At 69.3% G+C, this 55,907-nt stretch carries 52 protein-coding genes (1 of these 52 running past the window's edge); 19 read left to right on the top strand and 33 right to left on the bottom strand.

Going from position 1 to position 55,907, the window contains the following annotated elements; all coding sequences use genetic code 11:
* Nucleotides 1-1,354, bottom strand: the 5' portion of a protein-coding gene (thrC, locus tag MKL20_RS10035; RefSeq protein WP_244036546.1) for a threonine synthase. The gene continues 71 nt to the left of window position 1, outside the view; only the first 1,354 of its 1,425 coding nucleotides appear in the window; it begins with the start codon at nt 1,352-1,354; its stop codon lies off the left edge, out of view.
* 231 nt (nt 1,355-1,585) lie between these two features.
* Here thrC and MKL20_RS10030 point away from each other — a divergent pair, with 231 nt between their 5' ends.
* Both MKL20_RS10030 and MKL20_RS10025 read left to right on the top strand, forming a co-directional pair.
* Nucleotides 1,586-1,981: a hypothetical protein gene (locus MKL20_RS10030; RefSeq protein ID WP_244036545.1), complete on the top strand. Its 396-nt coding sequence runs from the start codon at nt 1,586-1,588 to the stop codon at nt 1,979-1,981.
* Between the two features lie 70 nt (nt 1,982-2,051).
* Nucleotides 2,052-2,498, top strand: coding sequence for a hypothetical protein (locus MKL20_RS10025; RefSeq protein ID WP_244036544.1), 447 nt, complete (start codon nt 2,052-2,054; stop codon nt 2,496-2,498).
* Nucleotides 2,499-2,523: 25 nt separating this feature from the next.
* On the opposite strand, the gene MKL20_RS10020 is transcribed toward MKL20_RS10025, so the two are convergent.
* Nucleotides 2,524-2,952 (bottom strand): DUF4864 domain-containing protein, encoded by a 429-nt coding sequence (locus MKL20_RS10020; protein WP_244036543.1) that lies wholly within the window; start codon nt 2,950-2,952, stop codon nt 2,524-2,526.
* Nucleotides 2,953-3,281: 329 nt separating this feature from the next.
* Between MKL20_RS10020 and rutA the strand changes: the two genes are divergently transcribed.
* The 3 genes from rutA to rutC are packed head-to-tail and all read left to right on the top strand — an operon-like array spanning nt 3,282 to nt 5,562.
* Nucleotides 3,282-4,376 (top strand): pyrimidine utilization protein A, encoded by a 1,095-nt coding sequence (gene rutA / locus MKL20_RS10015; protein ID WP_244036542.1) that lies wholly within the window; start codon nt 3,282-3,284, stop codon nt 4,374-4,376.
* Between the two features lie 16 nt (nt 4,377-4,392).
* Nucleotides 4,393-5,130, top strand: coding sequence for a pyrimidine utilization protein B (gene rutB / locus MKL20_RS10010; protein WP_244036541.1), 738 nt, complete (start codon nt 4,393-4,395; stop codon nt 5,128-5,130).
* Between the two features lie 45 nt (nt 5,131-5,175).
* The gene (rutC, locus tag MKL20_RS10005) at nt 5,176-5,562 is read left to right on the top strand and encodes a pyrimidine utilization protein C (RefSeq protein WP_244036540.1); all 387 of its coding nucleotides are present in this window, start codon (nt 5,176-5,178) and stop codon (nt 5,560-5,562) included.
* Here rutC and MKL20_RS10000 read toward each other — a convergent pair whose 3' ends face one another.
* Together MKL20_RS10000 and MKL20_RS09995 are read right to left on the bottom strand one after the other, a co-directional pair.
* On the bottom strand, nt 5,563-6,501 hold the full coding sequence (locus MKL20_RS10000) for a glycosyltransferase family 2 protein (RefSeq protein WP_244036539.1): 939 nt from the start codon (nt 6,499-6,501) through the stop codon (nt 5,563-5,565).
* Nucleotides 6,502-6,509: 8 nt separating this feature from the next.
* Nucleotides 6,510-7,445 (bottom strand): glycosyltransferase family 2 protein, encoded by a 936-nt coding sequence (locus tag MKL20_RS09995; RefSeq protein ID WP_244036538.1) that lies wholly within the window; start codon nt 7,443-7,445, stop codon nt 6,510-6,512.
* A 460-nt stretch (nt 7,446-7,905) separates the two neighbouring features.
* On the opposite strand from MKL20_RS09995, the gene MKL20_RS09990 reads away from it, so the two are divergent.
* The gene (locus MKL20_RS09990) at nt 7,906-11,802 is read left to right on the top strand and encodes a glycosyltransferase (protein ID WP_244036537.1); all 3,897 of its coding nucleotides are present in this window, start codon (nt 7,906-7,908) and stop codon (nt 11,800-11,802) included.
* Nucleotides 11,799-12,518 carry a CatB-related O-acetyltransferase gene (locus MKL20_RS32955; RefSeq protein WP_279594651.1) on the top strand — a complete coding sequence of 240 codons (720 nt, stop codon included), beginning with the start codon at nt 11,799-11,801 and terminating at the stop codon, nt 12,516-12,518. The genes MKL20_RS09990 and MKL20_RS32955 overlap by 4 nt, the downstream gene beginning before the upstream one ends.
* A 3-nt stretch (nt 12,519-12,521) precedes the next feature.
* On the opposite strand, the gene MKL20_RS09980 is transcribed toward MKL20_RS32955, so the two are convergent.
* Together MKL20_RS09980 and MKL20_RS09975 are read right to left on the bottom strand one after the other, a co-directional pair.
* Entirely contained in the window at nt 12,522-12,662 is a 141-nt protein-coding gene (locus MKL20_RS09980; protein WP_244036536.1) for a hypothetical protein, read from the bottom strand.
* Nucleotides 12,663-12,761: 99 nt separating this feature from the next.
* A complete protein-coding gene (locus MKL20_RS09975; RefSeq protein ID WP_244036535.1) occupies nt 12,762-13,484 on the bottom strand; it encodes a glycosyltransferase family 2 protein in 723 nt (240 codons plus the stop codon).
* 708 nt (nt 13,485-14,192) lie between these two features.
* Here MKL20_RS09975 and MKL20_RS09970 point away from each other — a divergent pair.
* The gene (locus tag MKL20_RS09970; RefSeq protein ID WP_244036534.1) at nt 14,193-15,665 is read left to right on the top strand and encodes a glycosyltransferase; all 1,473 of its coding nucleotides are present in this window, start codon (nt 14,193-14,195) and stop codon (nt 15,663-15,665) included.
* 23 nt (nt 15,666-15,688) lie between these two features.
* Here MKL20_RS09970 and MKL20_RS09965 read toward each other — a convergent pair whose 3' ends face one another.
* The 6 genes from MKL20_RS09965 to MKL20_RS09940 form a co-directional block, all read right to left on the bottom strand.
* Nucleotides 15,689-16,021, bottom strand: coding sequence for a hypothetical protein (locus MKL20_RS09965; protein ID WP_244036533.1), 333 nt, complete (start codon nt 16,019-16,021; stop codon nt 15,689-15,691).
* 287 nt (nt 16,022-16,308) lie between these two features.
* The gene (locus tag MKL20_RS09960; protein ID WP_244036532.1) at nt 16,309-17,094 is read right to left on the bottom strand and encodes an FkbM family methyltransferase; all 786 of its coding nucleotides are present in this window, start codon (nt 17,092-17,094) and stop codon (nt 16,309-16,311) included.
* Nucleotides 17,095-17,509: 415 nt separating this feature from the next.
* A complete protein-coding gene (trmFO, locus tag MKL20_RS09955) occupies nt 17,510-18,937 on the bottom strand; it encodes a methylenetetrahydrofolate--tRNA-(uracil(54)-C(5))-methyltransferase (FADH(2)-oxidizing) TrmFO (RefSeq protein ID WP_244036531.1) in 1,428 nt (475 codons plus the stop codon).
* A gap of 78 nt (nt 18,938-19,015) precedes the next feature.
* Nucleotides 19,016-19,162 (bottom strand): DUF1127 domain-containing protein, encoded by a 147-nt coding sequence (locus MKL20_RS09950; protein ID WP_007566967.1) that lies wholly within the window; start codon nt 19,160-19,162, stop codon nt 19,016-19,018.
* Between the two features lie 271 nt (nt 19,163-19,433).
* On the bottom strand, nt 19,434-19,706 hold the full coding sequence (locus tag MKL20_RS09945; protein WP_244036530.1) for a GCG_CRPN prefix-to-repeats domain-containing protein: 273 nt from the start codon (nt 19,704-19,706) through the stop codon (nt 19,434-19,436).
* Between the two features lie 157 nt (nt 19,707-19,863).
* Nucleotides 19,864-20,838, bottom strand: a complete 975-nt coding sequence (locus MKL20_RS09940) for a S1C family serine protease (RefSeq protein ID WP_244036529.1) — start codon at nt 20,836-20,838, stop codon at nt 19,864-19,866.
* Nucleotides 20,839-21,125: 287 nt separating this feature from the next.
* On the opposite strand from MKL20_RS09940, the gene MKL20_RS09935 reads away from it, so the two are divergent.
* Complete coding sequence (locus MKL20_RS09935; RefSeq protein ID WP_409568140.1) at nt 21,126-21,701, top strand: sigma-70 family RNA polymerase sigma factor; 576 nt, start codon at nt 21,126-21,128, stop codon at nt 21,699-21,701.
* The gene (locus MKL20_RS09930; protein ID WP_244036528.1) at nt 21,698-22,405 is read left to right on the top strand and encodes an anti-sigma factor domain-containing protein; all 708 of its coding nucleotides are present in this window, start codon (nt 21,698-21,700) and stop codon (nt 22,403-22,405) included. Before MKL20_RS09935 ends, MKL20_RS09930 begins: the two co-directional genes overlap by 4 nt.
* 43 nt (nt 22,406-22,448) lie before the next feature.
* Here MKL20_RS09930 and MKL20_RS09925 read toward each other — a convergent pair whose 3' ends face one another.
* The 5 genes from MKL20_RS09925 to MKL20_RS09905 form a co-directional block, all read right to left on the bottom strand.
* Nucleotides 22,449-23,018: a fasciclin domain-containing protein gene (locus MKL20_RS09925; protein WP_243962740.1), complete on the bottom strand. Its 570-nt coding sequence runs from the start codon at nt 23,016-23,018 to the stop codon at nt 22,449-22,451.
* Between the two features lie 230 nt (nt 23,019-23,248).
* The gene (locus MKL20_RS09920) at nt 23,249-24,229 is read right to left on the bottom strand and encodes a transporter (RefSeq protein ID WP_243962741.1); all 981 of its coding nucleotides are present in this window, start codon (nt 24,227-24,229) and stop codon (nt 23,249-23,251) included.
* Between the two features lie 513 nt (nt 24,230-24,742).
* Complete coding sequence (uvrA, locus tag MKL20_RS09915; protein WP_244036527.1) at nt 24,743-27,889, bottom strand: excinuclease ABC subunit UvrA; 3,147 nt, start codon at nt 27,887-27,889, stop codon at nt 24,743-24,745.
* A gap of 320 nt (nt 27,890-28,209) precedes the next feature.
* Nucleotides 28,210-28,632 (bottom strand): cupin domain-containing protein, encoded by a 423-nt coding sequence (locus tag MKL20_RS09910; RefSeq protein ID WP_244036526.1) that lies wholly within the window; start codon nt 28,630-28,632, stop codon nt 28,210-28,212.
* A 10-nt stretch (nt 28,633-28,642) separates the two neighbouring features.
* On the bottom strand, nt 28,643-29,662 hold the full coding sequence (locus tag MKL20_RS09905) for a zinc-binding alcohol dehydrogenase family protein (protein ID WP_244036525.1): 1,020 nt from the start codon (nt 29,660-29,662) through the stop codon (nt 28,643-28,645).
* Between the two features lie 122 nt (nt 29,663-29,784).
* Between MKL20_RS09905 and MKL20_RS09900 the strand changes: the two genes are divergently transcribed.
* Complete coding sequence (locus MKL20_RS09900; RefSeq protein ID WP_244036524.1) at nt 29,785-30,168, top strand: winged helix-turn-helix transcriptional regulator; 384 nt, start codon at nt 29,785-29,787, stop codon at nt 30,166-30,168.
* Between the two features lie 97 nt (nt 30,169-30,265).
* Nucleotides 30,266-32,326 carry a methyl-accepting chemotaxis protein gene (locus MKL20_RS09895; RefSeq protein ID WP_244036523.1) on the top strand — a complete coding sequence of 687 codons (2,061 nt, stop codon included), beginning with the start codon at nt 30,266-30,268 and terminating at the stop codon, nt 32,324-32,326.
* A gap of 125 nt (nt 32,327-32,451) precedes the next feature.
* Here the strand turns inward: MKL20_RS09895 and MKL20_RS09890 are convergent, their stop codons facing one another.
* Together MKL20_RS09890 and MKL20_RS09885 are read right to left on the bottom strand one after the other, a co-directional pair.
* Nucleotides 32,452-33,306 carry an amidohydrolase family protein gene (locus MKL20_RS09890; protein ID WP_244036522.1) on the bottom strand — a complete coding sequence of 285 codons (855 nt, stop codon included), beginning with the start codon at nt 33,304-33,306 and terminating at the stop codon, nt 32,452-32,454.
* Nucleotides 33,307-33,470: 164 nt separating this feature from the next.
* Nucleotides 33,471-34,874, bottom strand: coding sequence for an MFS transporter (locus MKL20_RS09885; protein WP_244036521.1), 1,404 nt, complete (start codon nt 34,872-34,874; stop codon nt 33,471-33,473).
* A 159-nt stretch (nt 34,875-35,033) separates the two neighbouring features.
* Here MKL20_RS09885 and MKL20_RS09880 point away from each other — a divergent pair, with 159 nt between their 5' ends.
* A complete protein-coding gene (locus tag MKL20_RS09880; RefSeq protein WP_244036520.1) occupies nt 35,034-35,912 on the top strand; it encodes a polysaccharide deacetylase family protein in 879 nt (292 codons plus the stop codon).
* Nucleotides 35,913-36,040: 128 nt separating this feature from the next.
* Here MKL20_RS09880 and MKL20_RS09875 read toward each other — a convergent pair whose 3' ends face one another.
* Together MKL20_RS09875 and MKL20_RS09870 are read right to left on the bottom strand one after the other, a co-directional pair.
* Entirely contained in the window at nt 36,041-36,295 is a 255-nt protein-coding gene (locus MKL20_RS09875) for a hypothetical protein (protein ID WP_244036519.1), read from the bottom strand.
* A 127-nt stretch (nt 36,296-36,422) separates the two neighbouring features.
* Nucleotides 36,423-37,253 carry a TrmH family RNA methyltransferase gene (locus MKL20_RS09870; protein ID WP_244036518.1) on the bottom strand — a complete coding sequence of 277 codons (831 nt, stop codon included), beginning with the start codon at nt 37,251-37,253 and terminating at the stop codon, nt 36,423-36,425.
* Nucleotides 37,254-38,011: 758 nt separating this feature from the next.
* Between MKL20_RS09870 and MKL20_RS09865 the strand changes: the two genes are divergently transcribed.
* The 3 genes from MKL20_RS09865 to MKL20_RS09855 all read left to right on the top strand — a co-directional run bounded on the left by MKL20_RS09865 (nt 38,012) and on the right by MKL20_RS09855 (nt 40,362).
* The gene (locus MKL20_RS09865) at nt 38,012-39,112 is read left to right on the top strand and encodes a replication protein RepA (protein WP_244036517.1); all 1,101 of its coding nucleotides are present in this window, start codon (nt 38,012-38,014) and stop codon (nt 39,110-39,112) included.
* A gap of 129 nt (nt 39,113-39,241) precedes the next feature.
* Nucleotides 39,242-39,886: a winged helix-turn-helix domain-containing protein gene (locus MKL20_RS09860; RefSeq protein ID WP_244036516.1), complete on the top strand. Its 645-nt coding sequence runs from the start codon at nt 39,242-39,244 to the stop codon at nt 39,884-39,886.
* Nucleotides 39,887-40,143: 257 nt separating this feature from the next.
* Nucleotides 40,144-40,362 (top strand): hypothetical protein, encoded by a 219-nt coding sequence (locus tag MKL20_RS09855; RefSeq protein WP_244036515.1) that lies wholly within the window; start codon nt 40,144-40,146, stop codon nt 40,360-40,362.
* Between the two features lie 22 nt (nt 40,363-40,384).
* On the opposite strand, the gene MKL20_RS09850 is transcribed toward MKL20_RS09855, so the two are convergent.
* From MKL20_RS09850 to MKL20_RS09820, 7 genes are all read right to left on the bottom strand, one after another.
* Nucleotides 40,385-40,696 (bottom strand): hypothetical protein, encoded by a 312-nt coding sequence (locus tag MKL20_RS09850; RefSeq protein WP_244036514.1) that lies wholly within the window; start codon nt 40,694-40,696, stop codon nt 40,385-40,387.
* A 246-nt stretch (nt 40,697-40,942) separates the two neighbouring features.
* A complete protein-coding gene (locus tag MKL20_RS09845; protein WP_244036513.1) occupies nt 40,943-41,620 on the bottom strand; it encodes a carbonic anhydrase in 678 nt (225 codons plus the stop codon).
* A gap of 264 nt (nt 41,621-41,884) precedes the next feature.
* The gene (locus MKL20_RS09840; RefSeq protein WP_244036512.1) at nt 41,885-42,193 is read right to left on the bottom strand and encodes a hypothetical protein; all 309 of its coding nucleotides are present in this window, start codon (nt 42,191-42,193) and stop codon (nt 41,885-41,887) included.
* Nucleotides 42,194-42,471: 278 nt separating this feature from the next.
* Entirely contained in the window at nt 42,472-44,352 is a 1,881-nt protein-coding gene (locus MKL20_RS09835) for a sensor histidine kinase (RefSeq protein WP_244036511.1), read from the bottom strand.
* Nucleotides 44,353-44,549: 197 nt separating this feature from the next.
* Nucleotides 44,550-45,416, bottom strand: coding sequence for an alpha/beta hydrolase (locus MKL20_RS09830; protein ID WP_244036510.1), 867 nt, complete (start codon nt 45,414-45,416; stop codon nt 44,550-44,552).
* A gap of 67 nt (nt 45,417-45,483) precedes the next feature.
* Nucleotides 45,484-45,918 carry a GlcG/HbpS family heme-binding protein gene (locus MKL20_RS09825; RefSeq protein WP_244036509.1) on the bottom strand — a complete coding sequence of 145 codons (435 nt, stop codon included), beginning with the start codon at nt 45,916-45,918 and terminating at the stop codon, nt 45,484-45,486.
* Between the two features lie 43 nt (nt 45,919-45,961).
* Entirely contained in the window at nt 45,962-46,252 is a 291-nt protein-coding gene (locus MKL20_RS09820) for a hypothetical protein (protein ID WP_244036508.1), read from the bottom strand.
* A gap of 157 nt (nt 46,253-46,409) precedes the next feature.
* Between MKL20_RS09820 and argE the strand changes: the two genes are divergently transcribed.
* Together argE and MKL20_RS09810 are read left to right on the top strand one after the other, a co-directional pair.
* The gene (gene argE, locus MKL20_RS09815) at nt 46,410-47,594 is read left to right on the top strand and encodes an acetylornithine deacetylase (RefSeq protein ID WP_244036507.1); all 1,185 of its coding nucleotides are present in this window, start codon (nt 46,410-46,412) and stop codon (nt 47,592-47,594) included.
* Between the two features lie 172 nt (nt 47,595-47,766).
* Nucleotides 47,767-48,234 (top strand): DoxX family membrane protein, encoded by a 468-nt coding sequence (locus MKL20_RS09810; protein WP_244036506.1) that lies wholly within the window; start codon nt 47,767-47,769, stop codon nt 48,232-48,234.
* Nucleotides 48,235-48,290: 56 nt separating this feature from the next.
* Here the strand turns inward: MKL20_RS09810 and MKL20_RS09805 are convergent, their stop codons facing one another.
* The 5 genes from MKL20_RS09805 to MKL20_RS09785 form a co-directional block, all read right to left on the bottom strand.
* On the bottom strand, nt 48,291-48,896 hold the full coding sequence (locus tag MKL20_RS09805; RefSeq protein ID WP_244036505.1) for a glutathione S-transferase: 606 nt from the start codon (nt 48,894-48,896) through the stop codon (nt 48,291-48,293).
* Between the two features lie 202 nt (nt 48,897-49,098).
* On the bottom strand, nt 49,099-49,524 hold the full coding sequence (locus MKL20_RS09800; RefSeq protein ID WP_243962771.1) for a GFA family protein: 426 nt from the start codon (nt 49,522-49,524) through the stop codon (nt 49,099-49,101).
* Between the two features lie 258 nt (nt 49,525-49,782).
* A complete protein-coding gene (locus MKL20_RS09795) occupies nt 49,783-51,471 on the bottom strand; it encodes a thiamine pyrophosphate-binding protein (protein ID WP_244036504.1) in 1,689 nt (562 codons plus the stop codon).
* A 146-nt stretch (nt 51,472-51,617) separates the two neighbouring features.
* Nucleotides 51,618-52,820 carry an FAD-dependent oxidoreductase gene (locus tag MKL20_RS09790; protein WP_244036503.1) on the bottom strand — a complete coding sequence of 401 codons (1,203 nt, stop codon included), beginning with the start codon at nt 52,818-52,820 and terminating at the stop codon, nt 51,618-51,620.
* Nucleotides 52,821-53,034: 214 nt separating this feature from the next.
* On the bottom strand, nt 53,035-53,919 hold the full coding sequence (locus MKL20_RS09785) for a LysR substrate-binding domain-containing protein (RefSeq protein WP_244036502.1): 885 nt from the start codon (nt 53,917-53,919) through the stop codon (nt 53,035-53,037).
* A gap of 554 nt (nt 53,920-54,473) precedes the next feature.
* On the opposite strand from MKL20_RS09785, the gene MKL20_RS09780 reads away from it, so the two are divergent.
* Entirely contained in the window at nt 54,474-55,640 is a 1,167-nt protein-coding gene (locus MKL20_RS09780; protein WP_244036614.1) for an HD domain-containing phosphohydrolase, read from the top strand.
* Nucleotides 55,641-55,907: the final 267 nt, after the last annotated feature.

The following is a 55,907-nucleotide window of genomic DNA, read 5'->3' as shown; positions in this document are numbered from 1 at the left end:
CGTTGGCCACCGGGGTCATGCGCTCGGGCCGGTCCATGAGGTCGGCGAGGTGCGGCGGCAGGGGCGGGCGCAGGCCGCCGGTGGCCTTGGCGACCGCGTCGGGGAATTTTGCGGGGTGCGCCGTGGCGAGGGCGACGACGGGGGTTGCGGGATCCCGCTCCAGGAGCCGGCGCCCGGCGCGCACCCCGATGGCGCTGTGGGGATCGAGCACGATCCCGGTGGCGGCCTGGGTCAGGGCGATCTCTTCCATCACGGCGCTCTCCGGCACGGCGACGGCGTCGAACTCGGAGCGGATTGCGGTCAGGATCTCCGGGCTCAAGGAAAAGCCGCCGGACTGCTTCAGCCCGGCCATCAGCCGCGACAGCGCCGAGGCGTCGCGGCCGAGCGCCTCGAACAGCAGCCGCTCGAAATTCGAAGAAATCTGGATGTCCATGGAGGGCGAGGTCGTGGGCACGACGCCGCGCAGTTCGTAGGCGCCGTGCTCCAGGGTGCGCACCAGGATGTCGTTGGCGTTGGTGCCGATCATCAGCCGCTCGATCGGCAGGCCCATCCGCTTGGCGACCCAGCCGGCGAGCACGTCGCCGAAATTGCCGGTCGGCACTGCGAAGGAGACCGGTCGATGGGGCGCGCCGAGCGCCACCGCGCTGGTGAAATAGTAGACCGCCTGCGCCGCGACCCGGGCCCAGTTGATCGAGTTGACCCCGGACAGGCGCACCGCATCGGAGAATTCGGCGTGCTGGAACAGGGCTTTGACCAGGTTCTGGCAATCGTCGAAGGTGCCGTCCACCGCGAGCGCGTGGACGTTCTGGGCCGGCACGGAGGTCATCTGCCGCCGCTGGACCTCGGAGACCCGCCCGTGCGGGTAGAGGATGAAGATGTCGACCCGGTCGAGGCCGCCGAAGGCCTCCACGGCGGCCGAGCCGGTATCGCCCGAGGTCGCGCCCACGATGGTGGCGCGGGTGTCGCGCTTGACGAGGACGTGGTCCATCAGCCGCCCGAGCAGCTGCATCGCCACGTCCTTGAAGGCGAGCGTCGGCCCGTGGAAGAGCTCCAGCAGGAACAGGTTGTCGTCGAGCTGGGTCAGCGGGCAGACCGCCGGGTGCCGGAAGGTGGCGTAAGATTCGTCGATCATCCGGTCGAGATCCGGGCCTTCGATCTCGCCATCCATCAGCGGCCGCAGCACGCGCTTGGCGGCCTCCGCGTAGGGCTTGCCGGCGAAACCGGCGATCTCAGCCCGGCCGAGCTGCGGCCAGGTCTGGGGCACGTAGAGTCCGCCATCGCGGGCGAGGCCTGCGAGGAGCGCATCCGAGAACGAGAGCGGCGCGGCCTCGCCGCGGGTCGAGACGTGGAGCACAGGGGCCTCCGGGAGGAAGGCGCCCCCTCTACACGATGCGGGCGGACCTGTCGAAAGCCCGGGCCGCCGGGGCGGGCCTTCGGTTTAACCGGGCCTGAACGGGCCGGTTCAGGACCGGTTGCGCCGCCTTCCCTAGAACCGGATCACCCCCGAGGAACCCCGGCCCGACCGGCCGGCGCCGCGGGGGCGGCCCGACCCCGCCCGCGGGGTGCCTTCGGAGAAAGATCCGCCATGATTCGAACCCGTGCCGTTCGACCCCTCGCCCTGGCCGGCGCCGCAGCGCTGCTGCTCGGCACCGCCGCCATCGCGCAGACTCCGCCCCCCGGCGGCCCGAGGCCCGGCCCCGAGGCTGGCGCCCCGCCGCCCCCGCCCCCGGGCGGTCCCCGGCGCGGTCCCGGTCCGGACGGAGCGCCCCCGCCGCCGCCCGGCGGTCCCCAGCGCGGTCCGGGCCCCGACGGTCCGCCGCCGCCCCCTCCGCCGCCGAAGGGCGCGCATTTCCGGCTCGAGCGCGGTGACGCCCGGATCGACGTGAAATGCGCCGACGAGGAGTCGATGAAGGCCTGCGCCGACATCACCCTGCAACTCCTCGACAAGCTCGCGACGCTGCGGCCCGCCGACGCCCGATAGTTCTTTGCCACGACGGCGGGGCTCGGAAACGACCCCGCCGTCCGCCGGCACCCACGACAGGATCACCGACATGACCGATACGAAAACCGATTTGCACGACGCCGCCGGCACCGTCTGGGCCGTGTTCGGGCACCGCTTCGCCCTCGACGGGGCCGGGGGGCGGATCCTGGCGGATCTCGGCCCGAAGGGGGCCGCAGGGATCGCCCTGGCGGTTGGCGACCAAGTCTCGCTGCGGGGCGCGAAAAAGCCCTCCGAGATCAAGGTCGCCCGCCTCACCCTGGCGGACGGCTCGACCCGCACTATCGACTGGCCGGAAACGGAGAAGCACGATCATCCGCCGGCCGATCCCACCCTGGCGGTCCGGGCCGCAGAGGCGGCCGGCTACACGGTCGCCGGCGCGCCCGCGCGGAAGCCCAAGCATTTCGAGTTGCGGGGCGCGAAGGACGGCGCGGAGCACGACATCCACATCGCGCTCGACGGCCAGATCCGGAAGACCAAGCGCCTCGCCGCCGCGTAGGGTGCGGCCGGACCGCGAGCGCCGGTCAGGCGCTCGTGCCCGGTGCCTTGATCAGGCGGCAGCCGGTGATGCGCCAGGTCCCGTCCGCGTCCCGGGCGAGGCTGTACTCGGCGGTCCAGTCGACGCCGTACTCGTCCTGGATCGCCACCGACTGCATCACGCCCGCCTCCCCGGTATCCCGGCCCTCACCGAACACGAAGCTGCGGTGGCGGTAGACCGGGCGGTACTGGGTGCGGACCATGCCGATGAACAGGTCGGCGTTCGGAAACAGCTCCCGGATCGCCGGGGCCGCCTGGGCGTAGGCGGTCGGCGCGTCGTCGCGCCCGAACGCCTCGACCTGCTTGGTGATCACCGACCGGGCCGCCGCCCGGGCGCCGTCATCGGCCAGGGCCGGCCCCGAGAGGCCAAAGACCAGCAGGAGAGGGATCAGCAGGAGGGCGAGCCACGCGCGCATCGACGGTCACTCCGATCGGGCGTCTCCCGCGAGACACCTGAGCCGACTGATCATCTAGACGGACGACGGCGGTCGGCAAGCACTGCGCGCGCAGGATGTGCAGGCATCGCGCGCCGGTTGTGCAAGTCGCTGGAATGAGAGGCATTTTCAGCCCCGAACCGGCGCATGGGTTTGATTCTCCGCCCGGGTTTTGCGAGCGTCCGCGCACCGACTCAGTTCCACAGGGCTTGCCTGCGGGGCTTGGCCGAGCGGAGCAGAGGGCGATGGTGCAAAGCCAAGCGGACGCGGAAACCCGTCCCGAGAGTGTTCCAGCCACGAGCGTACCAGCCATGAGCGTCGGGGTGTTCATCCCGATCGGCAACAACGGCTGGCTGCTGTCGGAGAACGCCCCGCAATACCGGCCGAGCTTCGCGCTCAACAAGCAGATCACCCTCAAGGCGGAAGCGCACGGGCTCGATTTCGCCCTGTCGATGATCAAGCTGCGCGGCTTCGGCGGCAAGACCGAGTTCTGGGACCACAACCTCGAATCGTTCACCCTGATGGCGGGGCTGGCTGCCGTCACCACCCGGATCAAGCTGTTCGCCACCGCGGCGACCCTGTGCATGCCGCCGGCGATCGTCGCCCGCATGGCCGCGACCATCGATTCGATCTCGGATGGCCGGTTCGGCCTGAACCTCGTCACCGGCTGGCAGAAGCCGGAATACGACCAGATGGGCCTGTGGCCCGGCGAAGAGTATTTCTCCAAGCGCTATGACTATTTAGCGGAGTATGCTCAGGTTCTGCGAGAGCTGTGGGAGACGGGTCGAAGCGACATCAAGGGCACGTTCTTCCAGATGAACGATTGCCGCCTGAGCCCCCGGCCGCAGGCACCGATGAAGATCATCTGCGCCGGCCAGAGCGGCGCCGGCCTGGATTTCACGGCCCGCTACGCCGACTACAATTTCTGTCTGGGCAAGGGCGTCAACACGCCCACCGCCTTCGCGCCCGTGGTGGAGCGGCTGGCGGAGGCCCGGGCCAAGACCGGGCGGCACGTGACTGCCTACGCGCTGTTCATGATCATCGCCGACGAGACCGACGCCGCCGCGATGGCGACCTGGGCGCATTACAAGGCGGGGGCCGATGCCGAGGCGATCGCCTGGCTCGGAATCCAGGGCGCGGCCGACACCAAGTCCGGCAGCGACACCAACGTCCGCCAGCTCGCCGACCCGACCTCCGCGGTGAACCTCAACATGGGCACCCTGGTGGGCAGCTACGCCCAGGTGGCCGCGATGCTCGACGCGATCATGACGATCGACGGCGTGGAGGGGGTGCTGCTGGTGTTCGACGACTTCCTCAAGGGTCTCGACGCCTTCGGGACCCGGATCCAGCCGCTGATGCAATCCCGCCGGCACGTGGTGCCGGCGCCGCTGGCCCAGGTCGCATAATGAGAGACGTCGCGTGATGGATAGGCCTGCTGGTTTCCACGACCCCCATGGCCGCCACGGCGGCGTGATCCTGCCGGCCCGGCCAGAGCCGATCGCCTTCGACCCGGCCGCGACGGCGCTGATCGTCGTCGACGTGCAGAACGCCTATGCCAGCCCAGGCGGCTATCTCGACCTCGCGGGTTTCGACGTGTCGGGCACCGGGCCGGTGATCGCCCAGATCATCCGGGCGGTGGCGGCGGCCCGGGCGGCGGGCATCCGGATCCTGTGGTTCCAGAACGGCTGGGACCCGGACTACGTCGAGGCCGGCGGCCCGGGCTCGCCGAACTGGCACAAGTCCAACGCCCTCAAGACCATGCGGCGGCGGCCGGAGATGAACGAGCGCCTGCTCGCCAAGGGCTCCTGGGACTACGCGCTGGTCGACGCCCTGAAGCCGGAGCCCGGCGACATCGTGCTGGGCAAGCCGCGCTACAGCGGCTTCTACAACACGCCGCTCGACAGCATGCTGCGGGCCCGGGGGGTGAACACGCTGGTCTTCACCGGCATCGCCACCAATGTCTGCGTCGAGTCGACCCTGCGGGACGGCTACCACCGGGAGTATTTTGGGATCGTCCTGGCGGACGCCACCCACCAGGCCGGGCCGCGGAGCCTGCACGAAGGCGCGCTCGCCAATATCGAGACCTTCTTCGGCTGGGTCTCGGACGTGGCTTCGTTCGAGGCGGCGCTGAGCGCCGAGACGCGCGCCGCCGCCGAATAGACCACCCGCCGTCCCCGAACCCGCACCGCGAAAGTCCGAAGAAAAATGCCGAAGCAGGTCGTCATTCCGCCGGGTACGGGCAAGCCGCTCGCCCCCTACGTGCCCGGCACCCTGGCCGACGGGGTGCTGTACGTCTCGGGCACGCTGCCGCTCGATGCCGACGCCAACGTCGTCCATGTCGGCGACGCGGGCGCCCAGGCCCGGCACGTGCTGGAGACGATCAAGGGGGTGGTCGAGGCCGCGGGCGGCACGATGGACGACGTGACCTTCAACCACGTCTTCCTGAAGGACTGGGCCGATTACGCGGCGATCAACGCGGTCTACGCGGCCTACTTTCCGGGCGAGAAGCCGGCGCGCTACTGCATCCAGTGCGGCCTCGTGAAGCCCGACGCCCTCGTGGAGATCGCCTCCGTGGCCCATATCGGCCGTTGATCACCGGCCCCGCAACAGCTTCGGCGCGAGGCCGGGCAGGGCCGCCGCCAGGAGGCCGGCCGCGCGCAGCACCTCGGCGGCCTCGGCGGCCGAGCGGTGGACCAGCGCCAGGGCGAGCCGCAGTGGCACCTGCGCGCAAAAGCTCGCCCCCGTGAGGGCGAGGGCGGCGGCCCGGCCGTGATGCTTGTGCGCATACAGGATCTGGCTGCGCAGGAAGTAGAACAGGCGCCGGGCCCGCACCTGCCGGGTCGTGCCCTGGCCGACATGGTGGGCGACCGCCCCGGCCACGTGCCGCACCGCGAAGCCGGCGGCTCGGGCGCGGGCGCAGAGGTCGGCATCCTCCCAGTAGACGAAGAAGCGCGGGTCGAAGCCGTCGAGGGCCGCGAACAGGTCCCGGCGGATCATCAGGAATGCGCCCATCACCTGGCCGACGGCGCGGTCGTCGGTGTGATCCCATTCGAGCAAAAAATGCGGCCGGACGAGGCCAAGCCGGTCCAGCGCGAGGGCGCGGCCGAGGAGGCCGAGACCGGTGGGCGCCCGGGCGCAGGAGCGGGCGGTCCGGCCGTCCGGGTCGACCAGCCGGGCGCCGACGATCCCGGTGCGCGGATCGGCCGTCAGGGCATCCCGGGCCACACGGAGGGCGTCGGGGGCGACCTGCGTGTCCGGGTTGAGGAACAGGATCGCGGGGGCGTCCCCAGCGGCGGCGCCCTGATCGCAGGCCCGGCCGAAGCCGAAGTTTTCAGCGTTGCGGATCAGCTTCAGCGGGCGGGGCAGGGCGGGCAGGTCGTCCGCCGAACCGTCCTGGGAGCCGTTGTCCACCACGATGACCTGCACGGACGCGGCCTCCTGCACGGCCGCGAGGCTCGCCAGGCAGGCCCGGAGCAGGGCGCCGCCGTTCCAGTTGACGATCACCACGTCGAGGACGGCGCGGTCGGTCATGGGCGATCCTATGGGCGATCCCGGGGCGGGCCGAGGCGCCCGAGGGCACCGTCGCGGACGGCGCCGAGCAGCCGCAGCAGCACGGCGGGCCGCCAGCCCGAATCCGCCCAGTACAGCCCGGCCTGGAGCGGCAGATAGGCGGCCTGGGCGAGCTTCCAGCGCAGGGGCACGTGCGGCAGGCGCCAGGCATAGATGGCGTTGCGCAGGTAGGTCGCCATGCGGAACAGGGGCTGGCGCGGCATCGCGACCCCGAACCCACGGATCACCCCGCCCCCGACCCGGTGCGGGATCGCGACGTCCCGGGCGAGGTAGCAGCCCAAGCTCAGGCTCCAGGCGCGAAAGCACCATTCCAGCTCGACGCCGTCGATGAAGAAGTCGGCGCGAAACGGCCCGATCCGGGCGAGGGCGTCGAGGTCGATCAGCGAGCCCGAGGTCGCCAGGAACTGCACCGGGGCGAGGACGCCGCAAGCTTGAGAGATGACGCCGCAGGCTGGGGGAAGGGCGCCGCAGGCCGGCGCGCCGGGGCGGGGCGGGTAGGACGGCGCCTTGTGGCCGGCGGCCGGGGCGGGGGCCGGCCCCACGACCGCCACCGGGATCGCGGCCTCCTGGAGCCGGACGCGGGCGGCGAGCAGCGCCGCGGCCAGCCCGGTGGGCGGCTCGGCATCCTGGTCGAGGAGCAGCAGGGTGTTCGCGCCCGCCGCCCGGGCCGCCGCGGCGATCCGGTTGAGCGCCTCGGCGATGCCGACATTGCGCCCCGCCGACAGCAGGGTCACGCCGGCCCGGGCGAGACGTTCCGCCTCCGCGTCGGGCAGGCCGCCATCGTCGAAGGCGATCACCCCGGCGAATCCTGATGCGGCGTGCGCCAGCACCCGGTCCACCTGGTCCCGGCTCGGCCGGAACAGGGTGATGCCGAGCGCGAGGCGGCCCAGCTCTGGATCAGGCACGGGCGGGACTCCGGCCGCTCACGCCCGCTCCACCGCGGCAATCGCGGTCTCCAGGGCGGCGGCCTGTTCGGCGTCGAGGGGTCCGCGGGTCGGCATCGAAGGGATCGGTCGAGCAGGGATGCCGGAAGGGAAAGCCGGCGAGGCGGCGCATGGCGTCGATCCGGTCCCGATGGGTCGGCGTTTCGATATAGCGGGCCCCGGTCCCCGACAAGCGGCCATGCCGGGTCGCGCAGCCGCGCAGGCCGAGGACGGGCCGGGCCATGGTTTACGGACTCGGCCGGTTCCGTTAGTTCGACGGGCGAAGAATGCGACGCCCGCCTCCGCGCCTCGCACGCCCCCGACGCTGCCGACCATGAGCCGATCCGAGACCAGCGCCTCGACCGCGTCGACCCCGAAGGTGGCCGACGGATGCCGCGCCTCGTGACGGCACGCGGCGCACGTTCCCCCGCAGAGCCCTGAGATGCGCCTCGGTTTGCCCCCGACCCTCGGGCGGTTCAAGCGCCGCATCGGCCGGCCGGTCGCGCGCGGCGCCGTCGATTCCGCGCGCGCCCTGCGCCTCGGCTGGCGCCGGATCAGCGATCCGCTGGGCCGGGCCACCGCCTTGCAGGCCCGCTGGGCCGGCGCGGGTGCCGGCGACGATCTCGAAGCACGCCTGATCGCGGCGCTGGAGCCGTATGTCGATGCGGGCTTCTACGCGAGCTGGTACGGCATCACGGTCGATCCCGTGCGCGACTACCTCACAATCGGCTGGCGCGAGGGCCGGGATCCGCGACCGGATTTTTGCACCGCCGACTACCTCGCCGCGCGGCCGTATCTCGCTGCCGCCGGCATCAACCCGTTCCTGCACTGGGTGACGGCGCAGCGCACCAAGGGTGGCGACCTGCCCAAGCCCGACACAAGGCAAGCCGAGCGCCTGGCCCGCCGCCTCGTGGACGGCGCGTTCTACCTCGCCCACAATCCCGACCTGCAGGCGGCCGGCGTCGACCCGGTGGCCCACTACATGGCCTCCGGCTGGCGCGAGGGCCGCGAGCCGTCGCCGCACTTCGACACCCTGGCCTATTGCCTGACTCGAAAAATCTCGTACGCGACCCAGAATCCGCTGGTGCATTACGTCCTGCACGGCGGCCCGGCCCGGCCCGAGCCGGAGGATTTTTTCGGACTCCAGGCCGAGACGCTCGCGCCCTATTTCGACGCCGCCTATTTTCGCCAAGGGCTGGACGGAGCGGAGGAGGCCTCCGACGCGGAGCTGCTGCGGGCCTACGTGGCCGGCGGCTGGCGGGCGATGCGCAGCCCGCGCCAGGATTTCGACCCGGCCGGCTACGTGCAGGCACGGGCCGGCAGCCGGGCGGTGATCGGCGACCCGTTCTTCCGGTATGTCGCCGAGACGCGGCTCTCCGGCAAAAAACCGTTCTCCGGGACGGACAGGTTGAACGTCCCGGCGGTGGACGAGGCCTGGTATCGGGCGACCTACGCGGACGCCCGGGAGACCGCGCCCTATCTGCACTTCGCCACCAGCGGCTGGCGGGAGCTGCGCGATCCGGGCCCGGGGCGCTCGACGCTCGACGCGCTGCTGCGGGTCTGCGGCCTGCGCCCGGCGCGTCCGCCCGTGGAGGACACGCTCTGGCTCGGCGCGATCGGGCGCAGGCCCCTGAACCGGGCCGCGTCTCTGGACCTTCAGGCCGGGTTGGCGGCTTTCCATTTCGACCACGCCTTCTACCGCGAGCGCTACGGCCTAGCGGAGGACGTGGATGCGGTCCGGGATTATTGCGACACCGGCTGGCGTGAGGGCCGCAATCCGCGCGCAGATTTCAACGGGCAGGCCTATCTCGACGCGCATCCCTGGGCGCGGGAGACCGGCATCGCGCCCCTGGTCCACCACCTCGCCACCGCGCTGCTGCACGGCACCGACATCGCGGCCGGGAGGTTCGACCCGCGCTACGGCCCACCGCCTTCCGAGGCGGACGCCCTGGCGGAGCAGGCGCGGCTGTTCGAGCCGTATTTCGACGCGGCGTACTACGCGAAGCGCAATCCCGACGTCGCCGGCGCCGCGGGCGGTCTGCTCGCCCATTTCGTCGCCTACGGCCAGCACGAGGGCCGCGACCCGAGCAAGCGGTTCTCGATCGCGTTCTACGCGGAGACCTACGGGCACCTGTTCGCGCCGGGCGAGACGCCATTCCTGCATTACGTGCGCACCGGCCGCGCCGCCGGGCTGATGGGCTGTCCCGAGGATCTCGGCAGCTGGCCGGCCATGGAGGCCCCCGAACCGCAGGACTGGGACACCCTGCCCCGCGCCCTGACCCTCGCCCAGGCCCGGGTCGTCGTGATCATGCCGGTCTACAAGGGCCGCGGCGAGACCCTGCGCGCCATCCACGCCTGCCTCTCCGCCCCGCAAAAGACCCCGTTCACCCTGCTCGCCGTCAACGACAGATCCCCCGACCCGGACCTGACCGCGGACCTGAAAGACCTCGCCGGCCGCGGCCTGTTCCATCTCGTCGAGAACGCGCAAAACCTCGGCTTCGTCCGCTCGGTCAACCGCGGGCTCGGTCTGCGCCAGGGCCGGGCCGTGGTCCTGCTCAACTCCGACGCCCAGGTGTTCGGCGACTGGCTCGACCGGCTCGTCGCCCACGCCGAGAGTGCCGAAGCGGAAGGCCGCCCGCCGGTGGGCAGCGTCACGCCGCTGTCGAACAACGCCACGATCTGCAGCTACCCGCGCTTCAACGCCAACAACACCATGGCGCTGGAGATCCCCCGGCCGGACCTCGACCAGGCCGCCAGCACGCTCAACCGCGGCCGCTCGGTCGAAGTGCCCACCGGCGTCGGCTTCTGCATGTACATGACGGCAGAGGCCCTCGACGCGGTCGGCACGCTGGACGAAATCGCCTTCGGCAAGGGCTACGGCGAGGAGAACGACTGGTGCATGCGCGCCCGCAAGGCGGGGTTCTCCAACCTGCTGGCCGAGGACGTGTACGTCTACCATGCCGGGCAGATCTCGTTCGGGCTCGACCCGGGCGGCGAGTACGACCAGGGCCAGGCCGCGCTCCTGGCCAAGCACCCGGACTACCCGGCTGTGGTCGGCCAGTTCGTCCAGGCGGATCCGGGCCGGCGGGGGCGGGCGCGGCTCGACCTGTATCGGCTCGCCCGGCACTTCCGCGGCCGGGCTGTGCTGTTCGTGACCCATAGCTGGGGCGGGGGCATCCAGCGGCACATCGACGACATGATCGCCCGGCTGAAGGCCGAGGGCACGGCCGTGGTGCTGCTCTCGGTCGACCGGGCCCGGAACATCCAGGTCAACGTCTCGTACCGCAGCCACGAATTCGTGTACCTGCCGAGCCTGGACAGCCTGTACCTGCCCCGCGACGCCGAGGCGGTGTCGGCGTTCATCGCGCAACTGGCGCCGCTCCTGATCCACGTGCACTCGCTGGCGGGGCTGCGCTGGAACGCGGCCCGCGTGCTGATGGACCTCGTGTCCGGCTCGGGGCGGCCCTATGCCTGGACGCTGCACGACTTCTCACCGGTGTGCCACCGCAACCACCTGGTGATGCCGGATGGGCGTTACTGTGGGCTGGCGCCGGTGCCCGTGTGCCGGGACTGCCTGGCCTCGGACGCGGACGGCTACGAGGAGCCGGACCCGGAGGAGCGCCGGGCCGTGTTCGGGCGGTTCCTGGCCGGGGCGGCGCGGGTGTTCGCGCCGTCGCGTGACACGGCGGGTCGGATCGGGGCGGTGTACCCGGATCTGGCGATCACGGTGCGGCCGCATGTCGAGCACGCCCGGAGCGTGCGCTCCACCGCCCTGCGCCGGCCGGGCCGGGTGCGCCGGGTCGCGGTGCTCGGCGCGATCAGCGCCACCAAGGGCGGCCTGTTCCTCCAGGCGCTGGCCACCGATGCCCAGGACCGCAAGCTGCCGCTGCGGTTCGCGATCGTGGGTTTCTCGGATCCGGCGCTGACCGTCGGCCTGGAGCGGGCGGGGGTGAGCCAGACGGGGCGCTACACCGGCGACGACGAGGCCCTCGACCTCGTTGGGCGGAGTTCCGCCGACCTCGTCCTGTTGCCGGCGATCTGGCCCGAGACCTACTCCTACGCCCTGACGCTGGGATTGCGGACAGGCCTGCCGGTGGTCGCCTTCGACCTTGGCGCCCAGGGCGACCGGCTGCGGGCCTACCCGAACGGCCACGTCCTGCCCTACGCCCTCCTGAGCGACCCGGCCGCCTTCAACGACCGGCTGCTGGCGATCGACATCTCGGCTGCCGGGGAACTCTCGGTGCCGATCCAGGCGGCCGACTACGACGACCTGATGCGCGACTACTACGTCCTGGACCTGTCCGGGGCGCAAAACCCACTCGACGAGGACGCCGCATGATCTCCGTCAACGAGGACATGAAGCAGGAGATGCTCCGGCGCGGCATCTCGGTGCTGCATCCGGCCCCGTTCGGCCTGCCGGAGGACTGCACCTTCGAGCCGCCGTGCAGCATCAAGTGGATGGGGATCGATTACTGCCTCACCATGGGGGCGTTCTCGTACGCGGTGAGCGGCTATTATTTCGGAGCCGACATCGCCCGCTACTGCTCGATCGGCGAGAGCGTGCAGGTCGGGCGCGGCAGCCACCCGGTCCATTGCGGCTCGACCTCGCCGCTGTTCTACACGCACCATTCGGCGGTGTTCGACCGGCTCGATCCCCGCGCCGAGGATTACGAGATCTGCGGCCCCTATCTGTGGCCCAAGCGCGTGCGCATCGGCAACGACGTCTATATCGGCCACGGCGCCTTCCTGATGCCCGACATCACCATCGGCGACGGGGCGATCATCGGCGCCATGGCGGTGGTGACCAAGGACGTGCCGCCCTACGCGATCGTGGCCGGCAGCCCGGCCCGGGTCGTGAAGATGCGCTTCCCCGACACGTTGATCGAGCGCTACCTGGCGGTGCGCTGGTGGCGCTACGCCTTCTGGGACCTGCGCCAGTGCTCGATCACCGACCCCGAGAAATTCCTCGACGCCGTCGAGGAGCGGATCGCCGGCGGAATGCAGGAATACCGCCCCGACCTGATCCCGATCCAGTCGCTGATCCCGGGCGCCTGAGGCTCAATCCCCCGCGTCGGCGAACCGCGCGAACGCCGCCACCAGCGCGTCGGCGGCCGGCCCGCTCAGGTCGCTGAAGCAGAGGCCGTCGCCGACGAACACGGTCCACACCCCGTCATAGGTCGCTTCCTTGCGGATCCGCATGGCCGCCCTCCGGCATTGATGGGAGTCAACGGTTGGAAGAGTGCCGCGTTGCTTCGGTGGACAGGCGTCCCGCGATCACCGCATCAGTGGGGCTGCTCCTCAGGTGCGTCCCGTTATGAGGCGGCGTTTTTCGCTCTCGGGAAGCAGCCGCCAATACTCGTCGGCCGCACGCACGTAGCTGAGATCGACGGTCCCTTCCGGCGCCTCTTCATCGCGCCCCGTGTAATGAACGGCCCACTTCGTTTTGTAGTTCATCGTTGCCAATTCGGTCAGCGCAACTTTGAAACCTCTTTGCTTGATCGCAGACCAGATGATCTGATCCCCTGAGCCGCTGAGACCGCCCGGCAAGGTCGCCCATAGAGCCGCGATCTCGATCGCCGAACGACTCAGCATTACCGTCCCGGTGTCGGCGAACCGTACACCGTCGCTCTCCCAATCGAACGGATCGAGGATGCTGCGATCGAGGCGGCGCAGCATCCTTCGTGAAACGCCTATATCGGCGCCAGATTTCGATACTGCCTCATAGAGACTTGAGACATGATTGGTTTCGAGCCAGTTGTCGGCGTCCAGAAAGCAGACATACTCGGCGCCGCTCTGGAACGCGTGCAGCGCGCCGACACCCCGAGCGAAATTGCCCGCGTCGCGGTGGGCGGACGGCAAGACGATGTGCTGGCAGTCCCAGCTGGACACCACCGGATTCGGATGGCCATCCGCAACCATGATGTGGGTATTTTTGATGTCTTGTTGGAGCACACTCTTGTGCCCGATAGATAACTCTTCATTCGGTTCTTTGTAATATGGAGTTACAACTGAAAACTTCACTGAAATTATCCAACGTAATTATTAAACAAATGCGCCTGGCGAGTTCTCGAAGCCAGATATACTAGACGGAGAGATAATTGTCACGCCTCGTTACGATAGTTATTATACAAATATTTAAGTAGTTGATTTAAAATTTACCCCTGATTTCAAGAGGTGAAAAATCAAATCATCCGCTATGTTTATTTGTACTTCCACTGATATTACTGCATCGACTCAATTCATCACGATGGGATTAACCTGTCTCATTGAAAATATTTTTGTCAGTTGATTAAAATTTAATCGCAAATCGCAAATACACAATCAACAAAATAAAGCAGCCGATACAATCTAATCATTGAAGAAAATCTGGTCTCCGACTCAAGTATTGTTAGATAAAATCATTTTTAACTTGGAAATCTGATGCCCTTGGCTCGGGGAGCGAGTCATTCTATGAGTGATATTGAACTCACCGTCGCGCGGTCAAGTATATTTACGATCAGAAATTCTCATCCCAGGACCCATAATGAGACGTCAATTTGAAAATTTTATATAGCAACACGCGTCGACTGTACAATAAGTCAATATATCACTCCATATGCCGCATTGTCGTCGATTTTTACGAGAGGTTATTTTCCAGATTGGCTGCACACCGCGGCGAGTCAGGTTTCTAACCCCAAGAAGTACTCGCAGTTTCTACATACCGCCCCCGTACAGCTCGGAACACAGACAATGGCAATTCCCAAGATCTTACATTACTGCTTCGGCATGGCAGACGATTTTGGGGGCAAGCCTTGGAGCCTCGCGCACTATGTCTGCCTCCGCAGTGCGATTGAGCATATAAAACCTGATGCTGTGTATTTTTATTATGCCCATGAGCCGCAAACTCAGTGGTGGAAGTTAACCGAACCTCTTGTGACAAAAATCAAAATTGAAGCGCCACAGGAAATATTTGGCCGCCCGTTACTTAACCCAGCGCACCGTGCTGATATCGTGCGCCTGATTGCCTTGCTTGAGCGCGGCGGCATTTATCTTGATGCCGATGTTATGGTTCACCGTAGTTTTGATTCGCTTTTGAACCATGCAGCTGTTCTGGGCCAGGAAGGGCTTGAGGGTCAGTATGGTGTTGCAAATGCCGTCATTTTGGCACAACCGCACTCCCTTTTTATCACACGGTGGTTTGATCAGTACAAATGGTTTCGTGGCGGGAAAAGTCTTCATGACCCATTTTGGAGCGAACATTCTGTTCAATTACCATCGTTTATGTATCGCCTCTTTCCGACGGAAGTCACGGTCCTAGATCATGACGCTTTTTATTGGCCACTTTGGACCGATTCACATATCGAATGGATATTCAACTCCAACACGCCGATCGATATTTCAAAAAGTTTTGCCACACACCTTTGGGAATCATTATCCTGGCAATGGCTTAAGAACCTGACTCCTGGACATGTTCGGGGACTGGACACCAATTTTGCGCGCTGGGCTAAGCCATATGTCAGCCATTTACCCGATGATTTCGGCATGGCAGGCGCATCATCGGCAACGTCGGAGCATCAGAGCCGGCAAGCCGCCTTTCAGCAAACCTACGCGAAAGGATTGTGGGGCACTGACGGCCAAACCCGCTTCTTCTCGGGTATCGGCTCACGAGGCTCGGTCGCGGAAACATACATTAAAGCGATCGTCGCGGAACTTGATGTTCTGCGTGCGCAGCTGAGACGCCCTTTAACGATCGTCGATGTCGGCTGTGGTGATTTTGCAATCGGTGCGGAAATCGCGCGCCAAACGCGAGATATCTATATAGGATGCGACATCGTTCCAGAACTCGTAGATTATAATATCACACAGTATGCCAGTGAGCGTGTGTCCTTCCGAATCCTTGACGCAGTCATGGATCCGCTGCCAGATGCAGATGTTTATCTCGTCCGGCAGGTACTACAGCACTTGCCGAACGCTGATATCCAACAAATCATTCAGAAACTTAGGCCTCATCCATTCGTCTACATAACGGAGGGGCAGCCCCGCCATGCCGCCGGTCCCCTCAACCCTGATAAGCCAGCAGATCATGAGGTCCGGTTCGATTGGCGTAACGGCACGGGACGAGGCGTTGAACTCAACCACGCACCATACAATCTAAACCTCGAATTCATCTGTCGAGCAGAATTGCCCACTGAAACCATCGAGACTTATCAGATCCGCTGGTGATGTATCACACTGTTTCTGGATGATTAGCTCCGTTTGAGTTTCTGTGGCTGTCGTTGGTTATAGGTCGCTACGCGCGGGGTGCTGCGAGCGACCTTGACGTCTGAACAGACATGTTGGATGCGGGATCGAATGTCGACCCTCCGGTCGAAGTGGCGGTTAATGATGGCCTCGTCGATGCAGCGATCGAGATGCTTGACCTGGCAGCCGTTCGGCATTGTGGAGGGCCGGTCAACGAGCCGCATGCCCTTCAGCATGCAGCCCCGGTTCGGTGTGCCAGCCGGCGCCGCTGAAGAGGGGATGATCGTGCGATTTGCCGCCGACCCTGCGCCTGTGAACAAGTCGAGCAGGCGCTTCAAGAACGGCTTGGAGACGCCGTTGTTACCGACAGACCAGTGGTTTCGCCGGTGGCGGGCGATGACGGACAGCTACTGATAGCTGTAATGGCCGAGCGCAGCGGGCCTTTATTCGCACAGTGCCCAGAACCGGTGCCAAATCGGATTCAGCCCAATACAGTGCTGGTCCGTCCAGATTAAAACCATTGCGGATGGATAGCAGAGCGGTAGCCACTCTCCTACTCGCAACAATGACTATCCAACTCGTTTCATGAGTCATCAAAGATTTGAAGAACTTGACTTCCTTAAGATTACATTCGAAAATCCCCAAGAGGAAAATCGCAAATTTTTGGATTATTTGGCATATCGAGCTTAGTCGGAAAATGCTCGTACGAAGGTTTCATCACACCTCGATCACAATGCACCAAAGTAAATTCCAAGACAGTCGGCAAAGGCACACCGCCTAATACGGCCCATGGCCCGTAATTATTAGCATGTACGTGCACAACTTTATGGTACGCAGTAAGATTACTGATCGCCTGGCGTGCGATCTCGGCGAAATCGGAGCGACGAAGCTCCTGGAACGCGTGAACTTCTATGACGATCTGCCGGAAAAGTCTTATAAAAGATACATCTAGATTGGCAAAAACCTCCCACTCATAACCTTCGATGTCACATTTCAGCAGCATATTTCCTGAACTTTCATGTCCATTCTCCAATATTATTTCTTGAAGAGTCTTGATTCGACCGTCTAGGCTGGTTTGAGCTGCGATACCAAAAGGTTTCCAATTGAACCGTTGATGGTTGAGGGGGAGACCTGATATAGTGTGATCGTACTGAAATAAATCGATGCCTCGATGCGCGATGTCGAGATCCCACGATACATCGTTATTGATTCCCAGTGAATAAGCAGTGGTTATACCGTCAAAGTCATCGGCCATAACATAGCCGCCGTCGTTCATCTGACCCAAACGGACCTTGTTTATTCCTTCAATATGGTGCGGCTCCAGCATTCTCAAAATTGAAATAATCCGCTGACGCGTTTCAGGATTGTAATCCTGAACAGGTTCAGCCAATTTGAATAGAAGCGGTTGCATTCCAATATTGACCTAGATTGGGTAAGCTGCAAAGTGCCGTCTGACAGATTAATTTGCGGGCCGGGAAAAATCAACGCGAAAATGTTGAATTGATGTCGGATAAAAATAAATAAAGTTATTATATATTTCTGCCCTCAGTGGGCGCGACGAAGCCTGTTACTTCCTTGACAATTTACGTGAAAGTGCAAAATTAAATTTGTATTGATTAAATTATAGAACAATCGAGTTTGGAGGTGACGACTGACCAATTCCCATCATTGAATATCCATAGTATATTGGACCTACTACTTGTAACGCGATCGGAAACCGCTCTGAATAGTCACCTCGTTTGAGGCGGCAACCGTTGGTGCAGAACCAGCATAACCTAACCCTGGGTGGCGGTGCCTTCCCGAAGCCCCGCGCCGTCCAAGTGGGGCTACTCCGCCGCCGCCAGCCGCCAATCCGCCACGGGGGCGCCGGCCATCCAGGCACCGAGATCAACCCGAGCGCGATCGGTGAGCGCCCGCCGCTTCAGCACGGCCTTTTCCGGGCCGCGCAGGCGGCGGCCGGTCTCGTTGCGGGGGGCCTGGGCCAGGGGCGGGAACAAGCCGAAATTGACGTTCATCGGCTGGAACGAGCGCGGGGCGTTGGCCTCGCCGTCGGCCGCGACGTGACCGCCGGTGATGTGCGCGATAAGCGCGCCCAGCGCCGTGGTCTGAGGCAGGGGGGGAAGCGGCCGGCCCGCCGCCTCGGCGACCGAGAACCGGCCGGCCATCAGCCCGACCGCGGCGCTCTCGACATAGCCCTCGCAGCCGGTGATCTGGCCGGCGAAGCGCAAGGCGGGCCGGGCCTTCAGCCGGAGGGTGGCGTCCAGAAGCCGCGGGCTGTCGAGATAGGTGTTGCGGTGCAGGCCGCCGAGCCGCGCGAACTCGGCCCGCTCCAGGCCCGGAATCGTGCGGAAGATCCGGACCTGCTCGGCATAGGTCAGCTTCGTCTGGAAGCCGACCATGTTGTAGAGGGTGCCCAGCGCGTTGTCCTGGCGCAGCTGCACGATCGCGCAGGCCTTGACCTGCGGATCGCGCGGATTGGTGAGCCCCACAGGCTTCATCGGGCCGTGCCGCAGGGTCTCGGGGCCGCGCTCGGCCATCACCTCGATCGGCAGGCAGCCGTCGAAATACGGCGTGCCCTCCCATTGCTTGAACCCGATCTTCTCACCCGCCACGAGGGCGGCCACGAAGGCGTCGTACTGCGCCCGGTCCATTGGGCAATTGAGATAGTCGGCCCCCGTGCCGCCGGGGCCGGGCTTGTCGTAGCGGGACTGGAACCACGCCACGTCCATGTCGATCGAGTCGCGGTGGACGATCGGCGCGATGGCGTCGAAGAAGGCGAGGGACTCGGCGCCGGTGAGGGCCCGGATGCCCTCGGCCAGCGCCGGGGCGGTCAGCGGGCCGGTGGCGACGATGCAGGGCCCCCATTCCTCGGGGGGCAGGCCCTCGACTTCGCCGCGCACGATCGTGACGTTGGGGTGCTGCTCCAGGGTCCGGGTCACCGTGGCGGAAAAACCCTCGCGGTCGACCGCGAGGGCGCCGCCCGCCGGCACCTGGTTGGCGTCGGCCGCCCGCATGATCAGCGAGCTTAAGGAGCGCATCTCCTGGTGCAGCAGGCCGACGGCGTTGCTCTCCGGGTCGTCCGACCGGAACGAGTTCGAGCAGACGAGTTCGGCCAGGCCGTCGGTCTGGTGGGCCTCGGTGCCGCGCACAGGGCGCATCTCGTGGATCACGGCGCGATGGCCGGCCTCGGCCACCTGCCAGGCCGCCTCGGAGCCCGCCAGCCCGCCGCCGATGATGTGAACGGTTTGTGTCATATCCCAGAATAGCGAAGGACCGTCGCCCGGATCAACGGGCGGCGGTCCTTTGAATGAAATCGCGATGGGTCGAGGAGATCAGACGCGGGCGATGCCGTGGATCTCGCTGCGGTTGATGCCGAGATCGGCAAGGTCGCGATCCGAGAGGCGGGAGAGCTGGGAGACGGTGTCGCGGTACCGGAGATAGGCGCGGACGCGACTCAGGACGCTACGAGCGGCGGACATGGAGTTCATTGACCTCTGTTCAGGCAGTGGATGGCGCGCCGTTGCGCATCGCTGCCTCTTGTTGGTGCAATGCACATATAAACCTGCCGCGGCGCAGCAGGAGTCAAAAGGTCAAGGATCTGGTCTGCACGGGCCGCATGGTCGGCTTAAGAAACCGGCAACCTTCCCGGCTGGTCATTCTTTGTGCGCATGGTGAGACCCGGCCTGAACGCGCGAAGGGCGCCCCACCGGCCGGCGGGGCGCCCTTCGCAGTGCGGTCGAGCCCGGTCGCTCAGTAGAACGGGCGCGGGCCGTAGAAGCCGTAGGGCCGGTCATAGGGTCGGTAGAATGGCCGCGGCCGGGCATAGCCGTAGCCGCCGTAATAGACCGGCCGGCGCCAGTAGGGCCGGGGTCCCCAGTTCGGGCGGCAGATGCCCCAGGGATTCGGGTGGAAGCCCGGGCCGCAGCCCCCCGCCGCCTGGGCGGAGCCCGCGAGCCCGAGGCCGCCGGCGATCGCGGCGGCCATAACGAGTACCTTCGCGCGCGGTGCGCTCAGAATCGCCATGACAGATCTCCTCGAAGCGTCCGGCGGATCGGTGCCGGTCGAGAGAGACTCGGCCCCGTCGCCTGAACCGACCCTGAGCCTGAGGTTGTATCCCGTGCAGGCTCGCGTCGGCATCCGGGAAACGCGGCCGCGGCGGCGACGGTTTCGCGGGCGCCCGTCAGTGCAGCGAGGGCGTGCGCAGGAACCGCTCCCGGTCCGCCGAGACCAGGGCGAGCTTCACGCCGCGACCGTCGCGGCGCACGGTGAGCGGGACGCGCACACCCGCCTCGCCGAGCGCCCAGATGCTGCGGAACAGGGCGGCGAGGTCCGGGACCGGCTCGCCGGCCACCGCCTCGATCACGTCGCCGCTGCGCAGGCCGCCAGTCTCGGCCGGGCCGCCATCAGCGAGCCCCATCACCACGATGCCCTCCTCGCTCTCGGTGGCGTAGAGGCCGAGCCAGGGCCGCGGCGGCCGGTTGGCGCGCCCGCGCGTGGCCAGGTCGTCGAGGATCGGCGGCAGCAGGTCGATCGGCACCACCATGTTGATCGGGCGCGCGCTGCTGCCGCCGCCCTGCTGCAATTGCAGCGAGCCGATGCCGAGCAGCTCGCCCTGCGCGCCGATCAGCGCGGTGCCGCCCCAATGCGGGTGGGCCGGGGCGGTGAACAGCGCCTCGTCGAGGACATACTCCCAGTACCCGGCGAATTCCTGCCGGGCGACGACCTCGACGGCGACGCAGCGCTGACGCCCGCCCGCCCCCGCCACCACCGCCCGGTCGCCGGTCTTCAGCCCGGCCGAGCGGCCGATGGGCAGGGCCGGGACGCCGAGCTCCCCCAGCGCCTGGACCAGGCCGAAGCCGGTGGCGGCATCGAAGCCGAGCACGTGGCCCTGCACCGAGCGGCCCTCCCGGGTGGTCAGCCAGACGCTCTCGGCCTCCGTGACCAGGTAGCCGACCGTCAGCACCAGCCCGTCCTCCCGGATCACCACGCCGTTGCCGGCGCGCTCGGTGCCGAGGGTCTCGGCCGTGAAGGCGCTCTCCGGCACCCGCGCCGACAGGGCGAGCACCGACGAGAGCGCCCGATCGAGATCGTAGCCGTAATCCGCCGGCCTGGGCTGGGCCTGCGCCGGGATCTTCCACTCGCCCTGCGTCGCCATGAGATTCCTTCGGCTGGTTCGCCCCTGCGCCGGCGCCACCGGACGCGCGAAATCGGACTTAGATAGGCGGTCCGCGCGGCCTGCGACACCCGTGGCGCGGCGCCGCGCGCGGATCGTGCGCGCAGACGGCCCATCGACGATCCTGTGCGGGGCCGGCGATGTGACAGGACGCGCGGGGGCCCTTAGATCTATCTTACGGAAACGCGGCCGGCAGGGGAACGGGCGCGCGGGTGCGGGAACGGATCTTGGCCGGACCGATTTTTGCCGCGGGGGCGACCCCGGACCGGGTGCCGCCGGGTCTTCCCGGCGCCGACGAGGCCCGGCTGCGGCGGCTGCTGTTCGAGATCGGGCGCGGCGAGGCGGCGGCTTTGGCCGAGCTCTACGATCTGACCAGCCCGAAACTCTTCGGCGTGATCCTGCGTATCCAGCGCGACCGGTCGCTCGCCGAGGATATCCTTCAAGACGCGTATCTGCGGATCTGGCAGGCGGCCGGGAGCTACGACCCCGAGGCCGGACGCCCGCTCGCCTGGCTGTGCACGATCGCCCGCAACCGGGCGATCGACGGCCTGCGCCGGAAGGGATCGGTGGAGGTTCAGGGGCCGGTGCGGGACGACGGCGAGGATTGGGTGGCGCGGCTGATGGACCCGCATGACGACGCCGCGGCGTTCCTGGACCGGGACGCCCTCGCGGCCTGCCTGGGCCGGCTGGAGCCGGCGCACCGGGATTGCGTGATGCTGGCCTATTGCGAGGGTCATTCCCGGGAGGAACTGGCCCAGCGCTACGAGCGGCCGGTCAACACGATCAAGACCTGGCTGCATCGGGCGCTCGCCTCCCTGAAGACCTGCCTGGAGGCGGTCTCGTGAGCGGCGGCCCCGAAGACCCGACTTCGGATCCCGCTTCGGATCCCGACCTGCGCGCGGCCGAGTACGTGCTCGGCACCCTCGACCCGGGGGAGCGGGACACGATGGCGCGCGCCCTCGCCACCGATGCCGCCGTTGCCGGCCGGGTGCGGGCCTGGGAGCGGCGGCTGTCGCCGCTGCTCGCCGCGATCCCGCCGGTGGCGCCGCCGCCGCGGGTGCGGGCGGCGCTGCTGCGGGCGCTGGCGGCCGGGTCCGGCGGGTCGCACGATCCCCTCGCCCATCTGCGCCGGCAGGTCCGGCGCTGGCGGATCGCCACCGCGGGGGCCGGGCTGCTGGCGGCGGGGCTGGCGCTGTTCGTCGCGGTCGGGCAGCGGCCGGAACCGGAGGGCGGCCGCTACCTCGCGGTGGTCCAGGGCGGCGGCGCGCTCCCGGCCCTGATCGTGCGCGTCGACACCCGCACCGGCACCGCCCAGGTCCGGCCGGTCGGGGCCGAGGCGCCCGCGGGCCGGAGCCTGCAATTGTGGTATGTCGGCGCCGAGGGGCCGAAGCCGCTCGGCCTCGTCGGGGCTGGCGCGAGCCGGGTGAGCCTGCCGCAGGGCACCGCGCCGGACGGGGTTCTGGCGGTCTCCGTGGAGCCCCCGGGCGGCTCGCCGAGCGGCCAGCCCACGGGACCGGTGATCTATACCGGCACGCTGATCGCCGAGTAGGAACCGCGGCGCCGGGACGGCACCGCGGCGCGTGGCCCCTGGATCAGGGCGTCAGCACGGCGTTGACCACGTGGATCACGCCGTTCGACTGCATCACGTTCGGGATCGTCACCGTGGCGGTGCCGCCCTTCACGTCGGTGATCAGGACCTTCTTGCCCTGCACCGCCACGGCGAGCGGCTCGCCCTCGACGGTGGTGAGCTGGCCCTGGCCGCCGCCCTTCTTGACGAGCGCCATCAGGTCCTTGGCGGTGTAGACGCCCGGGACCACGTGGTAGGTCAGGATCTTGGTCAGGGTCGGCTTGTTCTGCGGCTGCACGAGGCTCTCGACGGTGCCCGGCGGCAGCTTGGCGAAGGCGGCGTTGGTGGGCGCGAACACCGTGAACGGGCCGGGGCCGCTCAGCGTCTCGACGAGGCCCGCGGCCTTCACGGCGGCGACCAGCGTGGTGTGGTCCTTGGAGTTGACCGCGTTCTCGACGATCGTCTTGCTGGCGTACATCGGCGCGCCGCCGACCATCGGGTTCTTGGCCTGGGCCGCGCCGGTGGCGCCCAGACCGAGGGCGAGAGCGAAGGCGACGGCCCGGGCCGCGCGCCGGCCGCTGAGAGCGTTGAGCATCTGTGTTTCCTTCCGTCAGGCATCCCGTGATCGCGCTGTGCTCGGGATTGCGTGGCCGCTTACGGGGCCTCGGGCGGAAAGGTTTCACAGGACCCGACTTCGGGCCGGGACCGGCGGACAAAAAAAGACCGCCCGGCGGAGGCCGGGCGGTTCGCCGTCCTGGCGGACGGGATGGCGGAGATCCGGGTCTCCCACCGCCTGCGCGGCGGGAGACCCGGATCTCGGGTCGATCAGTACTTGCGGACCAGGGCCACCGGGGCCGGTGCGGCGGGGGCCGGGGAGTACAGCGGCACGATCAGGCGGAGCCAGCCGTCCGTGGAGTAGTCGCTGCGGGCGCGGCTGAACGGCGTCGCGGCGATCTGCGCGCCGGTGACCACGTCGCGGGCGACGTAGGCCTGCACGGTGAAGACCTTGAAGTCGTAGCCGATCAGGCCGCCGACGGCGAACCGGCCGCGGTTGTTGGCTGCCAAGCTGGTCTGGCTGATATCGAAGTTGTAGGTGCCGTAGGCGACCGGGCCGATCTCGAAGTTGCCGAACTTCTTCGTCGCGGTGATGTCGAAGTTCAGGGAGTCCGAAATGCGGAGCGGGCCGATCGCGGCGCCGACCTGGCCGGGGAAGCGGCCGGGCGAGTCGTAGATGTTGGCGGTCAGGTTGCCGGTGATGTTCCAGCCGTCACCGGTGTAGCTGCCGGCCACGCCGAAGCGGTAGGTGTTGGAGGAGAGCTGACCCAGAACCGGGGTGGCGGTCGTGCCCTGCGGCGTGATGATCGAGCCGCGGTCGCCGTTGAGGTCGTTTAGGTATGCGCCGCCGAGCAAGCTGACGCCGAAGTTGTTGCCCAGGTCGAACGCCCAGATGCCGCCGACGAAGGTACCGACGTTGATCGAGATGTCCTTATTGCGCACGCCCGCCGGGTTGCGGGTGAACGCGAACACGGTCGGGGGCGCCACGAGCAGTTCGACGCGGCCGCCGAACGGCACCAGCGGGGTCGACCAGACCAGCACCGGGACGTTGACGGCCGTATCGGGATCGTTCCGGCCGTCGGTGCGGCGGAACGTGAAGGTGTTGATCGCGTAAACGCCCTCGGGCAGCGGCGCGCCGATGGCGAGGCCGACCTGCTCGCCCGGAACCGTCGTGGTCTGCGCCTGCGCGATCGTCGAGGTCATGCCGACCGTGAGCGCGACCGCGCCGGCCGCGAGCCAGTTCTTCATCATTGTTTCGATCCTTCCCAAGGTCTCAAGGCATCCGTCCCGCATTCGGCACTACCCTGCCGGTCTGCTCGCCATTGGCGGCTGCCGACTTCCGGTGTGCCGAGCGCCCCCACGGAGCCCGCCCGTCTCAACGCTGCTGACTATTCTACAGAGACCTGCGGAATGACAGTGGAATGCTGGTCGAAGCGGCAAAACCGGCCGAACCGTTGCGCAAAAGACGCATTTTTGCGGCGATGCAACACAGTCCCCAGAATTGAATATAGGGGCCCTGGCCGGCAAAATATCGTTGAACGGTCAAGCTGTTGCCGACGGCATCGGCGGGAGAATCCGGCAAGCAGGGGCGGGTGAACGGGCAGCGGCCGACCCGGGGCGCGGGGCCCGGGATGTCCGCTCCGGACGGCCCGGAACCAGTCCGAACCGACCGTCGCGGCCCGAATCACGGGTCGCGGCGACCCGTTTCAGCCGAGATTCGAGCCGTCACCCGGCAGAATCTGCCGATCCAGCTCGCATCGGCGCCTATTCGGCGGCGCTGCGGCGGCCGGTCTGCGGGGCGGGGCGCCTTGCCAGGACCTCGCGCAGGAACCGGCCGGTATGGCTCGCCTTCGAGCGGGCGATCTCCTCCGGGGTGCCCAGGGCCACGACCCGGCCGCCGCCATCGCCGCCCTCGGGGCCCATGTCGATCACCCAGTCGGCGGTCTTGATCACTTCCAGGTTGTGCTCGATCACCACCACGGTGTTGCCCTGGTCCACGAGCTCGTGGAGCACCTCCATGAGCTTGGCGACGTCGTGGAAGTGCAGGCCGGTGGTCGGCTCGTCGAGGATGTAGAGGGTGCGGCCGGTGGCGCGCTTCGACAGCTCCTTGGACAGCTTCACCCGCTGGGCCTCGCCCCCCGACAGGGTGGTCGCCTGCTGGCCGACATGGACGTAGTGCAGGCCGACCCGCTTCAGGGTCTCGAGCTTCTCGCGGATCGCCGGCACCGCCTTGAACAGCTCGGCCGCCTCCTCGACGGTGGAATCGAGCACGTCGGCGATGGACTTGCCGCGGTACTTCACCTCTAGGGTCTCGCGGTCGTAGCGCTTGCCCTTGCACACGTCGCAGGTGACGTAGACGTCCGGCAGGAAGTGCATCTCGATCTTGATGACGCCGTCGCCCGAGCAGGCCTCGCAGCGCCCGCCCTTCACGTTGAACGAGAAGCGCCCCGGCTGGTAGCCGCGCGCCTTGGCCTCGGGCAGGCCCGCGAACCAGTCGCGGATCGGCGTGAACGCGCCGATATAGGTGGCCGGGTTCGAGCGCGGCGTCCGGCCGATCGGCGACTGGTCGATGTCGATGACCTTGTCGAGATGCTCCAGGCCCTCGAGCCGGTCGTACGGGGCCGGGTGCTCCAGCGCCCCGTTCAGTTTTTTCGCGACGGCCTTGTACAGGGTGTCGATCACCAGGGTGGATTTCCCGCCGCCCGAGACGCCGGTGATGCACGTGAAGGTGCCGAGCGGCACCTCGATATCCACGTCCTTGAGGTTGTTGCCCCGGGCGCCGAACACGCCGAGCTTGCCCTTCCGGCTCTTGCGCCGCGCGGCCGGGGTGCGCACCGACATCGCGCCGGTGAGGTACTTGGCCGTGAGCGAGGCCGGGTTGGCCAGCACCTCGGCGGGGGTGCCCTGGGCGATGATCTCGCCGCCATGGATGCCCGCGCCCGGGCCGACATCGACCACGTAATCGGCCTGCAGGATCGCGTCCTCGTCGTGCTCGACCACGATCACCGAATTGCCGAGGTCGCGCAGGCGCTTGAGCGTGCCGAGCAGCCGCTCGTTGTCGCGCTGGTGCAGGCCGATCGAGGGCTCGTCCAGCACGTAGAGCACGCCGGTGAGCCCGGAGCCGATCTGCGAGGCCAGCCGGATGCGCTGGCTCTCGCCCCCCGACAGGGAGCCCGAGCCGCGGGCCAGCGTCAGGTATTCGAGGCCGACATCCACCAGGAAGCTGAGCCGGTCGCGGATCTCCTTGAGGATCCGGACCGCGATCTCGTTCTGCTTGGGCGTCAGCTTCTCGTGCAGCTCCGAGAACCAGCGATGGGCTTCGGAGACCGAGAGCGCGGTGACATCGCCGATATCGGCCATCGCGACCTTCACGGCGAGTGCCTCGGGCTTCAGCCGCTTGCCGCCGCAGGACGCGCAGGGCGTCTCGCTCATGAAGCGGCCGATCTCTTCCCGGACGGCGTCCGAGTCGCTCTCCTTGTAGCGGCGCTCCAGGTTCGGGATCACGCCCTCGAACGGCTTGTTGACCGCGTATTTGCGCAGGCCGTCATCGTAGGCGAAGCGGATCGCCTGCTTGCCGGAGCCGTACAGCACGACGGCGCGGGCCGCCTCCGGCAGGCTCTGCCAGGGCACGCTGGTCTTGAAGCCGTAATGCTCCGCCAGCGCGTCGAGCGTCTGGCCGTAATACGGCGAGGTCGATTTCGCCCAGGGGCCGACCGCGCCGCGCTTGAGGCTGAGTGCGGGGTCCGAGATCACCAGTTCCGGGTCGATCCGCATCTCGTGGCCGATGCCGCCGCAGGTCGGGCAGGCGCCGAACGGGTTGTTGAACGAGAACAGCCGGGGCTCGATCTCCGCGATGGTGAAGCCCGAGACCGGGCAGGCGAAGCGGGACGAGAACGTAATCGTCCGCGGCTCCTCACCCTCGGGGGCGTCCGCGAACACGATCTCGCTGATGCCGTCGGCGAGTTCCAGGGCCGTCTCGAACGAGTCGGCTAGCCGCGCGGCGATGTCGGCCCGCACCACGATCCTGTCGACGACCACGTCGATGTCGTGCTTGAACTTCTTGTCGAGCTTGGGCGCGTCGTCGATCGCGTAATACTCGCCGTCGATCCGCAGCCGCTGAAATCCTTTTTTTTGATATTCGGCGATCTCTTTTCGGTATTCACCTTTTCGCCCACGGACCACCGGAGCCAGCAGGTACAGCCGGCTCTTCTCCGGCAGCTCCAGCACCCGGTCGACCATCTGCTGGACGGTCTGGCTCTCGATCGGCAGGCCGGTGGCCGGGGAGTAGGGGATGCCGACCCGCGCCCAGAGCAGGCGCATGTAGTCGTAGATCTCGGTCACCGTCCCGACGGTGGAGCGGGGATTCTTGGAGGTGGTCTTCTGCTCGATGGAGATCGCCGGCGAGAGCCCGTCGATCTGGTCGACGTCGGGCTTGGACATCATCTCCAGGAACTGGCGGGCATAGGCCGAGAGCGACTCGACGTAGCGGCGCTGCCCCTCGGCGTAGATCGTGTCGAAGGCGAGCGACGACTTGCCCGAGCCCGACAGCCCGGTGAAGACCACGAGCTTGTCCCGGGGGATCGTCAGGTCGACGTTCTTGAGATTGTGCTCGCGGGCGCCCCGGACCGTGATCACCCGCCGGTCGGCGGCGGCCGGCTGCGCGGCGTCGAACAGCGCCTCCAGCTTGGCGTCGGTGGTGGCTTCGTGGCGGCCGGCGCCCGTCTGTGCAGCCTTGCGGGCGGATGCGGGTGCCTCGGCCTTCTTGCGCACGGGCTTGGCCGGCACCGCCTCGACAGCCGCCGCCTTGACGGGCGTCTTGGGCGAAGGCGCCTTCACGGGAGAGGGTTTGGGGGCGGCTTTGCCGGCGCCGACTTGGGGTCCGACTCGGGTTCCGGCTTGGGCTTTGGCCATGAGGGCGGCGGTCTTTCGAGGCGTCGACACGGTCGGGCTGGCTTGCGCGCGGGTCAGCCGCCGCACCCGCTCATGTCGAGCCCGGAGCGGTCGACGGCAAGGTGGGCCGGCGGGACGCAGGCCCGTAATGCGACGCCCTTGCTAGAACGAAACGCGTACGCCGGCAACCGCTCCTCGGAGGCCTGTCGTTTCACGACCGGGAGGACTGGGTTTCCAAAGGGCCTGCGGCCCTTTGGCGGGGTTCAGGGGCGGAGCCCTTGAGACCTGCAGGGCGCTGCCCTGCACCCGCAAAAGGTCACGGACCTTTTGAATCCGGGACTTCACGCGTCGGCGTTGCGGGCCATGAAGGTGGCGGGGGTGCCGTCCTCGGGGTTCACGAAGATGATGTCGGTGGGCGCCCGCCGCGGGGTGTCGATCGACAGGAACGTCACCGGCTCGTCCGGCGCGATCTCCGGCATCGCGTGCACCGTGCCCTTCTCGAAGAACAAGAGCTGGCCGGGACCGAACGCCGTCAGGTTCGCGGGGTCGCCCAGCCAGACGGTGCCGCGTCCCGACAGGCAGTAGAGGTACTCGTCGCAGGTGGCGTGGTAGTGCGGCGGGGTCGGCCGGTAGACCCGGAACACCCGGGCGCTCGCCGCCGCCCGGTCGGTCAGATAGGTGTCGACCAGGAGCGTCTGCGCGCTGTCGGGCAAGGCCGCCGCGAGCGCCAATACGTCGAAGAGGCCGGTGCCGGTCTCGGTCATGGCGCCCGCCTCACTGCGAAAAGCCTTCGAGCACGATCTTGCCCTTGGCCCGCCCGCTCTCGATCAGCGCGTGGGCCCGCCGCAGGTTCTGGGCGTCGATCCGCCCGTAATGCTCACCCAGGGTGGTGCGCAGGCGCCCTGCATCCACCAGCCGGGCGACCTCGTCGAGGAGCGCGCCCTGGGCGCCGATGTCGGACGTGCCGAACATCGAGCGGGTGAACATGAACTCCCAGTGCAGCGACAGGCTCTTGCGCTTGAGCTGGGCCACGTCGAGCTGCGCGGGGTCGTCGATCAGGGCGAACCGGCCCTGCGGAGCGATCAGCTCGGCGATCTCGGCCAAGTGCGCGTCGGTGTTGGTGGTCGAGAACACGAGGCCCGGTGCCCCGAGGCCCAGGGCCGCCACCTCGGCGGCCAGCGGCCTTGCATGGTCGACCACGTGATGGGCGCCGAGATCCCGGCACCAGGCCGCCGTCTCGGGCCGGGACGCGGTGGCGATCACGGTCAGGTCGGTGAGCTGCCGGGCGAGCTGGATCGCCACCGAGCCGACGCCGCCCGCCCCGCCGACGATCAGGATCGCCGGGGCGGCACCCGGCACCGGCTTGCCGGTATCGAGCCGGTCGAACAGGGCCTCCCAGGCGGTGATCGCGGTGAGCGGCAGGGCGGCGGCCTGCGCCCAGTCGAGGCTGGTGGGCTTGTGCCCGACGATGCGCGCGTCGACGCAATGGTACTCCGCGTTGGTCCCCGGCCGGGTGAGGTCGCCCGCGTAGAATACCGCATCGCCGACGGAAAAGCCCTCGGCCTGCCCGCCCTTGGCGACCACGGTGCCGGCGGCGTCCCAGCCCAGCACCTTGACCCCGCCCGCCTCGGGCTCGGCCCGCACGCGGACCTTGGTGTCGACCGGGTTCACCGAGATCGCCTCGACCTTCACCAAGAGGTCGCGGGGTCCGGGCTCGGGCTGGGGCAGGTCGAGATCGACCAGGGCCTCGGATTCGGTGATCGGCAGGGATTTTCTGTACCCGACGGCGCGCATCGCAATCTCCTCCGGCTGACCCGCCAGGAGATGCCGCCCGCCTTCACGGCGCGCAAGTACGCACATAAAACGCCACTAATGCCAAGAATGATACCGTCCGACGATAGCCTTGGGATCCCGTCATGCCCCGCACCCGACACCATCGCGGCACGTGCAGCCCCGGCTGCGCCGTCGAGGCGACCCTCCGGCTCATCGACGGCAAGTGGAAGGGCGTGATCCTCTACCACCTGCTGGAAGGGACCCTGCGCTTCAACGCGATTCGGCGGCGGCTGGCGAGCGTGACCCAGCGCATGCTCACGAACCAGCTGCGCGAGATGGAGGCGGACGGCCTGATCGCGCGGAAGGTCTACGCCGAGGTGCCCCCGAAGGTGGAGTACAGCCTGACCGAGCGCGGGCGTTCCCTGGAGCCGATCATCCACGCGCTGAAGGCGTGGGGCGATTTGCATGCCGAGCTCGATGCCGACCTGCAGGCGGATGCGGCAGATCCGGTTCGGACTGCCGCCTGATTGTGCATCGCACGAAGCGGCAAGGCCCTGCACCGTAACGGTGTTTTTATATCCGTGCCGGATGAGTCTGGTTAACGCTGTACCATTCTGGGTTCCGATGGCCGTCCTCTCCTCGCTCCGCGCCCGCATCCTCGCGGTGGCGCTCGCGCCCTGCCTCGCCTTCGCGGGCGCGGCCGGGTGGGCGGTGTCCGACCAATGGGCGCGGCGCGCCGAGATGGACCGGGTCGAGACCCTGGTCGGCCTCGCCTCGCGGATCAGCGCCTTCGTCCACGAGGGCCAGCGTGAGCGCGGTGCCTCCAGCCTGTTCCTGGGCGCCAAGGGGGCGCAGTTCGGGCCGGAACTCGCGGCCCAGCGCAGCCGCACCGACGCGGCTTTGGCCGGGCTTCCCGAGGCGATGGCAGCCGCGACCGGCTTCGGCCCCGCCTTCGCGGCGCGGGCCGAGGGATTCGCCAAGGCGCTCGCCGGGCTCGCGGCCCAGCGCCGGGAGGTCGACGCCCTCGGCCTGAGCGCGCCGCAGGCGGTGACGTTCTATACCGGCCTGATCGGCGAGGGGCTGGGCCTGGTCCGGGCGATGGGCGGGGTGATCGACGAGGCCGGCCTCGCGGCCCGGGCGAACGCCTACGCGGCGTTCCTGGCGCTGAAGGAGGCCGCCGGCCAGGAGCGGGCCGCCGCCTCGGCGGTGTTCGCCTCCGGCAGCCTGGACCTGCCCGCCGCGCGCCGGCTCACCACGCTCTCGGCCGATCAGGCGACCTATGGCGCCCTGTTCCGGGCCGGGGCCACCGACGGGCAGGCCGGATTGCTGGACGAGGCCGAGGCCACCGAGCCGGCCCGGGAGGTGGCGCGCCTGCGCAAGGCCGCGCAGGAGACGATGCCGGGCACGAGTCCCGCCTTCCGGGACGCGCCGGCCTGGTTCCGGCTCGCCACCCAGCGCATCGACGCCCTGAAGGGGGTCGAGGACCGCCTGACCGCCGACCTGGTCTCCGCCGCGGGCGCGGTGCGGGCCCGGGCCGACCGGATGCTGACGGCCTGGATCGCGGGCGGGCTCGCCCTGTTCGCGCTCTCGGTCGGCTTCGCGTTCTGGTTGGGCACGGCCATCGCGCGGCCCCTGGTCCGGATGGCCCAGGTGCTGACGGCGATCGGCCGGGGCGAGGGACACGACGAGCCGGGCGCCGACCTGACGATCCCCGCCGGAGGCGCGCGCGAGGTGCAGGCGATCGCTGCCGCCGCGGTGACGTTCCGCGACAGCGTCGCGGAGCGCCGGCTCGCCCGCGCCGCGCAGCAGCGGCTCGCCGCCGAGACCGCCGCCGCGCAGCGCACGGCCGCCCTGAGCCTCGCCGACAGCTTCGAGCACCAGGTCGGCGGCATCGTCGAGGCGGTCTCGGCGGCGGCCGAGCAGCTGGAGGCCTCCGCCCACGGCATGGCCCGGGCCGCGCAGGACACCACCGACCTCAGCCGGGCGGTGGCCGGCGCCGCGGATTCGGCCGCCCGCTCGGCCGACACGGTGGCGGCGGCCACCGAGGAACTGACGGCCTCGGTCCGGGAGATCGGCGTGCAGGTCGGGGCCTCGGCCGACCTCGCGGCCTCCGCGACCCGGGACGCGGACGGCATGGCCGGGGAGGTTCGCCGCCTCGCCCAGGCCGCCGGCAGCATCGGGGAGATCGTCGCGATGATCTCGGACATCGCCGGCCAGACCAACCTGCTGGCGCTGAACGCCACGATCGAGGCGGCCCGGGCCGGGGAGGCCGGCCGCGGCTTCGCGGTGGTCGCCGCCGAGGTCAAGAACCTCGCCGGCCAGACCGCGAAGGCCACCGAAGAGATCGCCGCCAAGGTCGCCGAGATCACCGGGTCCACCGAGGCCTCGGTCCGGTCGATCGGCGGCATCACCGAGGTGATCCGCAACCTCGCCCGGATCGGGGCCGAGATCGCCGCCATGGTCGAGCAGCAGGGCGCGGCCACCGCCGAGATCGCCCGCACCACCGGCCAGACCTCGCAGGATACCCGGGCGGTCTCGGGCCACATCGCCGGCGCGGGCGATGCGGCGGACATGGCCAGCCACGGCTCGTCCCAGGTGCTGGACGCCGCCAGCGACTTGGCCCGGCAGGCCAGCGCCCTGCGCGGCGCCGTCGGCGATTTTTTGGCCAACGTCCGCGCCGCCTGACAGCAAAGTCCCGGATTCAAAAGGTCCGAGACCTTTTGCGGGTGCGGGCGGAGCCCGCTGTTTTCAAGGGCTCCGCCCCTGAGCCCCGCCAAAGGGCTGAGCCCTTTGGGATCTCAGGACTGGACCTATGCCAGGCCGAGGTTGAGCAGGCGGTTGGCGTTGCGCCAGAGGGCGGCGTCCAGGGCGTCCTCCGAGAGGCCCAGCGCGCGAAAATCCTCGACGCCCTGGCGCATCGGCCGGAACGGGAACGAGGAGCCGAACAGGAACTGGTCTTTCATGAAGCCGTTCGCCGCCTCCACGTAGAGGCCGCCGCCGGGCGCGAACGTGTACATGTCCGGGGAGACGAACACGTTCTCATTGCGGAAGGCCACGGTCACCATCTCGGCGACATGCGGGTAGAACCCGTGGCAGCACACGATCGGCAGCTTCGGGAAGGTCTTGGCGACCCGGTCCACCGCCAGGGGATCGTTGAGGCGCAGGTCCGGGGTGGTCGGGCCGGACATCACGAAGGCCGGGACTGCGAGTTTCTCGCACAGCTCGTAGAGCGGCATCAGCCGCTCGTCGTCGGCCCGCATGCCCTCGCGGTAGAAGCCGGCATCGAGGTTGATCCCCTTGAAGCCGAGTTCGGTCACGGCGCGCTTGGCCTCGGCGACCGCCGCCTTGCGGCCGAGCTTCACCGGGTCCACCGAGGCGATGCCGATCAGCCGCTTCGGATCATGCCCGGCGGCCTGCGCGAGGGCGTCGTTCGAGATCCGGACCCCCGGCACCGAGCGGGCGACCATCACGGCGACGTCGATCCCGGCCCCGTCCATCTCGGCGCAGAACCCCTCGATCGTGGCGCCCCGGGTGAAGTGCTCCACTTCACGGCTGCCGACCCGGGCGTTCAGCCAGCGCGCGATCCCGAATTCCGGCGTGTCGGGCTCGGCGCCGAAGAACGTGTGCAGGAAGGTCGGACGGCTGCGCATGTCCACGACGGGCATTTTTTGGGGACTCCACGTTTGTGATGTGAGGAAGGTGTGGGGCCGAACATCGACCATCGAATCAGATCAAGGATTCACAAGGTCGAGACCTTGTGCGGGTGCAGGGCAGCGCCCTGGAAGACTCGCCTGCAAGACTCGCCTGGAAGACTCGGCGGCTCTTCCGCTCAGTGTGAGACCGCCTCCAGCACCTTGCCGCGGGTCTCGACCCCGAGGGTGAGGACCAGCAGGGCGGCGATCAGGAACCCGCCCGCTCCGACCTGGAAGGCGGTGGCCGGGCCGTAATCGCGGACCAGCACCGGCACGATCATCGGTCCCAGGATGGCGCCGATTCGTCCGAAGGCCGAAGCGAAGCCGGCCCCCGTGGCCCGGGCCCGGGTCGGGTACAGCTCCGGCGTGTAGGCGTAGAGGCAGCTCCACATGCCGAACATGAAGAACTGCATCACGAAACCGGACACGAACAGCCAGGTCTCGCCGGCGGCGTTGCCGTACAGCCAGGCGGCCGCGGCCGCGCAGATCAGGAACAGGGCCGTGGTCGGCTTGCGGCCGATCCGCTCGAGCAGCACGGCCGCGGTGGCGAAGCCCGGGATGCCGCCCAGGGTGATCAGGGTCACGAAGCCCACCGAGCCGACGATCGAGAAGCCGCGCTCCTTGAGCAGCACCGCGATCCAGGAATTGAGCCCGAAGAAGCCGATCAGCGCGAAGAACCACAGCCCGAAGGCCATGACGGTGCGCATCCGGTAGGCCGGCGCGAACAGGGTCGCCACCGCGCTCAGCCGGGGGCCGGGAATCGGATCGGCGACCGTCTCCGCCATCGCGGCGGCGATCTGCGGGGTGACCGGGGGCAGGGGCCGGCCGGTGGCGCGCTCGACGGCCCGCTCCATCGTGGCCATCACCGCCTCGGCCTCCGCGTGGCGCCCGGCTTCGGCGAGCCAGCGGGGCGATTCGGGCATGTTCCGGCGCACCGCGAGCACCACCAGCGACAGCAGGCCGACCACCACGAAGGCCCAGCGCCAGCCGAGATAGGGCAGCACGAAGAAGCTGATCGCCCCCGACAGGACGTAGCCCACCGCCCAGAACCCCTCGAGGATCGCGATGTATTTGCCGCGCACGGGGGCCGGGACGATCTCCGAGACCATCGCCTGCGCCACCGGCGCCTCGCCGCCGACGCCCGCCCCGATCAGGAACCGGCAGGCCATTAGCACGGGCAGGCTCCAGGCGGTGGCCGCCGCGAGACTCGCCAGGCCCCAGACCACCATGGTCACCTGGAACACGGCCTTGCGGCCGAACCGGTCGGAGGCGGTGCCGGCGACGATGTTGCCGACGAGCTGGCCTGCGAAGGTCATGGCGGCGAGCTGGCCGGCCTCCGTGGGGCTCAACCCGAACGCCACCACGATCGAGCCGAGCAGGAAGGTCAGGAGCGCCACGTCGATCTGATCGACCAGCCACGCCGAGGCGATGACCGCGAAGATCTTGCGCTGGTAGCGCGACATCGGCAGCCGTTCGAGACGCGCGGCGATGTCTGAGACGACCGGTCGACCGTCCCCCTGAGATGTGTCGGCCAGCGGCACGGCGGATCCTTCCTCGACACCCGGACCGCGGCGCCCGCGATCCCGTTTCCGACCCGGTACAGCAGGGCCGCCCGTCGGAACAGGCGTGACGGCGGACAGGCATGGCGGCGGCCCGGATCCGGCCTATCTGCCCGGACGCCCCCGGACACTGGACCCGCGATGGATGATGCTCCCTCGGCCGCGCAGCACGGCCGCTACCGCTACAGCGCCCTTCCGGACCGGCCGGTCTATGACTGGCCCGGGGCTAAGCGGCTCGCGGTCTATGTCGGGCTCAACCTCGAGACCTTCGATTTCGGGTCGGGGCTCGGGGCGGAGCTCGCCCCGGGCGGGCCGCAGCCCGACGTGCTCAACTACGCCTGGCGCGACTGGGGCAACCGGGTCGGGGCCTGGCGGCTGCGGGACGCCCTCGACGGCCTCGGCCTGCCCGCAAGCGTGCTGGTCAACAGCCGGCTCTACCGGGACTGCCCGGGCCTGATCGAGGCGTTCCGGGCGCGGGGCGACGAGATCGTCGGTCACGGCCGCACCAATGCCGAGCGGCAGGGGACCCTGTCCGAGGCGGAGGAGCGCGCCCTGATCGCGGAGGCCACCGCGATCCTGACCCGGGAGGAGGGCCGGGCACCGGCCGGCTGGCTCGGGCCCTGGATCTCGCAATCGCGGGTCACGCCCGACCTGCTTGCCGAGGCCGGCTACCGGTACCTGCTCGACTGGTGCCACGACGACCAGCCGACCTGGATGGCGACCCGGGACGGCGGCCGGATCCTGGCCGTGCCCTATCCGCAGGAGCTGAACGACATCCCGGCGATCGTCGCCCGCAAGGAGACCGGCCGCCAGTTCGCCGACGCGATCGTCGACGCCTTCGACGAGATGCTGGAGCAATCCGCCACCGCGCCCCTGGTGATGGGCATCGCGCTCCACCCGTACATCGTCGGCCAGCCCCACCGGCTGCGGCCGCTGCGGGCGGCGCTCGCGCACATCGCGTCCCACCGGGACCGGATCTGGATCACCACGGCCGGCGCGATCGCCGGAGCCATTGCCTGACCGCCAAAAACAGGGTTTCCAAAGGGCTCAGCCCTTTGGCGGGGTTCAGGGGCGGAGCCCCTGAGAGACCAGGGCTCTGCCCTGGACCCGCAAAAGGTCTCGACCTTTTGAATCCGGATTTGATCCGCTCAGTCGGGGATGGCGAGGCCGATCGACAGGCACAGGGCCGCCACGACCGTCAGCGCCACGGCCGCCTGCCGGACCTGATGCCAGCGGGCGGTGCGGGCGCGTTCTTCGGGGCTGGCGCCGAGATGCAGCTCGTCGTCAAAGCCCTTCACGAAGGCTTCGAAGCTCGGGAAGGCCCACCGGGCGAGCCACAGCCAGATGCCGACCGCGATCAGGCTGGCGATCCCGCCCCCATACGTAAAAGCATCGTCCAGCATCCGGCGCACGCCTACCAGCCCACGCCCCCCTCTTATTTGTCTTCTACGGTATGGTGCTGGAATTGCCTAGATCACCACCCGATTTCGGCAGGCAACATTTTGTTTCCGCCGGGTATCGGAGCCCGGTTCAGGCCGGCGGCCGGCCCAGCGCGTAGAGGGTGATGGCGGCAGCGTTCGAGACGTTGAGGCTGCGGATCGCCCCCGAGAACGGGATCCGGGCCAGGATATCGCAGCAGGTCCGGGTCCGCTCGCGCAGGCCCTTGCCCTCCGCCCCGAGGACGATCACCAGCGGCCGCGCGATGGTGAGCGTGTCGAGGCTCGCCGGCGCGTCGGAATCGAGACCGATCCGGGTGTAGCCGCGCTCGCCCAGCTCGATCAGCGCCTCGGCCAGGTTGCGGACGGTGACGAAGGGCACGTGCTCCAGGCCGCCCGAGGCGGATTTCGCCAGGACCCCGGTGGCGCCCGGCGCGTGCCGCACCGTGGTGACGATGCCGGCGACCCCGAAGGCCGCGGCCGTGCGGACGATCGCCCCGACATTGTGCGGGTCGGTGATCTGGTCCAGCGCCAGCAGCAGGGCATCGGCCGGCAGGTCGTGGAGGCCGGGGGCGGGCAGGGGCTCGGCCTCGAGATAGAGGCCCTGGTGGACCGCGTCCGGCCCGAGCAGGCGGCCGATCTCGCTCGGCCGCACCAGCTCGGGGGTGATGCGCAGGGCGTCGCCGAATTCCTCGGTCAGCCGGGCGGCGGCGTTCTCGGTGGCGAGCAGCCGGTGCAGCCCACGCTCGGCATTGCCCAGGGCCTGAACCACCGGGTGCCACCCATAGAGCACGGCTGAGCCATCGGCTGCGCCGGATTCGGGCCGCGGTCCGGGTCCCCCAGAACGGCCGCCGGGCCGGAAGCCGGGTCGCGATCCGAAACGGGGCGGACCGCCCGGGCGGCCATCGTTGCGACGGCCGGTCATCGGAGCGCGATCGGGGAGGGGAGCATCGGCACGGCCTTCTCTGAATGGATCGCGCCGAGAAACCGGGCGGCGCCGCTCGCGTCAAGCCGAGGCCGCCTGAAAGGCTGCTTCGCGGTCAAGCGCAGGACTGATCGCAACGTCGATTCCTTGAGCCTCTTTCCCATCGGCACACCGCCGGTCTGTGGATGGATCAGGTATATTCCCTTCGAACGATGTGATTATCGACGGAACTGGGTGCGTTCTTCAGAACGAACGAGCGCGCCGTTAGGTAGGAAAAATATCAAGATGGAATCTTTCAGAGAGTCAGTTCGGAAGACTATATGCAGGGGCGATTTCATGATTTCTGCCAGGGGTTTGAGACTGGTTATCGTATCCGACTCTGCGCGGATGCGCATGCAACTCTGCGGGGTCGCGTATCGAAGTCTGCGCGGATCGAGCCGGCGGGCGTATCGGATTCTGCGCCGTTCCGTATCGGATTCGGCGCGGATTCGGTCTCGGACCGGTGGAATGCGGGGACAGAATGCCGGACCTCGGGCGTATCGAACTCTGCGTCGGCGTGAGGGCTGGATCCGCCCGTATGGAACTCTGCGCGGGTACCGCCTCCGAGAACCGCGGGGAAACGTGGCGGGGAAACGGGGATTGCCGGGACAAGCCGGACCGGACCGGAGCCTCCGCCGGCGAATCGTGGCATGGCAGGATCGGGCCGCTGCTCCCCCTTCCGGAGGGACGTGTCCGCGTGCGGCTCGGGCTGAGGGGCGATGGGCGTCGAGGAAAAAATCGCTGCGATCCACGACGCGGATCTGCGGGCCGAGATCGAGGCCGCGCGCGGCGGCTTCCTGTTCGCCCAGATCGTCGAGCACGTGCTGCACCGCCAGCGCGAGCGCGACGCGCAAGCCGCCGCACTCGGCGAGCAGGAGTTCCGCCGTGCCCAGCTGTCGCGCGACCAACGCCGCCGCGACGCGGTGCGCCTCGTCATCGAGAGCGAGCCGGCGCTGCCGTCGAGCCTGCAGCACATCCACTCGGTTCTGGCACTCTGCGGCCTGCCCTATCGCGATCCCGGGCCGGTGCGCGAATTCACCCGCACCTACGGGCGCAACTCGCTGAGCCTGATGGCCGGGCGGATCAAGGATCCGGAGACCGGGGCCTTCGAGCCCCAGGGGCTGCCCTACGGGCCGAAGGCCAGGCTGGTGCTGCTGCACCTCTGCACCGAGGCGGTGCGCCAGCGCAGCCCGACCGTGAAGGTCGCCGAGACGCTCTCCGGCTTCATGCGCGAGATGGGTTTTGCCGTGACCGGCGGCGAGCGCGGCACCATCCGGCAGTTCAAGGAGCAGCTGAACCGGCTGGCCGCCTGCACCATGCAGATCGGCCTCTGGGACGGGCGCGACAGCGCCACCACCCTCAACGTCCCGCCGTTCCGCAGCCTGGAATTGTGGAAGCCGCGCGCCGGGGAGGGTGAGGACGAGGCGGGACGGACCGTGCGGTTCGACCCGGAATTCTACGAGACGCTGATCAAGCACGCGCTGCCGGTGGATGTGCGGGCGGCGCGTGCCTTCTCCGGCTCGGCACGCAAGCTCGACCTGCTGTTCTGGACCGGCTACCGGCTACGCTCCCTGCAGCGCCCGCTGCGGCTGACCTGGACCAACCTGCACGCGCAGTTCGGGGCCGAAAACGCCTCGATCCGCAGCTTCCGGCAGGCCTTCAAGGCCGATCTGGCACATCTGCGCGAGGTGTTTCCGCGCCTCCCGATCGTGCTCGACGATGGCGGCCTGACCCTGCACCCGGCCGATCCGAGCGCGTTGCTCGTGCCGCCACGCCCAGCCTCCACGAAGAGAATGCAGGCTCGGCGGCAAGGAATTTAGCGCGGGCTCAAGGAATGCAATTGGGATATTCCATCCCGTTCCCTCAGTGTCTGGGAACAGAATGTCGAAAAGCATTCCCAACGTGCTCGGAACGCGCTAAATGTTCCCTGGTGCTGAAGGGAACGCTGGATGGGCCTGTCGGAGGATGAGATCGAAGCGCGGTTGGCCGCATTGCGCCGCCAGCGCGAGGCGCTCGACCGGGAGATCGCCGATCTCGTGCTCTACCTGGAACTCGGCCGGCGCTTGAGCGGGGCGGGGAGCGGACCGGCCCCTGTCGATCGGGGGAGGGCTGAGGAGCCGGGCAAGCCCGCCCGCCCCGTGTCGGAACCGCCGGCGGTCGCGGCCCACGACGCTCCCGTCAATGACGGCCTGCCGCGCAGGGCTCGGCCGGTCTCGGACCCGACCGGGCTCGAGGCCTGGGACACCCCACCGCGCGAGACCCGACATGGCCCGCCGGATGAGGAGGCGGACGGGATCCCGCCGGCGATCGCGTTCACGGAGGATGCGGCGGCGGCCCGCCGCTACGGTCGCGCGCTGGTGGAGGCGGCCTGCGCGGCGATCCGGGAGGCGGGCCGGCCGATGCATGCCGGCGAGATCCTGGAGATCCTCGTGGCCCGCGGCTTCACCCTGCCGGGGCGCGATCCGGTGGCGGCTCTCAACACCCGCCTGTGGAAGCGGTCCGGCCCGGGAGGCCCCCTGCGCCGCGTCGCCGAGGCCACCTACGCCCTGGCCGAGGCGTCTCGATCCGGGCAGGACCGCGATCCCGAGGCTTGAGGGAAGGCGAGGCCGGCCCCGCCGCGACGTCGGCGGTCACGATGCCGTGACGCCGCGTGGCCTGGTGCCGATCCCGGCCGGCCCTGATCCATATGGGGGACGCGCTGCCGCGCCACCGTCTGTACGTCTCGGATCGACGCGATCGGTCCGTCAAGGGCGCGGTCTGTCGATCGGAGCCGGCGGCTTGGGGCGGGGGTTTGGAGGCGGGCCATGCACAGCGATGCGCGATCCCGCTCCGCGGGCCTGGTGGAGGGTCTATGACAGCGGCTCTCGTTGCACCGGCCGCGCAGGTCTGCGCGTTCGCGCTGGGCTGTGCGGTGATCCACGCCGCCCGCGGCCATGCCGAGATCCTCACCCGGGTGCTCGCCGCCGCGGCGATCCTGGCCGCCGTCCTGCTGCTGCTCGTCGCGTCGCTCGACTGCGCCCCGGAGGCGGACGAGGTCATAGGCCAGAGCCCGGTCTCCGCGGCTTCCTGAACGAACCGCGGTCGCTGGGCCGTCAGTTGATCAGGCAGAAGCCGGCGCCGGTGCCGACGCGCCTGTCCTGCGCGCACCAGGGCCTGGGGGCTGCTCGGAGCGCCTCCTTGGGCAGGTCCGCGGGGCTCCTCAGGGCCGAGGTCGTCTGAGCGGCCTCGGGCTCCGGGTGACGCAGCGCGAGGCTGTCGGGGAGGAGGCGAGGCTCCTGTTCCGGGAGCTGCGCATTTGCAATCGAACTCGCCGCCACCGGCCGGGGGCCGTCGGTCCGCTCCTGCGCGGCCGCGGCCCCGGTTAGGACCAGGCAGGCGATCGGGGCCGCGAGGAACCTGAACATCGACGAAGCTCCCTGCCGAGGACGCGCATCCGGCGGATCCCAAGCTTACGGGGCGGCCGGACCGGGCGAGTGTGCCGCCGGCATCTTAAAAGGGCGCGAAGATTCAGGCTTAACCGGATGCCAAGATCGTGGATCGAAGGATCTATACAGGCGGACAAAGTCATCGGCCCGGGTGGCGATCAATCGTCGCCGCTCCGAGACACCTCGGAAGACATCCCGTCCGGTCGGAGCGGACAGGGCCGGCGCCTACGCAGCGCGCATCCGGTCACCCGGCAGGGGCGACTGGGCCACCGGCATGTCCGCCTCGGCGATCGGCCGGAACCGCCCGGTGGTGCCGTCATAGGCCAGGAGCGCGCCGGACTCGATCTCGAAGAACCAGCCGTGCAGGCGCAAGCGGCCCTTGGCCAGGCCGACGGCCACGCTCGGATGGGTGCGCAGGTTGGCGAGCTGCACCACCACGTTCTCCAGGGCCAGCGCCCGGTGGCGCTCCTGCGGGTCCATCCCCTCGGGATAGGCCTCGCAGACGATCCGCTCGGCGGCCTCGGCGTGGCGCAGCCAGGCCGCGACGCTGGGCATCTTCTTCAGGAGGTCCGGCTTCATCAGGCCGCTCATGGCGCCGCAATCGGAATGGCCGCAGATCACGATGTCGCGCACCCCCAGGGCCACCACGGCGTACTCGATCGCCGAGGAGACGCCGCCGACCACGTCGGAGGCCGGAGGCACGATGTTGCCGGCGTTGCGGCAGACGAACAGGTCGCCCGGCCCGGCCTGGGTGATGTGCTCGGGCGAGACCCGGGAATCCGCGCAGGCGATGATCAGGGCGCTCGGGTGCTGACCGTCGCGCACGAGCTGCTGGTACATCTGGCGCTGGCCCGGGAAGATGCTGCCCTGGAAGCTGGCGATGCCCTGGATGATGCTGTTCACGGATGCGGTCTCTGCGGCAGGGGATTGGGCTGGGAGAGATTCGGACTGGCGGCACGCGGAATCGCGAGCGCCGCGCCGGCGCGGCGCTGCGTGCTGGATTCGTGCAGGGGGATGTGGGGGGATCGGAAGGCGGTCGCCCGAGGGGCTCCGCCGGCATCATCCCGAAAGCGGGGGTCCGGCTTTCGGGATGATGCGGAACTCAAGACCTCGCGCAGCGCCCGGATATCGGGTTCGGGACGATGCGCGAGGCGGTCTCGGATTGCGTCAGCGGCGGACGCGGCGCTCGACATGCCCGGATGCCCAATGGGGATCGATCACGTTGCGGCGCGAGATTGCGGTCCGGGCCCCGTCATGCACCATCGGGGCGCCGAGGAGCTGGCCGCTGCCCCTGCGCTGCGAATGCAGGGAGCGCGGATCGTGGGAGGGATCGCTGACATAGGAACTCATGTGGCCGCCGCCGGCGGCCTGCCGGTTGCCGCCGCCGCCCTCGCCGGCCTGGGCCGCCATCGGAAGAGCGAGGGCACCGGCCAGGAGGCCGAGGGTCAGGAAGCGCTGGGTGATCGTGCGCGTCATGTGAAGCTCCGCCCGTGTTCGTCATGCTGGCCCGGGACACCGCGTTCCGTGCCGATGAACCGAACATAGCCGCCGCCGTTTGACGTCGATGTGCGGTCAGACACAGTAAAATCTAATTCCTCTCGTTGATCTACTTGTGCGGATCCGCACCTCGGCGCTGCGATATCTGTCGAGGGCCGGGATTAATCGGCGTCGCACACATGCACGCAGCATCCACGCCGCCGCAACAGGGCGCGGCCGGAGCCGATCCGGATCGGTAGCCGAGCGAGGGGGCCGGCTCAGTCGAGCCCGTGCCCGTGCCGGATGTCGCCCACCGGGCCGACCATCCGCAGGGCGGCGGGTTCCGGCCCGAGGGCGAGGGGCAACGGTGCGACCGCCGCGTAGACGAGGCCCCCCGGCTCGTAGGCCAAGGTGGCGCTGTCGCGTCCGACGAGGCCCCGCTCCAGCAGGCGAGTGCCGAAGCCGCGCCGCGACGGGGGAGCGACCGGCGGGCCGCCGCGCTCGCGCCAGGTGATCCGCAGGGTCCGGCCGCCCCCCAGGCCAGCCTCCGGCGCCCAGTCGAACGACGCCCGTCCGCCCGGGACCGAGAGGGCGCCGTACTTGACCGCGTTGGTGCACAATTCGTGCAGGATCATCGTGAGCGCGAGCGCCATCTCGGGGGGCAGGCGCAGGTCCGGCCCGGCCAGGGTGACGCGCGCCGCCTCGCCCTGGAACGGGCGAAAAGCCTGGTCGGCGATCCCCCGCAGGTCGGCGCCGATCCAGCTCTCCCGGGTCAGGACGTCGTGGGCCCGGGACAGGCTGAGCAGCCGCGCCTCAAAAGCCTCGCGCCCAGCCTCCGCGCCGGCGCCGAGATTCTTGAGGCTCTGGGCCGCCATCGACTGCACGGTGGCGAGGGTGTTCTTCACCCGGTGGTTCAGCTCGTCGACCAGCAGGCGATGGGCCTCCGCGCGCCGGGCGAGCTCGTCCGCCGCCCCCGTCAGGGCGTCGGCGATCATCGCGCCCTCGCGCACGATCGCCCGGGGCAGGGGCGGCAGCGGCGCGTCGCGGCCCAGCGCCCCGGCGGCGACCGCGAGATCCCGCAGCGGCCGGGCGATCAGGGCCGCGAGGAGCCACGCGAGCATCGCCGCGGCGAGCGCCACCGCGCTGCCCGCGGCCAGGATGTTCCAGCGCAGGGCCGCCACCGAGGCCAGGGCCCGGTCCTCGGTCTGGCGCACCACCACCTGCCAGCCGAGGCCGGGATAATCCCGGTATCCGGTCGTGCGCGCGCTCGCGCTGAGATACCCGGCGGTGCCGTCGGGCCAGGGGCCGAGCCGGCTCGTGCCCTGCGGGTCGAGGAGGCGCATGCCGGACAGCACGGTCTCGGTGAGGCGGGTGCCCTGGAGAGCGGCAGGCCCGAGCAGCACGGTGCCGTCCCGGGACAGGATCAGGATCTCGGCCCCGCCGCGGTGGCTCCGGAGCGAGGCTTCGAGGATCCGCGCCATGTCGCGCGCCCAGGTCCAGTCGAGATGGGCGGCGAGCACCCCGACGAAGCGGCCATCCGGAGCCCGGACCGGGGTGGCGAGGTCGAGGAGGCGCAGGGGCTCGCGGGCCACCGCGTCAGGCGTCTTCGGCGCCAGCACGGACTGCAGGAGCTTGGCCGGATGCACATCCCCCACGAACGGTTTTTCGTGCGCACCCTGGAAGTAGTCGCGGCCGGAGACGTCGGCCCCCTCCAGCGCACCGGTGCTGGTGACCGCGACGCGCCCGTCCGGATCGATCAGCCCGATGATCGAGTAGGCCGGATAGGTGACTTGGAGGCGCTCCATCACCGCCCGCTTGGCCTCGGTTCCGGTGCCGGGATCGCGCAGGCTGTCCGAGGCGGCGGCGATCTGGATGTCGCGCCAGCGCTCGAACATGCCGAGATCGAGGCTCCGCGCCATCTGCCCGGCGATCTCGGCGAGCTGGCTGCCGACCTCGGCCTCGAGCCGGCGCGACGCCTCGCGGCTCACCAGGATGGCCAGGGCCAGGGCGGCGAGGAAGCCCAAGGTCCCGAAGCCCAGCGCCAGCACCAGGCGCAGCCGCGGCACCATCGGCCGCCGGCGGACGGGATCGGTCGGGGCGGCCGGATCGGCCTGCGATCCCGCCGCCGCTACAGCCCCGGATCGGGCGACCGCTTGCATCCGCTCTCCCCGGAGCCCGACCGGCCCGCCCTCGGTCGAAGCAGGCCGCGCCCGAGCCCGCCCGTCTCAGCACGCGCGGGAGGGCTCAGCAAGGCCGTATCAGTACGGGCCATCGCGCGTGCAATCCTGTGTTGCACAGATGCGCTCATGCACACCCTTCGCACTACCCTTGCACTACCCTTGCACGACGCCTGCGCTCAGCCTCCGAGCAGCGCATGTGCCGCCCGCACCAGGATCCCACCGGGCCGACGCAGCTCGCCGAGCACCGAGAAATGCTCGGCCCCGGGCACCGGCAGCAGGGGACCCGGCGCATGGGCCGCCGCCCGCAGGGCGTGCAGGTTGCGGGCATCGTGGATCAGGGCCGGCAGCTCGCGGCTGCCATAGGCGAGGCAGAGCGGCTTGCCCACCACCGGCAGGCGCAGGGGCGACAGGGTCTCGACCTCGGCCTCCGTGAGGCGCAGCTTGTCGTCGAGGGCGGTCTGGCGGATCGGCGCGAGGTCGTAGACGCCCGAGATCGCGAGCCCCGCGGCGACCGCCGGGTGGCCGAGATGCAGGGCGGTCAGCAGCCCGCCCGCCGACCAGCCGGCCAGGACCAGGGGACCGCCGATCCCGTGCGCGGGTCCGTGGCTGCCGATCCAGTCGAGCGCCGCGCCGATCTCGGCCGCGATCCGGGTCAGGTTCGCCTCCGGGGCGAGGGTGTAGCCGACCAGCGCCACCGACCAGCCGGCGGCGTTCGGCCCCTCGGCGAAGCAGGCGAACAATTCCCGGGCGCCGCGCTGCCAGTAGCCGCCATGGAGGAAGACCAGGGCGGGGGCCGAGCCGTCGCGGGCCGGGTAGAGGTCGAGGGCGTTGCGGGCGCCCGGGCCGTACGGGATGTCGAGGCCGGCCGGATGCGCGGCCCGGTAGGCGGCCGAGGCGGCGTCGCGCGCGGCCACCTGGGCGGCGCTGTCGGCGACCGCGCGGGTGTTGTCGTAGCAGGCGCTGCGGGCGTCCCGGTCGAGCTCGGCCCAGCGGCGGCGCGGATCGGCCGGGGTCGGGTCGTCCAGGCGGAAATCCAGAGCCATCGTGGGTTGTCTCCCGGCCTCCCGCCACACCATGACAGCCCGCGGGACCCGGGTCGAGGCGCCCGGTTCAGGGGGCAGCGTCGGGATCCTGGGCGCCGATCGCCCGCAGACCGGCGCGGGCCACCGCGACATCCTGGTCGCTGGTGCCGGAGCCGACCCCGATGCCGCCGAGGCAGGCGCCGTCGATCACGATCGGCAGGCCCCCCGGGAGGTTGGTCAGCCGGCCGCCGGAGGCGAGGGCGACCGTCACGGCGAGATCGGCGGGGAGGCGGCCGGTGGGCGCGCCGTTCGAGGCGGCGGTCACCGCCTTGGCGAGCGCACTCTCGCGGGACAGCAGCTTGGCGCCGTCCATGCGCAGGAAGGCGAGGAGATTGCCGTCGGCATCGACCACGGCAACGTTTTCCGGCACCCCGATCGCCTCGGCCTGGGCGACGGCCGCCTGGAGGGCAATCAGTGCCGCCGCATGGGTGAGCCGGGCGGCGGGACGGGTGGTGGCGGTCATCGCGGGCCTCGGCAACGGTCTCGGCGGGGGAGGGGGCAGCGGGTCAGAAGCCGGGCCAGGCTCCCGGGATCGTGCCGCCATAGCCCCAGCCGGTAAACGGCGGGGCGGCGACCCGTTCCCGCGTAGCCGGGGGCAGGGCGCGGGCGAGGGGCCGGGGCGTCTGCCAGGCCCGCCAGCCCCGGAGCCGGTCGTGCTCGGCCATGCGGGCCAGGGTCGCCTCCGTGTCGGACACGTGCCGGTGGTGCGGCTTGCGATGGGGCGGCCGAGCCTCGGCCGGGGCGATCGCCAGCAGCAGCGCCACCGGCATCAGGATCGAGAGGATCAGGGGGCGCATGGTTCGGGCTCGCGGAGCGTGCGCGGCGGGGCCTTCACCGGCGGCTACGCTGCGCCGCGCCCCCGGTTCCGAGGCAGGGCGATTTTCGCCGATCCGAAGCCTGCGAAAACCCCGTAGGATGGGGAACGCCCTCCCCCGAGACGATGCGAGCCGCCCGATGCCGATCGCCGCTGAAAACCCCGCCGCGCAGGATCCGGTGGCGCTGCTCGAGACCCTCGTGGCCTTCGACACGGTGAGCGCGCGCTCGAACCTGCCGCTGATCGACTGGGCGGAAGGCTATTGCCGGGATCACGGCGCCGCCGTCGCCCGGGTGAGCGACGCCACCGGGACCAAGGCGGCGCTGCTCGTCAGCGTCGGCCCGTTCGCGACGCGGGCCGGCTACGTGCTCTCCGGCCACAGCGACGTGGTGCCGGCCGAGGGCCAGCCCTGGTCGTCGGACCCGTTCGTCCTGCGGGAGGAGGCAGGCCGGCTCTACGGACGCGGCACCTCCGACATGAAGGGCTTTCTCGCGGTCTGCCTGGCGCTGCTGCCGGAGATGGTCGCAGCCGAGCTCGCGACGCCGCTCCACATCGCGATCTCGTACGACGAGGAGGTCGGCTGCCTCGGGGTGCGCCCGCTGATCGCCCGGATGCTGGAGCGGGGGCCGCGCCCGCTCGGCTGCTTCGTCGGCGAGCCCACCGGGATGGGCGTGGTGGTCGGGCACAAGGGCAAGTCTGCGGCCCGCCTCACCTTTCGGGGCAAGGCCAGCCATTCGGCCCTGGCGCCCGCGGGCGTCAACGCGGTGGAATATGCCGCCCGCTTCATCGAGCATGTCCGGCTGTCCGCGGAGGCGATCGCCCGGGACGGGGCCCGCGACCCGCTCTACGACGTGCCCCACACCACCGGCCTGTCGAGCGTGGTCCGGGGCGGCTCGGCGCTCAACATCGTGCCGGATCGCTGCAGCGTCGAGTTCGAAGTCCGGGCGATCGGGGCCGACGATGCCGGGGCGCTGGCAGCGGCCGCGATCGCCTACGCCACCGAGACCCTGGCGCCGCTGATGCGGGCGACGGACCCGGCCTGCGGCGTCGATGTCGAGCCGCTGATCGACTATCCCGGCCTCGACACCGACCCCGAGGCGGCGATCGTGACGCTCGCCAAGCGGCTGGCCGGGCGGAACGCGCACGGGAAGGTTTCGTACGGGACGGAGGGCGGGCTGTTCGAGCGGCTGGGCGGCGTGCCGGCCGTGGTAATCGGTCCGGGCTCGATCGCCCGGGCCCACAAGGCCGACGAGTACGTCACCCGGGATGAGCTCGCAGCCTGCGCGGACTTCGTCCGGCGGCTGATCCGGGAGTGCCGGACCTGAATTCGGCGCAGTCTGGCGCGGCCATCCCCGCGCACAGCCTTCGCAGTCTGCCGCTGTCCCGCCGGCCGTTGGGTGTTCCTTCGAAGAAACCTTTGCGAAGAAACCTTTGCGCCGCTCGCGGCTTGGAGGAGCGGCGGGCCGCGAGGCCGGATCGGGAATCGGCGAACAGCGCATGGCCAGCCTCAGCGTCGCGATCGCGTTCGGCGTCCGCCTGCTCCTGGTGCTGCTGTTCCTGCCGTTCAGCGCGCTCGACAAGATCCTCAACTTCAAGGGCGCGGTCGGCCAGGCCCGGCAGGCGGTGCATGCCACGTGGCCGGCGACCCTGCTGATCCTGATCGGGCTCGGGGTCGAGATCGGGATGTCGCTGTGCATCCTCACCGGCACCGCCGACCGGGCGGCGGCCTTCGTGCTGGCCGGCTATTGCGGCGTCACCGCGCTGCTGTGGAAACAGTTCTGGGCACCCGGCGATTTCTGGGCGGGCGGCAAGGGCCGCGAACTGTTCTGGGATTTCTTGAAGAATTTTGCGCTGGCCGGAGGTTTCTTGCTGATCACCTTCGGGACAGGCGCCGGGACGGTCCAAGATTTCTTCGCCGACCCGCTCGCCTCGTCCCACCCCTACGCGGTCCAGGCCCGGCCATAAAATCCGGGTTTCCAAAGGGCCCCCGGCCCTTTGGCGGGGCGCGAAGCCCCGAGGTCTCACCCCTTCGGCATGGTGGCGACCATCGAGGGCCGGCCCTCGAACACCGCGTACCAGGCGGCGGTGGCGGGGCGTCCCTCGCGCCAGGCGAGATCGGGGAAGCGCAGGTCGAGATAGCCGAGCGCGCAGGCGATCGCGACCGTGCCGATATCCAGGACCGGCATGTCGGCGACCAGGGTCTCGAACCGGTCGAGCGCCGCCGTGATCTTGGCCACTTGGCCGGCCTCCCAGGAATCCCAGCGCTGCGCCTCCGGGCGCAGGACCCGCTCGTAGCGGGTCAGCAGCGCGGCATCGAGCAGGCCGTCGGCGAGCGCCTGCCGGGTGAGCGCATCCCAGCGCGCCGGACCCTCGGGGAACAGGCGCGGGCCGGCCGAGAGGCCGTCGAGATACTCGCAGATCACCCGGCTGTCGTAGAGGGCGGTGCCGTCCTCCAGCACCAGGGCCGGGATCTTGCCGAGCGGGTTGTGGGCGGCGACCTCGGGGGAGGGCCCGGTCGGCGAGGCACCGGCGGCGGTGACGGCGATCTTGTCGATCAGCCCGGTCTCGTGGGCGAGCACCAGCACCTTGCGGGCATACGGGGAGGCGGGGGAGTAGAGGAGCTTCATCGGACCGTCCCAGTTCGTGGTGACGTCGGGACCTCGCATTCCTGCCGGCTGGAATCCAGTCCGGACGCTGAAACCGGGTTTCCAAAGGGCTCAGCCCTTTGGCGGGGTCTTGGGGCGGAGCCCCGAAGGATCGGGCGAAGCCCGACACCAGGGCTCCGCCCTGGACCCGCACAAGGTCACGGACCTGTTGAACCCGGGCCTTTCAAGCGCGATCCGCGTCGGCCGGGATGAACCGCAGCGTGCCGGCCCGGCGGGTCGGTTGGCCGGTGTCGTTGGTGTGGTTGACCCCGTCCATGACGGGCACCGCGGGGAAGTCGAACGGGCTGATTCCGTCCAGGCACGCCACGTTCACGGCAAAGAGATCCTGGTTCGAGCGCCGCTGGTGATGGGTGTAGATCCCGCAGCGGGAACAGAAGAAGTGCTGCGCCGCTCCGGTGTGGAAGCGGTAGCTCGTCAACGCCTCCGCGCCTTGCAGGATCTCGATCCCGCCCGCCTCCGCCATGGCGACGACGGCGCCGCGCATTCGGCAGTACGAGCAGGTGCAGCGGCGGATCGAGTCGAAGCCGTCGCCGAGGGTCGCCCGGAAGCGCACCGCGCCGCAATGGCATTGGCCGGCATGGAGGGTCATGGTGCCCGGTCCCGTTCGGATCCCGTCTGCGCCCGGTCTTACGAGACGTGTCCGCTCGCGCTGGGCCACGGACGGGGTTGCCGACCGAGATCGGCGTCACGTTGGACGTAGCCCCGAAATTCGGGCCGGACAATCCATGAAAAGCTCGCGCGCTGCGTGAGAAAAACACACGCGACGGTCCGCGGATGCACGCCTGAGATCAGCGGCAAGCGTTTGAACCCGTATGCCTTTCTTGCCGGTGCGCCGGTCGCCCCCCGGTCAGCTCGCCCGCACCACCACCTCCACGAGATTGGCGCCCCCTGACCGGATCCCGGCCTCGATCGCCGGGGCGATATCGGCGGCCCGGGTCACCCGCCGGGACGGCACCCCCATGGATGTGGCGAGCGCCAGATAGTCGACGCGCGGGTCGGTGAGATCCATGGCGATGAAGCGGTTGGCCCGCACCGAGGCGTAGTGCGCCTGGCCCTTCATGAAGTTTTTCAGGATGTTGTACTCGGCGTTGTTGATCACCACGAAGGTGACCGGCAGCTTTTCGTGCGCGGCGGTCCAGAGCGCCTGGGGCGAGTACATCGCGGCGCCGTCGCCGACGACGCAGACCACGGGCGCCCGGTCGATGCCGAGGGAGAAACCGACCGCGGCCGGCATGCCCCAGCCGAGCACGCCGCCGCGCATCGCCGCATATTGGTGGGTGGACGGGCTGTCGAGGAAGGTCCGCAGGTGGGTCAGCGTCGCGGGCGCCTCGTCGATGATCGTGGTCTGCGCCCCCACGGCCCGGGCCACCTCGCGGGCGGCGACGAGCGGCGCGATCACCGGATCGTCGAAGGCGGCGTCGGCCGCGGCGGCGAGCTTGGCCCGCCGCGCGGTCCGGGCCGTCTCCGCCTGCGCGCGCACCTCCGCGTAGGCGGCGGCGCGATCGGCCACGCGCGGGGCCAGCAGCGGCAGCAGCGCGTTCAGGGACGCCTGGATGTCGCCCACCGTCGACAGGCTGGTGGCGTAGGTGCGCCCGAGGTCGCGGACATCCGCGGAGAGCTGGAACACCTGCGTCCCCGGCGGCACCGCCGAGACCTCCGAGTAGAGGATGGTGATCAGCGACTTGCCGCCCAGCGCGAACACCGCGTCGTAGCGCCCGAGGATGTCGGCGATGGCGTCGGCTCGGGTCGGCAGGTTGCCGGCCCAGAGCGGGTGGGCGGTGGGGAAGGGGATGTGGGCCGGCCAGGACGAGCCGTAGACCGGCGCCGCCAGCAGGTCGGCGAGCGCCACCGCCTGGGCGGAGGCGTCCGAGGCATCGATCTCGTCCCCGGCGATCAGGGCCAGACGGCCGGGCGCGATGGCGGCGAGTTTTTCGGCCAGCTTGTCGAGGGAGCCCGCTACCGCCCGCTGGTCGATGGTCGAGGTCTCACCCGCCGGGGTCGCGGTCATCGCCTCCATCACGTCCATCGGCAGGGACAGGAAGACCGGGCCGGACGGGGCCGCGCCGCAATCGTGGAAGGCGCGGCGCAGGAGCACCGGGATCTGGTCTGGGCTGGTGACCTCGCGGGCCCACTTCACCACCGGGTCGGCGATGGCGACGAGGTCGCCCATCAGCAGCGGGTCGGACAGGGCGTGGCGCAGGTCCTGCTGCCCGGCCGTGACCACCAGCGGCGTGCCGCTGACCTGCGCGTTCCACAGCGCGCCCATGCCGTGGCCGAGGCCGCCGGCGGTGTGCAGGTTGAGGAAGGCCGGCCGGCGCGCGCCCTGGGCGTAGCCGTCGGCCATCGCCACCGCGGTCGCCTCCTGCAGGGCGAGGATGTAGCCGATATCCTGCGCCTCGGTGAGCGCGTCGATCAGCGGCAATTCGGTGGTGCCGGGATTGCCGAAGATGTAGCGCACGCCCTCCGAGCGCAGCACATCCAGCAGCAGGTCGGCGCCCCTCCGGCTCCCGGCGGCATCCACGGTCTCGATCGACATACGCAACCCTCCTCCGCCCCCCGGCGGAATCAGTGCGACGCTACCCCATGACCGCGCCGCGACGAAGACCCGAGGCGCGGGATCGGGTTTCCAAAGGGCGAGCCCTTTGGCGGGTTGTCAGGGCGGAGCCCTGATGAAGCCGAACGCTAGAATCCGATCGGGAGCAGTCCGGGCGCCAAAGCCGCGGCGGCCCGCGGCCCGTCCTTGACCAGGCGAATCGCCGTGCGGGCGACGCGGTTGCGCAGGCGCCGGGCCCGCCAGAGCGTCCCCGTCTCCACGGCGAGGCCGCGGGCGTAGACGCTGGCGCGCAGGCTGCGGGCGTCGCAGGCCTGCTTGACCGGGTCGGCATAGAACGCCGCGATTTTTTCGCGACCCATACCGGGGGTGGCGAGCCAGGCCGGCACGTGGACCCGGGCGAGCCGGTCGGCATCGGTGAGCAGCTTGCCGATCCCGGTGCCGGGGATCGGGCAGGCGGTCTGGAAGGCGTCGCCGATCAGCACCAGCCCGTCGCGCTCCACCCCGTCGGCCCGGGCGAGGTCGATCGGCCGGACCTCGAGGGGGCCGGACACCGACAGGTCCGGGCAGTGCCGCGCCAGGTGGGGCATCATCGCCCGCAGGGTGGCTTCCGGGTCCCGGCGCAAGGCCGCGACCCAGGGCTCGCCGGGATCGCGGTAGCAGAACAGGTTGGCGCGCATCACCTCCCCGATCGGGAACAGGGTCAGGTAGGCGTCGCGCCCGCCGAACCCCTCGGCGAAGTAGGTCATGGCCGGGAACGGGAAGGCGGCCCGCGGCGCCGCCATGTCGAAGCCGACGGCCAGGGAGTGGCGCGGGCTCAGCGCCCGCTTGGCGATGCCGGCCTTGGCGAGCAGCGCATGGCCGAGCCCGGTGGCGAGCACGACGAGGCGCGCCTCGATCCGGCGGCCGTCGCTCAAGGCGAGAATCTGGCGATCCGGCCCGAGCTCGAAATCGGCGACCCGCCCGGGGGTCAGCAGCCCGTCGGGCAGGGCGGCCCGGGCGGCCCCGACCAGGACGGGATAATGCGCGCCCCATTCGCGGGCGGCTTCCCGGTAGGCGAGGCGGCCATAGCGGACCACCGCGACCTCCTCGGTCGCCGTCGTGCAAGCGGCGAGCGCCTGGCCGAAGCCGAGGCCCTCGAACAGCGCCATCTGGTCGGCCCCGAACTTCTCCGCCCGGAAGTCGCGGCGCGCCTCGCCGCGTTCGGCCTGGGCGTCGATCAGCGTGACCCGGGTCCCGGCGCGGGCGAGCGCCCCGGCCAGGCAGCTCCCGGCCAGCCCGGCGCCCACCACGGCTACGTCGTAGCGATCCACCACGCTGCCCATCGCTGTCATCGCAAAGTCGTCCCGTTCACGGCGCCAGAGTTTGAATGCACGAAACCGCACAGATGGCAGCGATGATGACGCCCGTAAAGCACGTACGTAATCTTTTTAGAGCCTGGAAACATTCGTTTACAGGGCGACAACGAAGCTTTCAGGCCATCTCATCTTCTGATTGAATCGCCGCACCTTATCCGGATCTCCTCCCCAACCCGGATCTGTGCCGCGCTCACGCCCGCAACTGCGCCACGAAGGCGCGCATGAACGGCGGCAGGCCGTCGAGGTCGCGCAGGCACAGGGTCAGGTCGCGGCGCGCCCAAGCATCCGAGAGCGGCACCACCGCGATGGCGAGCCCTTGCGCGGCCCGGGCCGCCGCGCTCTCGGGTAGCACCGCGAGCCCGACCCGGGCCTCGACCAGGCGGCAGACGGCATCGAAGCCGCGCAGCTGCACCCGCAGGCGCATCGGCCGCCCCTCCCGCACCGCCTGGGCGACCAGGAACCGGCTGATGGCGCTGCGCCGGTCGAGGCCGACGAGGTCGTGGCCGAGCACCTCCACGAAGGCGATGTCGGCCCGTGCCGCCAGGGGATGGTCCCGGGCCGCCACCACCACGAACCGGTCCTCCCGGAACGGGAAGGTCTGGAGCGAGCCGGTATCCACCGTGCCGGACAGGATGCCGAGATCGGCCGCGCCCTCGGCCACCAGCCCGACGATCTCCTCGGAGGTGCGCTCGTCGATCTCGACCCCGATCCCGGGATGGCCGGCCAGGAAGGCCGAGAGCGCGTCGGGCAGGAACTCGGTCAGCGCGTTGGTGTTGGCGAGCACCCGGATCTGCCCGGCCGCACCGCCGGAGAACACCGCCATCTCCTCGCGCAGGCGCTCGACGCCGGCCAGGATCTCCCGGGCATGGGTGAGCAGCGTGCGCCCTGCCGGGGTCGGGCTGACGCCCTGCCGCCCCCGGGTCAGGAGCGCGGCGCCGAGGGACTCCTCCATCAGCCGGATCCGCGTCGAGGCGGCCGCCAGGGCGAGGTTCGCCCGCGCCGCCCCGTGGGTGATCGAGCCGGCCTCGACCACGTGCCGGAACAGGCCGAGATCGGTGAGATCGAACCGCATCATCACCGAAGGTCCTTCCCGGGAGCGGCACCACGGAGCGCCTTCGTCCCGTGGCGACGGCGCGGGACGGTATCGTCGCACCGCCGGCCTGTCAGCGTCGCCGGACCAATGCCCGGGCATGGAAGGCGCCAGGACAAATCGAAAACCATCACTATAAGATCCATGAAAATCTGAACTCAGAGAATTCGATTTATATTCACGCGATAAAAATTGCCACGTCTCGGTTTGTTCATGAGATCATCAAATGAAATTCAGCAGAACCGAAGCTTAGTCCGTCTCTTAGATCAAAATTACCGCCCAACGCGAGCATGAGAACATTTACTCCCCTTTAACGTGCAATATTACAAATGTGTCACATCGTCGAAGAGACCTTCCGCATTGAGGACGGCACCTTCACCCGCAATCGTCCCGGACCGGATCATGACCGCGTTCAGCCCGATGGATCCGATCTTGGAAAGCCACGGCTCTCGGTGCCCGCAGGCTCCTGAAAGCGTGGCGCCGACACCCCGCCAATCCCGCGCCGGGCACGCACCCGCGGAGCGAGACAAGACGCCATGATGGATGCGCTCCTGGTTGACGACAGCGCGACCATGCGCCGGCGCCTGCGCCAGATGCTGGAGGCCAAGCCCGACGTCAGCGTGACCGACTACGCCGACCCGGCCGCCGCCCTCGTGGAGGCGCAGATGCGCGCCTTCGATCTCGTGCTGGTCGATTACCACATGCCCGCGATGGACGGGATCGCGTTCATCCAGCGGATGCGCACGATCCCGCACTACGCCCAGGTGCCGATCGCGATGGTCACCAGCGACATCTCCGACGCGGTGCGGCTCGCCGCCCTGGAGGCGGGGGCGACCGACTTCCTCGACAAGTCCATGCGGGGCGTCGAGCAGACCGTGCGGCTGCGCAACCTGATCCGCCTCGCCAAGGCGGTGCGGCGGCTGGCCGAGCAGGCCGCCTGGCTCGACGGTGAGGTCGAGGCCGCCCTGCGGCACATGCGCGAGCGCGAGGAGGAGATCATCTTCCGCCTGTCGCTGGCGGTCGAGTACCGCGACAACGACACCGGCGACCACACCTGGCGGGTGGCCCGCTACAGCCAGATCGTGGCCGAGGCGCTCGGCCTCTCGGCGGAACTGTGCCGCAACCTGTACCTCGCCGCGCCGCTGCACGATGTCGGCAAGGTGGCGATCCCGGACGGGATCCTGCTGAAACCCGGCCGGCTCGACCCGGACGAGTTCGCCCTGATCAAGACGCACGCGACCATCGGCCAGCGCATCCTGGGCGGCAGCACCTCCGAGCTGATCCGGCTGGCCGCCGAGATCGCCGAGGCGCATCACGAGAAATGGGACGGCAGCGGCTATCCGAAGGGGCTGGCCGGAACCGAGATCCCCCTGGCGGCCCGGATCGTCGCGGTGGCGGACGTGTTCGACGCCCTGACCACGCAGCGGCCCTACAAGGAGGCGATGTCCTTCGAGGCGGCCCTGGGCTGCATCCGGGCCGATAGCGGCCGCCATTTCGACCCGGCCTGCGTGGAGGCCTTCTGCGCGCGCTGGCCGGACGTGCTGGTGGCCGGCGGGCAGGAGCGGGGCGCGGTCCGACCGGGCGCCCGCGCCGTCACCGAGCCCTGGGCCCGGGTGCCGACGCTGCTCCGCGAGATCGCCGCCGAGACACCCGTTCTGGCAGGCCGGTTCGTGGACGAAGCCCCCGCCCGCAGACGCCACGGATGAGGGCGCCGATCACAGGTCATCTGTGAAAATCCCGGATTCAAAAGGTCTGGACCCAGCGCTTTCAAGGTGTTTGGCCCCGTGCGCGTCGTGGGATCAGGGCTCCCGAGCAGATCACGCGCGCCCCTTTCCCGGACAGGTGAAGCGAAGCGGAACCTGATCCGGGACCCAGCACATGAAGTGCCGCGCCAGCGGCACAGGTTGATCAAACGGACGCTGCGCGCCGTCGTGTGCTGGGTCCCGGGTCGCATTCCGCTGACGCTGCATGCG

The sequence above is a fragment of the Methylobacterium sp. E-066 genome (genome assembly GCF_022829635.1).
GTDB lineage: Bacteria > Pseudomonadota > Alphaproteobacteria > Rhizobiales > Beijerinckiaceae > Methylobacterium.
The sequence above is the reverse complement of the archived record's forward strand: the minus strand, read 5'-3'. Positions and strand labels throughout refer to the sequence as shown.

Coding starts and splice junctions, on each gene's coding strand:
- MKL20_RS09900 (WP_244036524.1), top strand. CDS start 29,785: ATGCCCCGCACCCGACACCATCGCGGCACGTGCAGCCCCGGCTGCGCC.
- MKL20_RS09790 (WP_244036503.1), bottom strand. CDS start 52,820: ATGACAGCGATGGGCAGCGTGGTGGATCGCTACGACGTAGCCGTGGTG.
- MKL20_RS09805 (WP_244036505.1), bottom strand. CDS start 48,896: ATGAAGCTCCTCTACTCCCCCGCCTCCCCGTATGCCCGCAAGGTGCTG.
- MKL20_RS09905 (WP_244036525.1), bottom strand. CDS start 29,662: ATGCGCGCCGTCGGGTACAGAAAATCCCTGCCGATCACCGAATCCGAG.
- MKL20_RS10020 (WP_244036543.1), bottom strand. CDS start 2,952: ATGCGCGCGTGGCTCGCCCTCCTGCTGATCCCTCTCCTGCTGGTCTTT.
- MKL20_RS09860 (WP_244036516.1), top strand. CDS start 39,242: ATGGGCCTGTCGGAGGATGAGATCGAAGCGCGGTTGGCCGCATTGCGC.
- rutC (WP_244036540.1), top strand. CDS start 5,176: ATGCCGAAGCAGGTCGTCATTCCGCCGGGTACGGGCAAGCCGCTCGCC.
- MKL20_RS09850 (WP_244036514.1), bottom strand. CDS start 40,696: ATGTTCAGGTTCCTCGCGGCCCCGATCGCCTGCCTGGTCCTAACCGGG.
- MKL20_RS10000 (WP_244036539.1), bottom strand. CDS start 6,501: ATGACCGACCGCGCCGTCCTCGACGTGGTGATCGTCAACTGGAACGGC.
- MKL20_RS09870 (WP_244036518.1), bottom strand. CDS start 37,253: ATGACCGGCCGTCGCAACGATGGCCGCCCGGGCGGTCCGCCCCGTTTC.
- MKL20_RS09780 (WP_244036614.1), top strand. CDS start 54,474: ATGGATGCGCTCCTGGTTGACGACAGCGCGACCATGCGCCGGCGCCTG.
- uvrA (WP_244036527.1), bottom strand. CDS start 27,889: ATGGCCAAAGCCCAAGCCGGAACCCGAGTCGGACCCCAAGTCGGCGCC.
- rutB (WP_244036541.1), top strand. CDS start 4,393: ATGGATAGGCCTGCTGGTTTCCACGACCCCCATGGCCGCCACGGCGGC.
- MKL20_RS09970 (WP_244036534.1), top strand. CDS start 14,193: ATGGCAATTCCCAAGATCTTACATTACTGCTTCGGCATGGCAGACGAT.
- MKL20_RS09990 (WP_244036537.1), top strand. CDS start 7,906: ATGCGCCTCGGTTTGCCCCCGACCCTCGGGCGGTTCAAGCGCCGCATC.
- MKL20_RS09785 (WP_244036502.1), bottom strand. CDS start 53,919: ATGATGCGGTTCGATCTCACCGATCTCGGCCTGTTCCGGCACGTGGTC.
- MKL20_RS09840 (WP_244036512.1), bottom strand. CDS start 42,193: ATGACGCGCACGATCACCCAGCGCTTCCTGACCCTCGGCCTCCTGGCC.
- MKL20_RS09880 (WP_244036520.1), top strand. CDS start 35,034: ATGGATGATGCTCCCTCGGCCGCGCAGCACGGCCGCTACCGCTACAGC.
- trmFO (WP_244036531.1), bottom strand. CDS start 18,937: ATGACACAAACCGTTCACATCATCGGCGGCGGGCTGGCGGGCTCCGAG.
- MKL20_RS09920 (WP_243962741.1), bottom strand. CDS start 24,229: ATGATGAAGAACTGGCTCGCGGCCGGCGCGGTCGCGCTCACGGTCGGC.
- rutA (WP_244036542.1), top strand. CDS start 3,282: ATGAGCGTCGGGGTGTTCATCCCGATCGGCAACAACGGCTGGCTGCTG.
- MKL20_RS09910 (WP_244036526.1), bottom strand. CDS start 28,632: ATGACCGAGACCGGCACCGGCCTCTTCGACGTATTGGCGCTCGCGGCG.
- MKL20_RS09795 (WP_244036504.1), bottom strand. CDS start 51,471: ATGTCGATCGAGACCGTGGATGCCGCCGGGAGCCGGAGGGGCGCCGAC.
- MKL20_RS09825 (WP_244036509.1), bottom strand. CDS start 45,918: ATGACCGCCACCACCCGTCCCGCCGCCCGGCTCACCCATGCGGCGGCA.
- MKL20_RS09820 (WP_244036508.1), bottom strand. CDS start 46,252: ATGCGCCCCCTGATCCTCTCGATCCTGATGCCGGTGGCGCTGCTGCTG.
- MKL20_RS09810 (WP_244036506.1), top strand. CDS start 47,767: ATGGCCAGCCTCAGCGTCGCGATCGCGTTCGGCGTCCGCCTGCTCCTG.
- MKL20_RS09940 (WP_244036529.1), bottom strand. CDS start 20,838: ATGGCGACGCAGGGCGAGTGGAAGATCCCGGCGCAGGCCCAGCCCAGG.
- MKL20_RS09890 (WP_244036522.1), bottom strand. CDS start 33,306: ATGCCCGTCGTGGACATGCGCAGCCGTCCGACCTTCCTGCACACGTTC.
- MKL20_RS09855 (WP_244036515.1), top strand. CDS start 40,144: ATGACAGCGGCTCTCGTTGCACCGGCCGCGCAGGTCTGCGCGTTCGCG.
- MKL20_RS09945 (WP_244036530.1), bottom strand. CDS start 19,706: ATGGCGATTCTGAGCGCACCGCGCGCGAAGGTACTCGTTATGGCCGCC.
- MKL20_RS09835 (WP_244036511.1), bottom strand. CDS start 44,352: ATGCAAGCGGTCGCCCGATCCGGGGCTGTAGCGGCGGCGGGATCGCAG.
- MKL20_RS09800 (WP_243962771.1), bottom strand. CDS start 49,524: ATGACCCTCCATGCCGGCCAATGCCATTGCGGCGCGGTGCGCTTCCGG.
- MKL20_RS09830 (WP_244036510.1), bottom strand. CDS start 45,416: ATGGCTCTGGATTTCCGCCTGGACGACCCGACCCCGGCCGATCCGCGC.
- argE (WP_244036507.1), top strand. CDS start 46,410: ATGCCGATCGCCGCTGAAAACCCCGCCGCGCAGGATCCGGTGGCGCTG.
- MKL20_RS09895 (WP_244036523.1), top strand. CDS start 30,266: ATGGCCGTCCTCTCCTCGCTCCGCGCCCGCATCCTCGCGGTGGCGCTC.
- MKL20_RS09925 (WP_243962740.1), bottom strand. CDS start 23,018: ATGCTCAACGCTCTCAGCGGCCGGCGCGCGGCCCGGGCCGTCGCCTTC.
- MKL20_RS09980 (WP_244036536.1), bottom strand. CDS start 12,662: ATGCGGATCCGCAAGGAAGCGACCTATGACGGGGTGTGGACCGTGTTC.
- MKL20_RS32955 (WP_279594651.1), top strand. CDS start 11,799: ATGATCTCCGTCAACGAGGACATGAAGCAGGAGATGCTCCGGCGCGGC.
- MKL20_RS10030 (WP_244036545.1), top strand. CDS start 1,586: ATGATTCGAACCCGTGCCGTTCGACCCCTCGCCCTGGCCGGCGCCGCA.
- MKL20_RS09875 (WP_244036519.1), bottom strand. CDS start 36,295: ATGCTGGACGATGCTTTTACGTATGGGGGCGGGATCGCCAGCCTGATC.
- MKL20_RS09865 (WP_244036517.1), top strand. CDS start 38,012: ATGGGCGTCGAGGAAAAAATCGCTGCGATCCACGACGCGGATCTGCGG.
- MKL20_RS09950 (WP_007566967.1), bottom strand. CDS start 19,162: ATGTCCGCCGCTCGTAGCGTCCTGAGTCGCGTCCGCGCCTATCTCCGG.
- MKL20_RS09960 (WP_244036532.1), bottom strand. CDS start 17,094: ATGCAACCGCTTCTATTCAAATTGGCTGAACCTGTTCAGGATTACAAT.
- MKL20_RS10025 (WP_244036544.1), top strand. CDS start 2,052: ATGACCGATACGAAAACCGATTTGCACGACGCCGCCGGCACCGTCTGG.